General features: G+C 44.8%; 53 protein-coding genes (2 of these 53 only partly in view). 28 read left to right on the top strand and 25 right to left on the bottom strand.

The genetic code is table 11. From position 1 onward, the window contains the following. Positions 1 to 2,480, bottom strand: partial view of a pullulanase-type alpha-1,6-glucosidase gene (gene pulA / locus J4N39_RS07675; protein WP_252017716.1) — the 5' portion only. It extends 1,486 nt beyond the left edge of the window; 2,480 of the gene's 3,966 nt are visible here — the first part of the coding sequence; the start codon lies at positions 2,478 to 2,480; the stop codon falls past the left edge of the window. 576 nt (positions 2,481 to 3,056) lie between these two features. Here pulA and J4N39_RS07670 point away from each other — a divergent pair. From J4N39_RS07670 to ihfA, 9 genes are all read left to right on the top strand, one after another. After that, the gene (locus J4N39_RS07670) at positions 3,057 to 4,154 is read left to right on the top strand and encodes a sensor domain-containing diguanylate cyclase (RefSeq protein WP_252017714.1); all 1,098 of its coding nucleotides are present in this window, start codon (positions 3,057 to 3,059) and stop codon (positions 4,152 to 4,154) included. 244 nt (positions 4,155 to 4,398) lie between these two features. Then, positions 4,399 to 5,382, top strand: coding sequence for a phenylalanine--tRNA ligase subunit alpha (pheS, locus tag J4N39_RS07665; protein ID WP_252017712.1), 984 nt, complete (start codon positions 4,399 to 4,401; stop codon positions 5,380 to 5,382). 18 nt (positions 5,383 to 5,400) lie between these two features. Continuing rightward, on the top strand, positions 5,401 to 7,788 hold the full coding sequence (gene pheT / locus J4N39_RS07660) for a phenylalanine--tRNA ligase subunit beta (RefSeq protein ID WP_252017710.1): 2,388 nt from the start codon (positions 5,401 to 5,403) through the stop codon (positions 7,786 to 7,788). A 155-nt stretch (positions 7,789 to 7,943) separates the two neighbouring features. After that, a complete protein-coding gene (locus tag J4N39_RS07655) occupies positions 7,944 to 8,690 on the top strand; it encodes an outer membrane lipoprotein-sorting protein (protein WP_252017708.1) in 747 nt (248 codons plus the stop codon). Between the two features lie 18 nt (positions 8,691 to 8,708). Then, a complete protein-coding gene (locus tag J4N39_RS07650) occupies positions 8,709 to 9,938 on the top strand; it encodes an ABC transporter permease (protein ID WP_252017706.1) in 1,230 nt (409 codons plus the stop codon). After that, complete coding sequence (locus J4N39_RS07645; RefSeq protein ID WP_252017704.1) at positions 9,928 to 11,145, top strand: ABC transporter permease; 1,218 nt, start codon at positions 9,928 to 9,930, stop codon at positions 11,143 to 11,145. The genes J4N39_RS07650 and J4N39_RS07645 overlap by 11 nt, the downstream gene beginning before the upstream one ends. A gap of 1 nt (position 11,146) precedes the next feature. Continuing rightward, positions 11,147 to 11,848: an ABC transporter ATP-binding protein gene (locus tag J4N39_RS07640; RefSeq protein ID WP_252017702.1), complete on the top strand. Its 702-nt coding sequence runs from the start codon at positions 11,147 to 11,149 to the stop codon at positions 11,846 to 11,848. Beyond that, positions 11,845 to 13,023, top strand: coding sequence for a hypothetical protein (locus tag J4N39_RS07635; RefSeq protein WP_252017699.1), 1,179 nt, complete (start codon positions 11,845 to 11,847; stop codon positions 13,021 to 13,023). The genes J4N39_RS07640 and J4N39_RS07635 overlap by 4 nt, the downstream gene beginning before the upstream one ends. 448 nt (positions 13,024 to 13,471) lie before the next feature. Then, a complete protein-coding gene (gene ihfA, locus J4N39_RS07630; RefSeq protein WP_252017697.1) occupies positions 13,472 to 13,768 on the top strand; it encodes an integration host factor subunit alpha in 297 nt (98 codons plus the stop codon). Between the two features lie 64 nt (positions 13,769 to 13,832). Here the strand turns inward: ihfA and J4N39_RS07625 are convergent, their stop codons facing one another. Next, positions 13,833 to 15,119, bottom strand: coding sequence for a methyl-accepting chemotaxis protein (locus tag J4N39_RS07625; protein WP_252017694.1), 1,287 nt, complete (start codon positions 15,117 to 15,119; stop codon positions 13,833 to 13,835). Positions 15,120 to 15,208: 89 nt separating this feature from the next. Here J4N39_RS07625 and yccX point away from each other — a divergent pair, with 89 nt between their 5' ends. Then, a complete protein-coding gene (gene yccX / locus J4N39_RS07620) occupies positions 15,209 to 15,481 on the top strand; it encodes an acylphosphatase (protein WP_252017692.1) in 273 nt (90 codons plus the stop codon). 89 nt (positions 15,482 to 15,570) lie between these two features. On the opposite strand, the gene J4N39_RS07615 is transcribed toward yccX, so the two are convergent. From J4N39_RS07615 to J4N39_RS07600, 4 genes are all read right to left on the bottom strand, one after another. Beyond that, positions 15,571 to 15,900, bottom strand: coding sequence for a TusE/DsrC/DsvC family sulfur relay protein (locus J4N39_RS07615; RefSeq protein ID WP_252017690.1), 330 nt, complete (start codon positions 15,898 to 15,900; stop codon positions 15,571 to 15,573). 87 nt (positions 15,901 to 15,987) lie between these two features. Beyond that, entirely contained in the window at positions 15,988 to 16,878 is an 891-nt protein-coding gene (gene cdd / locus J4N39_RS07610) for a cytidine deaminase (RefSeq protein WP_252017688.1), read from the bottom strand. A gap of 220 nt (positions 16,879 to 17,098) precedes the next feature. Then, complete coding sequence (locus tag J4N39_RS07605; RefSeq protein WP_252017686.1) at positions 17,099 to 17,413, bottom strand: DUF2218 domain-containing protein; 315 nt, start codon at positions 17,411 to 17,413, stop codon at positions 17,099 to 17,101. Positions 17,414 to 17,469: 56 nt separating this feature from the next. Continuing rightward, positions 17,470 to 19,494: a TonB-dependent siderophore receptor gene (locus tag J4N39_RS07600; RefSeq protein ID WP_503061722.1), complete on the bottom strand. Its 2,025-nt coding sequence runs from the start codon at positions 19,492 to 19,494 to the stop codon at positions 17,470 to 17,472. Positions 19,495 to 19,615: 121 nt separating this feature from the next. Between J4N39_RS07600 and J4N39_RS07595 the strand changes: the two genes are divergently transcribed. Further along, a complete protein-coding gene (locus J4N39_RS07595; protein ID WP_252017684.1) occupies positions 19,616 to 20,614 on the top strand; it encodes a helix-turn-helix transcriptional regulator in 999 nt (332 codons plus the stop codon). Here J4N39_RS07595 and J4N39_RS07590 read toward each other — a convergent pair. The 10 genes from J4N39_RS07590 to J4N39_RS07545 form a co-directional block, all read right to left on the bottom strand. Next, positions 20,604 to 21,365, bottom strand: a complete 762-nt coding sequence (locus J4N39_RS07590) for an iron ABC transporter ATP-binding protein (protein ID WP_252017682.1) — start codon at positions 21,363 to 21,365, stop codon at positions 20,604 to 20,606. The genes J4N39_RS07595 and J4N39_RS07590 overlap by 11 nt on opposite strands. A gap of 7 nt (positions 21,366 to 21,372) precedes the next feature. After that, positions 21,373 to 22,323 (bottom strand): iron chelate uptake ABC transporter family permease subunit, encoded by a 951-nt coding sequence (locus J4N39_RS07585; protein WP_252017679.1) that lies wholly within the window; start codon positions 22,321 to 22,323, stop codon positions 21,373 to 21,375. Further along, positions 22,316 to 23,251: an ABC transporter permease gene (locus J4N39_RS07580; RefSeq protein ID WP_252017677.1), complete on the bottom strand. Its 936-nt coding sequence runs from the start codon at positions 23,249 to 23,251 to the stop codon at positions 22,316 to 22,318. The genes J4N39_RS07585 and J4N39_RS07580 overlap by 8 nt, the downstream gene beginning before the upstream one ends. Beyond that, positions 23,252 to 24,163 carry a siderophore ABC transporter substrate-binding protein gene (locus tag J4N39_RS07575; protein WP_286036835.1) on the bottom strand — a complete coding sequence of 304 codons (912 nt, stop codon included), beginning with the start codon at positions 24,161 to 24,163 and terminating at the stop codon, positions 23,252 to 23,254. Positions 24,164 to 24,334: 171 nt separating this feature from the next. Then, positions 24,335 to 25,024 carry an LrgB family protein gene (locus J4N39_RS07570; protein ID WP_252023659.1) on the bottom strand — a complete coding sequence of 230 codons (690 nt, stop codon included), beginning with the start codon at positions 25,022 to 25,024 and terminating at the stop codon, positions 24,335 to 24,337. Beyond that, positions 25,024 to 25,395: a CidA/LrgA family protein gene (locus tag J4N39_RS07565; RefSeq protein WP_252017673.1), complete on the bottom strand. Its 372-nt coding sequence runs from the start codon at positions 25,393 to 25,395 to the stop codon at positions 25,024 to 25,026. The genes J4N39_RS07570 and J4N39_RS07565 overlap by 1 nt, the downstream gene beginning before the upstream one ends. A 4-nt stretch (positions 25,396 to 25,399) precedes the next feature. Then, positions 25,400 to 26,824 carry an exodeoxyribonuclease I gene (gene sbcB, locus J4N39_RS07560; protein ID WP_252017671.1) on the bottom strand — a complete coding sequence of 475 codons (1,425 nt, stop codon included), beginning with the start codon at positions 26,822 to 26,824 and terminating at the stop codon, positions 25,400 to 25,402. Positions 26,825 to 26,960: 136 nt separating this feature from the next. After that, positions 26,961 to 28,094 (bottom strand): GGDEF domain-containing protein, encoded by a 1,134-nt coding sequence (locus tag J4N39_RS07555; RefSeq protein WP_252017669.1) that lies wholly within the window; start codon positions 28,092 to 28,094, stop codon positions 26,961 to 26,963. A gap of 104 nt (positions 28,095 to 28,198) precedes the next feature. After that, positions 28,199 to 29,575, bottom strand: a complete 1,377-nt coding sequence (locus J4N39_RS07550; protein ID WP_252017667.1) for an L-cystine transporter — start codon at positions 29,573 to 29,575, stop codon at positions 28,199 to 28,201. Between the two features lie 160 nt (positions 29,576 to 29,735). Further along, positions 29,736 to 30,428 (bottom strand): NAD(P)H-binding protein, encoded by a 693-nt coding sequence (locus J4N39_RS07545; RefSeq protein ID WP_252017665.1) that lies wholly within the window; start codon positions 30,426 to 30,428, stop codon positions 29,736 to 29,738. Between the two features lie 584 nt (positions 30,429 to 31,012). On the opposite strand from J4N39_RS07545, the gene J4N39_RS07540 reads away from it, so the two are divergent. The 8 genes from J4N39_RS07540 to btuD all read left to right on the top strand — a co-directional run bounded on the left by J4N39_RS07540 (position 31,013) and on the right by btuD (position 37,502). Then, complete coding sequence (locus tag J4N39_RS07540) at positions 31,013 to 31,624, top strand: flavin reductase family protein (protein ID WP_252017663.1); 612 nt, start codon at positions 31,013 to 31,015, stop codon at positions 31,622 to 31,624. Further along, the gene (gene cobT, locus J4N39_RS07535) at positions 31,624 to 32,670 is read left to right on the top strand and encodes a nicotinate-nucleotide--dimethylbenzimidazole phosphoribosyltransferase (protein ID WP_252017661.1); all 1,047 of its coding nucleotides are present in this window, start codon (positions 31,624 to 31,626) and stop codon (positions 32,668 to 32,670) included. The genes J4N39_RS07540 and cobT overlap by 1 nt, the downstream gene beginning before the upstream one ends. Continuing rightward, a complete protein-coding gene (locus J4N39_RS07530) occupies positions 32,667 to 33,443 on the top strand; it encodes an adenosylcobinamide-GDP ribazoletransferase (RefSeq protein ID WP_252017659.1) in 777 nt (258 codons plus the stop codon). Before cobT ends, J4N39_RS07530 begins: the two co-directional genes overlap by 4 nt. Then, positions 33,440 to 33,985, top strand: coding sequence for a bifunctional adenosylcobinamide kinase/adenosylcobinamide-phosphate guanylyltransferase (cobU, locus tag J4N39_RS07525; RefSeq protein ID WP_252017657.1), 546 nt, complete (start codon positions 33,440 to 33,442; stop codon positions 33,983 to 33,985). Before J4N39_RS07530 ends, cobU begins: the two co-directional genes overlap by 4 nt. Then, positions 33,975 to 34,592, top strand: a complete 618-nt coding sequence (locus J4N39_RS07520) for a histidine phosphatase family protein (protein WP_252017655.1) — start codon at positions 33,975 to 33,977, stop codon at positions 34,590 to 34,592. Before cobU ends, J4N39_RS07520 begins: the two co-directional genes overlap by 11 nt. A 71-nt stretch (positions 34,593 to 34,663) precedes the next feature. Further along, positions 34,664 to 35,689, top strand: coding sequence for a succinylglutamate desuccinylase (locus tag J4N39_RS07515; protein ID WP_252017653.1), 1,026 nt, complete (start codon positions 34,664 to 34,666; stop codon positions 35,687 to 35,689). Positions 35,690 to 35,770: 81 nt separating this feature from the next. Next, positions 35,771 to 36,766: a vitamin B12 ABC transporter permease BtuC gene (btuC, locus tag J4N39_RS07510; RefSeq protein ID WP_252017651.1), complete on the top strand. Its 996-nt coding sequence runs from the start codon at positions 35,771 to 35,773 to the stop codon at positions 36,764 to 36,766. After that, on the top strand, positions 36,753 to 37,502 hold the full coding sequence (gene btuD, locus J4N39_RS07505) for a vitamin B12 ABC transporter ATP-binding protein BtuD (protein ID WP_252017648.1): 750 nt from the start codon (positions 36,753 to 36,755) through the stop codon (positions 37,500 to 37,502). Before btuC ends, btuD begins: the two co-directional genes overlap by 14 nt. 88 nt (positions 37,503 to 37,590) lie before the next feature. Here the strand turns inward: btuD and J4N39_RS07500 are convergent, their stop codons facing one another. The 4 genes from J4N39_RS07500 to J4N39_RS07485 form a co-directional block, all read right to left on the bottom strand. After that, complete coding sequence (locus J4N39_RS07500; protein ID WP_252017646.1) at positions 37,591 to 39,027, bottom strand: glyceraldehyde-3-phosphate dehydrogenase; 1,437 nt, start codon at positions 39,025 to 39,027, stop codon at positions 37,591 to 37,593. A 337-nt stretch (positions 39,028 to 39,364) separates the two neighbouring features. After that, on the bottom strand, positions 39,365 to 39,601 hold the full coding sequence (locus J4N39_RS07495; RefSeq protein ID WP_252017644.1) for a hypothetical protein: 237 nt from the start codon (positions 39,599 to 39,601) through the stop codon (positions 39,365 to 39,367). Then, complete coding sequence (locus J4N39_RS07490; protein ID WP_252017642.1) at positions 39,573 to 39,788, bottom strand: hypothetical protein; 216 nt, start codon at positions 39,786 to 39,788, stop codon at positions 39,573 to 39,575. Before J4N39_RS07490 ends, J4N39_RS07495 begins: the two co-directional genes overlap by 29 nt. 335 nt (positions 39,789 to 40,123) lie before the next feature. After that, on the bottom strand, positions 40,124 to 41,683 hold the full coding sequence (locus tag J4N39_RS07485) for a DUF3612 domain-containing protein (protein ID WP_252017640.1): 1,560 nt from the start codon (positions 41,681 to 41,683) through the stop codon (positions 40,124 to 40,126). A gap of 178 nt (positions 41,684 to 41,861) precedes the next feature. Here J4N39_RS07485 and J4N39_RS07480 point away from each other — a divergent pair, with 178 nt between their 5' ends. Together J4N39_RS07480 and J4N39_RS07475 are read left to right on the top strand one after the other, a co-directional pair. Continuing rightward, positions 41,862 to 44,036 (top strand): malate synthase G, encoded by a 2,175-nt coding sequence (locus J4N39_RS07480; RefSeq protein WP_252017638.1) that lies wholly within the window; start codon positions 41,862 to 41,864, stop codon positions 44,034 to 44,036. Positions 44,037 to 44,135: 99 nt separating this feature from the next. Beyond that, positions 44,136 to 45,734 carry an isocitrate lyase gene (locus J4N39_RS07475; protein ID WP_252017636.1) on the top strand — a complete coding sequence of 533 codons (1,599 nt, stop codon included), beginning with the start codon at positions 44,136 to 44,138 and terminating at the stop codon, positions 45,732 to 45,734. 200 nt (positions 45,735 to 45,934) lie between these two features. Here J4N39_RS07475 and J4N39_RS07470 read toward each other — a convergent pair whose 3' ends face one another. Further along, positions 45,935 to 46,507: a nucleoside triphosphate pyrophosphohydrolase family protein gene (locus J4N39_RS07470; RefSeq protein ID WP_252017634.1), complete on the bottom strand. Its 573-nt coding sequence runs from the start codon at positions 46,505 to 46,507 to the stop codon at positions 45,935 to 45,937. A 132-nt stretch (positions 46,508 to 46,639) separates the two neighbouring features. On the opposite strand from J4N39_RS07470, the gene J4N39_RS07465 reads away from it, so the two are divergent. Next, positions 46,640 to 47,791: a sensor domain-containing diguanylate cyclase gene (locus J4N39_RS07465; protein ID WP_252017632.1), complete on the top strand. Its 1,152-nt coding sequence runs from the start codon at positions 46,640 to 46,642 to the stop codon at positions 47,789 to 47,791. Here the strand turns inward: J4N39_RS07465 and J4N39_RS07460 are convergent. Both J4N39_RS07460 and J4N39_RS07455 read right to left on the bottom strand, forming a co-directional pair. Beyond that, positions 47,771 to 48,313, bottom strand: coding sequence for a DUF1415 domain-containing protein (locus J4N39_RS07460; protein ID WP_503061638.1), 543 nt, complete (start codon positions 48,311 to 48,313; stop codon positions 47,771 to 47,773). The genes J4N39_RS07465 and J4N39_RS07460 overlap by 21 nt on opposite strands. 53 nt (positions 48,314 to 48,366) lie before the next feature. After that, positions 48,367 to 49,581, bottom strand: a complete 1,215-nt coding sequence (locus J4N39_RS07455; RefSeq protein WP_252017630.1) for an MFS transporter — start codon at positions 49,579 to 49,581, stop codon at positions 48,367 to 48,369. A gap of 103 nt (positions 49,582 to 49,684) precedes the next feature. Here J4N39_RS07455 and J4N39_RS07450 point away from each other — a divergent pair, with 103 nt between their 5' ends. From J4N39_RS07450 to J4N39_RS07430, 5 genes are all read left to right on the top strand, one after another. Continuing rightward, complete coding sequence (locus tag J4N39_RS07450) at positions 49,685 to 50,560, top strand: LysR family transcriptional regulator (protein ID WP_252017628.1); 876 nt, start codon at positions 49,685 to 49,687, stop codon at positions 50,558 to 50,560. Between the two features lie 160 nt (positions 50,561 to 50,720). Then, on the top strand, positions 50,721 to 51,323 hold the full coding sequence (locus tag J4N39_RS07445) for an Hpt domain-containing protein (RefSeq protein ID WP_252017625.1): 603 nt from the start codon (positions 50,721 to 50,723) through the stop codon (positions 51,321 to 51,323). A 4-nt stretch (positions 51,324 to 51,327) separates the two neighbouring features. Further along, positions 51,328 to 52,173, top strand: a complete 846-nt coding sequence (locus J4N39_RS07440; protein WP_252017623.1) for a response regulator — start codon at positions 51,328 to 51,330, stop codon at positions 52,171 to 52,173. A 98-nt stretch (positions 52,174 to 52,271) separates the two neighbouring features. Further along, positions 52,272 to 53,336 (top strand): 23S rRNA (adenine(1618)-N(6))-methyltransferase RlmF, encoded by a 1,065-nt coding sequence (rlmF, locus tag J4N39_RS07435; protein WP_252017621.1) that lies wholly within the window; start codon positions 52,272 to 52,274, stop codon positions 53,334 to 53,336. A 77-nt stretch (positions 53,337 to 53,413) separates the two neighbouring features. Further along, a complete protein-coding gene (locus tag J4N39_RS07430; RefSeq protein ID WP_252017619.1) occupies positions 53,414 to 53,611 on the top strand; it encodes a hypothetical protein in 198 nt (65 codons plus the stop codon). Here the strand turns inward: J4N39_RS07430 and J4N39_RS07425 are convergent. Both J4N39_RS07425 and J4N39_RS07420 read right to left on the bottom strand, forming a co-directional pair. Beyond that, on the bottom strand, positions 53,608 to 55,824 hold the full coding sequence (locus tag J4N39_RS07425) for a putative bifunctional diguanylate cyclase/phosphodiesterase (protein ID WP_252017616.1): 2,217 nt from the start codon (positions 55,822 to 55,824) through the stop codon (positions 53,608 to 53,610). The genes J4N39_RS07430 and J4N39_RS07425 overlap by 4 nt on opposite strands. 1 nt (position 55,825) lies before the next feature. Then, on the bottom strand, positions 55,826 to 56,770 hold the full coding sequence (locus J4N39_RS07420) for a phosphate/phosphite/phosphonate ABC transporter substrate-binding protein (RefSeq protein ID WP_252017614.1): 945 nt from the start codon (positions 56,768 to 56,770) through the stop codon (positions 55,826 to 55,828). Positions 56,771 to 56,947: 177 nt separating this feature from the next. On the opposite strand from J4N39_RS07420, the gene J4N39_RS07415 reads away from it, so the two are divergent. Then, positions 56,948 to 57,671: the 5' portion of a potassium channel family protein gene (locus J4N39_RS07415; protein WP_252017612.1), read on the top strand. 29 nt of this gene lie beyond the right edge of the window; the window shows 724 of its 753 coding nt (coding positions 1-724); it begins with the start codon at positions 56,948 to 56,950; the stop codon falls past the right edge of the window.

Here is a 57,671-nt window from a genome sequence, read left to right as displayed (position 1 = left end):
TAACCCGCTGGAGCTCCGTTATAATCAACGTTCTTACCTAGCTTAGTATTGCCTTGAGAGTCTAACATCACGTAATCAGCAAGGTTACCCGCCATCCCTAGACGAACCAAATCTTGGTTGTGAAGCATTGCAGTCGTGCGATCGCTATCTTCAGTAACAAGTTCATTGATGAATGCTGCGTTACCAAAACCTTGGTTCTTGCGAATGGTTTCACCACCATCAAACGGGCTACCACCACGAACTGCGTCACGTAGGCGGTCAGAGAATGTGCCGATTTCAGTACCAGCCATGTTGATTTGGGTGGATTGAGTGAAGCGAGCGTTATTGGAAACCTCACCAAAATCCCAACCTTCGCCATAGAATAGGGTGTCTTCATCGATCTTGCGTACTTCTGCAAGTGCTTCAACCATAAGGTCTTTAGGCTGATGTCCCATTAAGTCAAAGCGGAAGCCGTCAACTTTGTACTCCTTCGCCCAAACCTTCAATGAGTCAACCATTAGTTTACCCATCATCTTGTTTTCAGTTGCTGTGTTGTCACAGCACGTTGAGTTTTCAACACCACCTGTATTGGCGTTTAGACGGTGGTAGTATCCAGGAACAATCTTATCTAAGACGGACTTTTCGTTTACGCCTGATGCGTTGGTGTGGTTGTATACAACATCCATTACCAACTTAAGCCCCATATCATGGGTTGCTTTGACCATTTGGCGGAACTCAAGGATACGCTTAGAACCTTCAGCATCTGTCGCATAGCTGCCTTCTGGCACCGTGTAGTGGTATGGATCGTAACCCCAGTTGAAGCTATCTAGCATACGTAGGTCGTTCATCAGGGCCTGTGCATCACCAGTTGACGCATCGTAGCTTTCAAGGACATCTTCAATAACTTTGCTGCCATCTTCGCTGCTACATACCGCAGCATCAGATTTCAGCGCACAAAGATCGGCGACAGTGTCGTTGATATCTACCGACTTAGTTTCATCAACGGTCGCTATGTCAAATGCAGGGAGAATATGCAGCGTGCTTAGGCCAGCTTCTTGAAGTTCTTTAAGGTGTTTGACCGATTCGCGCTCTTCTTCAGTTAGTGCTAGGTACTTACCGTTAAGTTCTGCGCTGCCCAACTTGTCGCTGAAACTAAAGTCGCGTAGATGGGATTCATATAATACATGATCTTCATCTTTCTTAGTTTCTGGTCTTTGGTATTGATCCCAATCTGTTGGCATTAGAGAGGTATCGGTCGCTAGGTCAACTACTTGTGAGTATTGAGAGTTAGCAGAAAGGCTAAGAGAGTATGGGTCGGTAACTTCGTAAGTTTCAACTTTGCCAGTAGTTGGGTGATAAACCGTTACTTCATACAGGTAGAATTGGTTTAATACGCCAGACGCATCTAAAGACCAAACCCCAGTTGTTACAGATTCAGTCATTTCTGTACGAGAAACTTCTTTCTTATCTGCGTCAAAAATAACTAGTTTTACACTTTGAGCAGTAGGTGCCCAAACTTTGAAGGTCGCATCATTACCTTGGACAACCGCACCAAGCTCTTCGTCGATTGCTTTGCCTTCTTCTACGAAGACCGCATCGAGAACACCTGGTTTCTGAATTTCTGTTGCTGCAAACAGGTCACCATTTTCTTTGTACGCAGCCATCACTAGTTGCGATTTAAGTACATCTCGAAGTTGTTCTTGAGTGAGATCTACACTAATACCAGACAGCCCAGCAAGGTGTGGGTAACGAGATTTAAGTTCGTCAGAGAAGGTGCCTGTGCTGAGGTCTATTGTCTCACCGCCGCTGATAGTTTTCGTTTCTTCATCTAGCTTGATGCCCGCTTGTTTGTCATGAATAAGGACGATCTTGTCGACAGACGCAGATGCGGCGGCTTCCCATACGATGGTTTCAGCATCTAACCAGTGCGCTTTTTGGCCATCAATGGCAACAGGGCGCTCTGCGATTGGTTTGTAGAATGTCTCACTACTACCGTGGAATCCAAATACCCCTTTTGAATCGCCTAGTTGAGTTAGGCTCACTTTATGGTTAGCACTACCAAACGCTTTTTCGTCGCCTTTGTGAAGGATGTAGTTGATACATTTATGCGGATCTGATGCGTCTGGGTCGAATGTTAATACGTAGTAAGCGCCATAAACGTCACTGACGCCGTCTGCTAAACGAGGTGAATTCCAATCTGTACCTGAGCTTCCGATGTTCATCGCTTCTAAATCAAGGCTAGTACAACCTTCACCATTCCAAAGGTGCAAGCCCCAGCCGTTGTACTCACCTAAGTCAGCTTGAGTCGACACATCACTGTCGCGTTTATAGTAGATTACGACTTCATTGTCTTTAGCTTGATAAAGTCCATCGACAAGTTTGTTTACGGGGTCGACTGAAGTGTCGTCATCACTAGAACCGCACCCTGATAGCATTGCAACAGTCAGTACAGGCACCATTGCCTTGGCTAACATGCTTAGTTTGAAAGTTTTTTTGTCCACGTTTCACAATTCCATGTTTTAGTTAATATAGCGGCGACTTGTAGTCACCTGAAAAGTGTCAAAAACGATGCTAATACGGGTGATGACCAGCATAGTGTGAGCTCGCACTACTTAGTTTTTTACGAGTTTTAAATTTTGTCTGAGAGTGAAATTGTTCACGAATAATTGGTTGTTTTTTGCCCCGATCGAGATATCACTCGCAACTAAACTGGTTCTACGTCCACGATTAATTTGTATGAGGAGTAGAGGGGGAGATGAGAAGTCATCCCTCTAAATGTGAGGTGTGTCTTGGATTGTGCTGGAAGATAATTTTCATCAAAAAATTAGTTTGGGAGGATGAAGACGAAAACAAAAAAAGCCTCCCAAAAAGGAGGCTCTATGCGAGTAAGACTGTAGCTAGCTACCCTTTAATATATAGATTACAAAACGCTAATATGCCAGAAAGTCTTAATAAATTTTTAGCTTGAACTGGGTCAATTTGAGCTATACATCAGTTTTAATCATATATTTACGTTATAAATGCCGATGTAATCATACCCACTTTATTTATGAGCATTTGGCGGAACACGAAATTAAATGAAATCATTCATCTGGGATGCAAACTACATAACAGGTCTAGACGATGTTGATGAACAGCATCAGTATCTGGTCGGATTTATCAACCGATATGGACAGCTCATTGCGGAAAACTCGCTGAGTCCTGAGGATGTTCACGTTGCCTTGTCGGAACTGGCCGATTATGCGGTGTTTCACTTTAAAGAAGAAGAAGCGTTAATGGCGCTTTATAACATCGATCAAAGACATATCGAACCTCACCAAAAACTCCACCGAAACTTTATTTCAGATATTTCTTCAATGCGAAGCTTGATTGATCTAGAAGATGGCAAAGCATCGGAGCAGTTGCTCGACTTTTTGATCCATTGGCTGGCGTACCACATACTCGGCTCAGATCAAAATATGGCACGACAAATCGAGGCGATAAAAAAAGGAATGTCACCAACTCAGGCGTATGAGGCCAATGAGAGAAAAAGAGACAGTTCCACAGAGCCGCTACTTAATGCGCTCAACGGCTTGTTTGAGCAAGTCTCGGCACGTAACAAATTGCTAGTGACGTTAAATCGTTCACTGGAAGAGAAAGTCGCTAGCCGAACTAAAGAACTATCAGATGCAAACCGTCAGCTCGAAGAGCTTTCTTTCACAGACTCTCTTACTAAACTACCTAATCGCAGGCGAGCAATCCGCACTTTAAGGCAGTACTGGGAAACTGAGATGCCACTCGTCTGCATCATGATTGACGCAGACCACTTCAAAACGATCAATGATACTTATGGGCACGACGCTGGTGACGCTGTACTCAAACAATTGGCGTTAACGCTTAGAGATTCGTTTCGAAATGACGATATTGTTTGCCGATTAGGTGGGGATGAGTTTTTGGTGCTTTGCCCGGAAACTAGTCTAGCTGGTGGCATGATTATCGCTCAAAAAACCTTGGACAAAGTTAAAGCTCTACGAGTTGAGACAGGAGGGGAGCCGTGGCAGGGAAGTATCAGTGTTGGCGTTGCTTATCGAACCACCGCCCATCTCAATTATGAATCCTTAATTAAAACCGCTGATCGAAGTGTCTATCAAGCAAAGCTTGAAGGCAGGAATCGAGTTGTGTGCATTCAAGCCTAGTCTGCATCTAAAGTTCTTGGCAGAGCCTCCGCGTGCTAACTCTCAATCGAAATTTATGCAGTTTCAGAGCGTCTATCGCCTGAGATTGCATAAATTCGCACTTCTTTTAATCAATAAGCCATTCAATTTACATTTCAATTTGGCTTTATTGGTCGGTTTGATTACTATGTACGACTATTCGAAAAATACCAATAATCCCTAACGGGACCCTTATGGACGCTACCACCAGGTAGATGAGGAAACGATGCAACATCTAGAAGAGATCATTGCTAATGCGGGCGCAGCGATTGACGCTGCTGAGTCGCTAGTCGCACTTGATGAAGTGCGTGTTCAGTATCTAGGTAAAAAAGGTGAGCTAACCGCTCAGCTTCAAAGCCTAGGCAAACTACCACCAGAAGAGCGTCGCACCGCTGGTCAAGAGATCAACAAAGCGAAAGGCGTTGTTCAGCAAGCTATCGCGGCTCGCAAAGACGCACTACAACGTGCAGAGCTTGAAGCGAAGCTAGCAGCAGAAACGATCGACGTCACTATGCCAGGTCGTCGTATCGAGAACGGTGGTCTACACCCTGTTACTCGTACTGTTGAGCGTATTGAACAGTTCTTTGGTGAGCTAGGCTTTAGCACTGAGTCTGGTCCTGAGATTGAAGATGCATTCCACAACTTTGATGCACTAAACATCGCAGAAGATCACCCAGCGCGTACTGACCACGACACCTTCTTCTTTAACCCAGATCTTATGCTGCGTACGCACACATCTGGTGTTCAGATCCGTACGATGGAAAATGGCAAACCACCATTCCGTTTCATCGCACCGGGCCGTGTTTACCGTAACGACTACGACCAAACTCATACCCCAATGTTCCACCAAGTGGAAGGCATGCTAGTAGACGAAAACGTAAACTTTGCTCAACTTAAAGGTATTCTGCACGACTTCCTAACCAACTTCTTCGAAGAAGACCTAGAAGTTCGCTACCGTCCTTCATACTTCCCATTCACTGAGCCTTCAATGGAAGTAGACGTTAAGCGTAAAGATGGCAAGTGGTTGGAGATCCTTGGCTGTGGCATGGTGCACCCAAATGTACTTCGCAGTGTTGGTATTGACCCTGAAAAATACTCGGGCTTTGCGTTTGGTATCGGTATCGAGCGTCTAGCGATGCTTCGTTACGGCGTAAACGATCTTCGTGCGTTCTTCGAGAACGACCTTCGTTTCCTAAAACAGTTCAAGTAATCCAGAGGGTTCATCACAATGAAATTCAGCGAATCATGGCTTCGTGAGTGGGTAAACCCTTCAGTATCTACTGACGAGCTTACGCACCAAATCACTATGGCTGGTCTAGAGGTTGACGACGTTCTTCCTGTAGCTGGCACTTTCACTGGCGTTAAAGTGGGTCAAGTTGTTGAGTGTGCTCAGCACCCAGACGCAGACAAACTACGTGTCACTAAAGTTGATGTTGGCGGCGAAGAGCTACTAGACATCGTATGTGGCGCATCTAACTGTCGCCTAGGCATCAAGGTTGCTGTTGCAACCGTTGGTGCTGTACTTCCTGGTGACTTCAAGATCAAGAAAGCGAAACTACGTGGTCAACCATCACACGGTATGCTTTGTTCATTCTCTGAGCTAGGTATCGACGTAGAATCTGACGGTATCCTAGAACTTACTGAAGATGCTGTGCTAGGTACAGATTTCCGTGAGTACCTAGGTCTTGAAGACGTAACAGTAGACGTAGATCTAACAGCAAACCGTGCAGACTGTTTCAGCATCCGCGGTATGGCGCGTGAAGTAGGTGTACTAAACCGTGCTGACGTAACTGAACCTTCAGTTGAAGCAGTTGCAGCTTCTATCGAAGACAAAGTGTCTATTGAAGTGAAAGCGCCAGCTGCGTGTCCACGTTACCTTGGTCGTGTAGTTAAGAACGTTAACGTTAAAGCTGAAACTCCACTTTGGATGCAAGAAAAACTGCGCCGTTGTGGTATCCGCTCTATCGATCCAGTAGTAGATATCACTAACTACATGCTGCTAGAGCAAGGTCAGCCAATGCACGCGTTTGATCTAGCGAAGATCGAAGGTGGTATTGTAGTTCGTATGGCAGAGCAGGGCGAGAAGCTGACTCTTCTAGACGGCAACATCGCTGAACTAAACGCAGATACACTAGTAGTCGCAGACCACAACAAAGCACTAGCAATCGCTGGTATCTTTGGTGGTGAAGAGTCTGGTGTAACGACTGAGACAACTGACGTGCTACTAGAATGTGCATTCTTCGCACCTGACCACATCCGTGGTCGAGCTCGTAGCTACGGTCTACACACTGATTCTTCTATGCGTTTTGAGCGTGGTGTTGACTTTGCACTACAAGCAAGCGCAATGGAGCGTGCAACTCAGCTTCTAGTGGAAATTTGTGGTGGTGAAGTAGCACCTGTTGTTGGCGTAGAGTCACAAGCAGACCTACCAACAGCAAACACAGTTTCACTACGTCGTACTAAGCTAGATTCTCTACTTGGTCACCATATCGAAGATGCTGATGTTAAAGAGATCTTAGAGCGTCTAGGTATGGTAGTAGAAGTAACAGCAGAAGGCTGGACAGCGACTGCTCCAACTTGGCGTTTCGACATTGCTATCGAGCAAGACCTAATTGAAGAAGTGGGTCGTATCTACGGTTACGACAACATTCCTAACCAGCACCCAGCTGCAACTCTTAAGATGCACAACCACGTTGAAGCGAATCTTCCGCTAAAACGTGTTCGTGACCTACTTGTTGACCGCGGTTATCACGAAGCGATCACTTACAGCTTCGTAGAGCCAGAGCAGCAAAAGCTTATCGTGCCAGATGTTGAGCCGCTAATTCTGCCATTCCCAATTTCTGCGGATATGTCAGCGATGCGTCTTGGTCTTATCCAAGGTCTGCTTAACACTGTCGTTCACAACCAAAAGCGTCAACAGCCACGTGTTCGTCTATTCGAACAGGGTCTACGTTTTATCCCTTGTGAGTCTGCAGAAAACGGCATGCGCCAAGAAGCGATGCTTGCAGGTGTTATTGCAGGTACTCGCAGTGAAGAGCACTGGGACATCGAAACCAACACGGTTGATTTCTTTGACTTGAAAGGCGACCTAGAAGCGATTCTTGAGCTGTCTGCAAACGAGAAAGCATACTCTTTCGCAGCAGCGAAGCACCCAGCACTTCACCCAGGCCAATGTGCGGCAATCATCGTAGATGGCAAAGAAGTCGGTGTTATCGGTACTGTTCACCCAGAACTTGAGCGTAAGTTTGGTCTAAACGGCCGTACTATCGTGTTCGAAATCGAGTGGTCTGCGATCAACACTAAAGTGATCCCAGAAGCGGTTCAGATCTCTAAGTTCCCATCTAACCGTCGTGACATTGCAGTGGTAGCTGACGAAGCAATTGCTTCTGGCGACATCGTTGCTGCATGTCTAGAAGCGGGTGGTGAGTTCTTAACTGACGCTAAGCTATTTGACGTTTACGTAGGTAAAGGCGTAGAAGAAGGCAAGAAGAGCCTGGCAATCGCTCTAACTCTGCAATCTGTTGAACGTACGCTTGAAGAAGCTGACATCGCAGGTTCGGTAGACGCAATCGTTGCACATATTTCTGAGAAATTTGGTGCATCACTGCGTGATTAATCTTTAGATTAAGTTACGAAAAATGGGCTCCTTGGTAGGAGCCCATTTTTTATGCCTATTATTTGATAAATCTTAGCTTTAACTCAATGTTTGGTAGGCAAACATGCTCATAATAGGTTTAGGCTTAATAATCAGATTTATTGCAAGGGATGACTATGCGCAAGTTTCATTTACTCACACTGTGTTTTGTGGCTTCGAATGCGTTTGCGACGATGAGCGCAACAGACGTCGTCTCACGTTCGGACCAGCAAATGCGAGGTGATTCCAGCTATATTGAATCGACCATGACCATTATTCGGCCCGATTGGACTCGAACCATGAGCATGAAAAGTTGGAGTAAAGACCAAGATTTGTCTTTGGTGTTGATTACTGCTCCAGCTAAAGATAAAGGGACAGCGTCACTTAAACGCCATCGTGAAATGTGGAACTGGATCCCGGGTATTGAGCGAGTGATTAAAATCGCTCCATCTATGTTGGGACAAAGCTGGATGGGTTCAGATTTTACTAACGATGATTTGATTAATCAGTCGTCGATTGTTGTGGACTATCAACATCAGTTTTTGCCTGAGTCTGAAGTCGATGGTGTACCGACTTATGTGATTGAAGCAAAAGCTAAACCCGATGCTCCTGTTGTCTGGAGTAAAGTGAAACTTTGGATTTCTAAACAGAACTATTTGCAAAGAAAAGTCGAGTTTTATGACGAGTTTGATGAGCTGGTGAACACCATGAGCACCTTTGATGTGAAGGAGCTTGGAGGGCGAAAACTCGCCACAAAAATGGTGATGGAGCCTGCGGATAAGCCAGGTCACAAGACAGAGATGACAACGCATCAAGCGCAGTTCAATTTTGACATCGGCGATGAGTTTTTCTCACAATCGCAAATGAAAACGCTTAGAGAATAGCCCAGTAAAGGAGTAGGGATGCTGTTAAAACTTGCTTGGCGCAATCTCTGGCGTCAAAAACGAAGAACATTGCTGACGGCATCGGCGTTAGCACTGGCGTTATTCCTGTCGTTATTTACTCGCTCACTTCAAGAGGGTACTTATAGCGCCAATATTGACAATAATGCCCGCTTTTATACTGGTTTGATTCAAATCCAGCATCCTGATTTTAAGCAAAGCCAAAGCATTGATGATCTGCTTCCGGGCAATTCTCAGTTTGTGTCTGAAATTAAGCGTTTGCCTCAAGTCTCTCATCTCCTTCCTCGCATTGAGTCGTTTGCACTAGCAGCAGGGGATGATAAGTCCAAAGGCGTTTTGGTCATGGGAATTGAACCAGCGTTAGAAGATGCTTATTCAAAACTCAGTGACAAAATCGTTGCTGGGAGTTACTTATTGGCATCGGATAACCAAGTTTTAGTGGGAGAGAGTTTTGCTCGTCACATGCAATTGTCGGTGGGCGATGAGTTAGTGCTTTATGGGCAAGGTTATCGTGGTCAAACCGCTGCAGGGTTGTTTACTATCAAAGGCATTGTTTCTTTTCCGATGCCCCAGCTGGAAAGCCAGCTCGTCTATTTACCGATTGCTGCTGCAAAACAATTGTATAGCACCGATGAGCAAGTGACTCACTGGGTGGTTCATACTCATGCTTTGGAGCAAGTGCCTGCGGTTGTTGCATTGCTCGAACAGCAATTTAGTCCCAACGCTCGTGTGCAGGATTGGAAAACACTGTCACCAGAGTTTTATCAGCAAATTCAGATGGATAAGGCAGGTGGAATTTTTCTTATGTACATCCTTTATGGTGTGGTTGGCTTCGGTCTATTTGCTACCATCGCAATGATGACGTTAGAGCGTCAGCGAGAGTTTGGGGTGATGCTGGCAACAGGTATGCTTCGCCGACAGTTGATCACCCTAGTATCGGTAGAATCCTTGCTGATGGCTTTTATTGGTGTGTTGATAGGCTTACTTGTCAGTGCTCCCGTTCTAACTTACTTCTCGATTTTTCCGATAGAGTTTACTGGTGAAAATGCTCAGCTAATGCGAGAAGCGGGTTTCGAGCCCATTCTACCGCTGTTGGTTAAACCAATGTTAGTGCTCAAGCAGATATTGATCGTGTTGCTGATGCTGTTGATTTGTCTTAGTTATCCGATAGTTCGCTTAGGTCTACTTGATATTGTGGTTGCATTAAAAGGAGGTGCTCATGCTGCTTAAGCTTGCATGGCGTAACCTATGGCGCAATAAGATGCGAACTGGGATCATGCTAGGAGCAATGGTGTTTGGCCTCGTTGGAGTGATTGCGATGATCGCATTTATGACAGGTTTGATGGATAGCATGTTACGTAATGCTATTGCTTGGCAAACCAGCCATATTCAAATCCATAACCAAGGGTATATTGATAATCCAGACATCAATAAAGACATTAAAGATCTAGAATCCCTTCAAGTTGAATTAGCTGAAACATCGAATATTGAAGCCTATTCAGCCCGGTTTATTGCTAACGGGATGGTTGCTTCGGCGCGTAGTACCCGTGGGATCAGGATTAATGGGATCGATATTGACCAAGAGCAGCGAGTCACACCGTTATCTGAACATATCATACAAGGGGAATGGCTCGATAAAGCGTCAAGAAAACCTGCGTTAGTTTCCGAGCAAACTGCGAATAGGTTGCAACTAAAGGTGGGGTCGAAAATCGTCGTTACCTTTTCTGATCATAACAGTGACGTAGCAGGTTCTGCTTTTAGAGTGAAAGGGATCTTTAAAACGCCATCCACTAATTTTGATGATAACAACCTCTATGTAAGAAAGTCAGACCTTGAGAAATTGGCCGGGCTGCAAGGCGCTCATGAGATAGCCATTGTTGTAGGCGACCAAGAACAGTTAACCTCGACCCTTGCTGCGCTTCAAAGTGAAAGTTCTGTCCAGAATCTAGTTCGAGATTGGAAACAAGTTCAGCCTTTACTTGCATCAATGACCAGCTCGATGAAAACTAGTAATCAGGTGATTTTGTCGATTTTTGTACTTGCTATGGGATTTGGCATCATCAATATCATGCTGATGTCGGTGTTTGAACGCACTCGAGAGTTTGGCGTTCTGATGGCCGTTGGCATGCAAAAACATAAGATATTTGTCCTAATTTTGCTGGAAGCGACATTGCTTGGCTTATGTGGGGCAACACTGGGTGTTGGGTTATGTATATTACTCGTAGAATTGATTGGGCAACATGGATTCTCTCTAGGTGCGATGGCTGATGGGCTTGGAAGCTTTGGTATTGATACTCAAATCTATCCTTCCGTCGCAACAGATGATTATGTGATGGCGGTTGTCGCTGTGATTTTGGCTAGCACTATTGCTGCAATTTACCCTGCATTTCAAATCCTTAAAAAACACCCAGCACAAGCGATGGCGGAGAAGCACTAATATGACGATTCAATTGAAGGCGCTCAATAAGACCTATAATCCGGATAGTGAGTTTCCGGTTAAAGCCGTTAAATCTCTTGATTTAGTGATCGAACAAGGGGAGTTCGTCGCTGTGATGGGGCCGTCGGGGTCTGGAAAAACCACGTTGCTTAACATGTTGGGTGGTATTGATAAACCGACCAGTGGCGAGGTTCTGATCGATGGTACCGACATCTGCCAACTGAGTGAGAAACACTTGATAGGGTTTCGCCGAGACCACATTGGCTTTATCTTCCAAGACTATAGTTTGTTGCCTGTATTAACTGCGCTGGAAAACGTTGAGTTTGTCATGCAGCTTCAAGGGCGAAGTGCCAAAGAGTGCCAGCAACGATCTAAAGATCTTCTTAAACAAGTTGGGCTGGAACAGCAGCAAGATAAAATCCCTGGCAACCTATCGGGTGGGCAGCAGCAGAGGGTGGCAGTTGCCAGAGCGCTGGCGCCTAAACCACGATTTGTCATGGCAGATGAACCGACCGCTAATTTGGATGCCCAGAGCACCTCAGAACTTTTGGATATTATGCAGAGATTGAATGAGCAGGAGGGCACAACGTTTATTTTCTCGACCCACGACCCACGAGTCATTACACGTGCCAAACGAGTGATAGTATTCGAAGATGGCATGCTTAAAGAAGATAAGCTTCAGTCACAGCAGTCATCTTTATGAGAAATGTGATCGTACTTCCAGCGACTTTTTGTACATTGTGGGCTTCGATTTCCGCAGCTCAAATTCCTGGGTTAACACCGCAAAAAAACTATGATCTCAATGGCTATGTAAAGTACATGGCAACAGCGAATATACCGAAAAATAGTACAACCAGTTATGATCATCTGATCCATCAACGATTCAATTTTGAATATCGTTTCAGTCCTGAGTTTCAAGTGAACTTGGGTATGCGTAATCGACTTATTTGGGGGGAGAGCAGTCGCCACCCTGGGTACGCATATTTGGTTGGGTTAGATCAAGGGTACATGGATCTGACGACCCATTGGTACGACAACGACGGTGTGCTGGGTACCACTCAATTTGATCGGGCATACGTCCAGTGGCAAAACCAAGACTGGCGACTTAGGGCTGGGCGGTCGAGGATCAATTGGGCAATGACCACAATTTGGAACCCTAACGATATATTCAACTCTTTCTCAATCTATGATTTTGACTATGAAGAGCGCAGTGGCAGTGATTCGATTGCGATTAGCCGTTCGCTCGATTTTGCTAGTCAGTGGGACCTTGTCTATAGCCCTAATCGCGATACAGATCTTGATAGTTATGCGGGCAGATATCTGCTTAATCACCAAGGTTGGGATGCCCAGATTATTGTCGGTAAATCACTACTCGATCAAGTGGTTGGTTTTGGTTTGGCCGGAGATAGATACGGTGCAGGCATAAGAATGGAAGCAAGCTATTTTAAGCCTACTCGGGATGAGTGGAATGGCGTTCCGCAGCAAGCAAGTACAGTGGCGAGCCTTGAAACAGATTACAGTTTTGGTGGAAATCGAAATTGGCTTGGAAGACTCGCTTACTTGCATATCTCTAACCCTATAGAGGCGGAATCGGCGATTGCGTACGTGAACCTGCCTCTTAGTGCAAAAACGCTTAGCTTTACCACTCATACTTTTTATGCTGATCTAGGTTTTGACGTTACCCCTTTGTGGCGAACAACAGTATCGACCATTTATTATCAAGACCATTCTTGGTTTGCATCGCTTAACTCTACCTACTCGTTAAGCGATAACCTTCAGTTGATTGGAGTACTTCAGCGATTCGATGGTAGCAGCGACAGTTTGTTTGGTAATAGCCCTGCATCTTTAGTTTTTGCGCAGGTTAAGTGGAGTTTTTAGTACTTTAACTAAAAGCTCAATACTAGCTGTAAAAGGAGACAGAGGTTCGTTGCGTTTGATCGTATGCTACCAGTAGATATGAATCAATATCATAGAGTGCTTTTTGTACAGAATGACACTCAAGAGCATGAAAAGTATAAGAAAATTTTCAAATTAAATGTAAAAAATTACATTGGTTAATTATTCTGAAATATTCATAGTGAGTGGCTGATAATTCTATTTATAAACCATGCTGTGGCGCATAATTGCAATTATCCACTCAAGAAGTGATTAAATTATCATCAGGGATATTTTTGTTAACATGATAATTTCAGAAAAAAATTAGCCAAAATCATAAGCTTGGCTTACACTTTTGATTATGAAGTCAATGATGTGTTGTTTGACTTTAGACATTGCTAAGGCGCTACTGAAAAGTAGTAAGGTTTAACACAGCTTTGAGGGAAGTTTTATGGCGCTCACGAAAGCCGATTTGGCAGAAAACCTGTTTGAAAAGTTAGGTTACAGCAAGCGGGATGCCAAGGAAACGGTAGAAGCCTTTTTCGAAGAGATCAGAATTGCTCTAGAAAGTGGCGAGCAGGTAAAACTGTCAGGCTTCGGCAATTTTGATCTACGCGACAAGAATGAAAGACCGGGACGTAATCCGAAAACCGGCGAAGACATTCCAATCACTGCTAGACGTGTCGTAACGTTCAGACCTGGGCAAAAACTAAAAGCCCGCGTCGAAAGTATCGAGGCTGACAAATAAGTCGCAAAAGAAAGACCACTCAAATGAGTGGTCTTTTTGTTTTAGTGGATAGAGAAGATGAAGCTTACGCTTTCAAGCCTGTGAGCAGTTTTTCCATGTCATCACTCTGGGTGCGCAGCTTATCAATGTTACCTTTTGAGGATTGAATCATGTCATTGACCTGAATCGACTGGTTACGTACGTTCTCAACGCTTTCTGCAATACTATCAGCCACTACACCTTGCTGTTCAGCAGCGGTTGCGATCTGAGTACTACTTTCAGAGATAAACTGGTTTTTATCCGCCAAGTCGCCAATTTGATGGTCGACTTCATTCATCAATACTTGTCCAGAGCCTGCATTTTCAACCGTCGTTTCCATTAGTTTGGTCAAAGAGCTGCTGTTACGTTGCAGTGCTTCGATCATGGTTTGGATCTCGACAGTCGCTTGCTGCGTGCGTCCTGCGAGTGTTCTTACCTCATCAGCAACAACCGCAAAACCACGCCCTTGTTCGCCGGCGCGAGCGGCTTCAATGGCGGCGTTAAGTGCTAGCAGGTTAGTTTGCTCAGAAATACCATTGATGGTACTTACGACTTCATCAATTTGAGTCGCATTTTGATCAAGTTCCGCAACCGCTGCTGCCGCAGACTGGATCTCGTTACTTAGTTCAGAGATAGCTCCTAGTGTTTCACTCACTTTTGATTGGCCGCTTTGTGCAACACTTCGGGCATCATTGGTTTGAACACTCGAATCATGGGCTAGATTAGCAACTTCACGGATAGTCGTCGCCATTTGCTCTGTGGCACTGGCCAGCGAGTCCAAATTGGCATGTTGCTGATTAGAGATACTAAAGCTGCTGTCTGAAGACAAGTTGAGCTCTGAGCTGATCTGTTGCATCAAGGCAACCGACTCTTGCATCGCTTGAACGAGAGACTGTTCTCGGGCAGCTACTTTATCGATGTTAATGGCAATGACGCTGAACTCGTCTCGAACAGGGAAATAGTTCAAGCGATTGGTTAGGTCACCATCGACTAGGGTAGTGATAGCTTTATTGGTTGAGAACATCGCACCACCAATAAATGTCATCACATAGTAGACACCAAGCGCTAAAATAAAGAAGACAACTGACAGCAGCACAACTTGAGTAGTGCTTAGATAGCTGAGTAGGCTCACATCTGGGTTGTTAGCTAAATTTGCCAATTCATTTGCACTGCGAGTAGCGATATCTGCGGCCATGTTATCTGCTGCAAAACTGAGTACGCCAAAAGTGGTGAGCACAGCGATTAACGGTAGAAAAAAGAGAAGGTAAAACTTTTCTTGCAAGGTCAGGTGAATTAGATATTTATCGATCCAACGGAATGGAATCTCTTTCATAGTAGTGGCTCTCTATTACGTTTATTACAGCGTGTTTTCATTATAATGTGATATGAACTATATCATTTGTATGTTGCAAGGAAATAAGTATGGATAAAAAGTGTGTGCGGTTTTGCGTAAAAGGTTTAGTTCAAGGGGTAGGATTTAGATATCACACAGCTCATCAAGGTCACCAGCTAGGTTTAAACGGTTACGCAAAAAACCTAAACAACGGGGATGTTGAGGTAAAAGTGACGGGTTCAATGGATGCGATTAACAAGTTGGCTTTGTGGTTGGAAAATGGTCCTCGCACAGCGCAAGTCGACTCTGTGACTGCTGAAGAGGTTGATTACATCGCAATGAAGGGTTTTGACATCTTGTAGCTGCAAATTTTTTAACGCTGACATTTCGTAGCTGAGAGTACTCCCAGCTACTGCCTATTGAGCTTTACCGACCTGTTATCGCTCGTTGATTACAAACACTTAGCAGGCTTAGGCAGCCCGGCCAATTTGGTCGCTTGCTTTGCTGGTCCTTGTTTAAATAGCTTAAACAGGTATTTGCTGTTGCCTTTTTCAGGTCCGTGCTCTTTTTCAATGGCTTTCACTAGCATTCTAACGGCAGGAGATGTGTTGAATTCTAGGTAGAAATTGCGCACAAATCGCACCACTTCCCAATGGGCCTCAGTGAGCTCAATACCTTCTTCAGCAGCCAAAATCTCAACCATACCTTCTTCCCACAATGTATGATCAAGCAGGTAGCCTTGTGCGTCGGTCTCAATTTGTTTGCCTTGATATTCGAACATGATATTTCTCGTGAAGGGGGATAACGGCGCTAAGGTTAGCTTAGAAATAGAAATTAAAAAAGGCTCTTGCGAGCCTTTGTTGAGAAATCATCCAACTTGCTGATATTCGAGTTCGATATCGGGGTTAATGGCTTCTAATGTACCTTGAGTGTCGATTAAGTGGCTCATTTTGCTACCGTTAGTTTCAACCAACGCAGCATGAGTGATATCGGAAAAGGATTTTCCAGACAGTCGGACTTGCACTAATGCAACCTGTAAAGGTGGTAGGCTTGGATTGTACGCAGCATTTTCTGCATATGCCCCTTTATACACAGAGCCATCACGCAGTTGCAAAGCCACACCAGAAGGATTTTTCGTATAAGGAGAGTGGCTGATCATTAGAGCGTCGAGCGCTGATTGCATTAAACTGCTGTCGGAATGTAGCTCAGGCTGTTTCGCTTTAGGGCGCATTAACGCTTCTTCGATACCAAGATCAGAAGGACCAAACGCTTCAGGCAAATAGTCGTATAGTCCCTTTTCCTCACGGTCAGGGAGTTGGATCTTCAGGTTTTCAGCACCATTAAGCTCATTCATGAACTGACGGCAGTGTCCGCATGGACTGAAGTTAATGGTAACATCCTTAAGACCTTGCTCACCTTTCATCCAAGCATGGCTGATAGCGGCCTGCTCGGCGTGAACGGTTTGTCCTAGCTGGACCTCATCAAGCTCTACATTGGCACCAAAATACAACCTTCCCGAAAGGCCACGAGCGATAGCACCGACATAGAAATCAGACAGAGGAACGTTTGCATAGCTAGCTGCGACTGGAAGTAGTGCAAGTCTTAACTCTTTGTCACTCAAACCAGATGAGGTTAGTAGCTGGTTAAATTGATCAGCAGACAGGGTCGCATCGTAGTTGGTATCTGTAATCATTGCCTTTAGAGGCTGTGCCAAGTTTTCAGGCATCTGTTCTAAAGCGATTTCTAGATTTTTATTCATTATTTTTCCTTTGCTCGACCCTAAAGTTGAGTCAACTAAGTGTGGCCTACTACTAGGTAGGCTGGTAGGGAATAGGCTCATTGTGAGAAAAATAATGATACGATACAGTGATTATGATCACGTTATTGAATGTAACGAATGTTTCTGTTGCAGTTTAAGAGTCGACTCACACATGTAATCAATTACATTTAGGTTAGATGTGAGTCGAATCACATTAAAGTTACTTGTTTTGCGTAAAAAGGCTATTCCAACGAAATTTCCATTTTAAAACAATAGTTTCTCGTCTAGAGAACATATCCATATGCTTATTGAGAATACGTTGTTGAGCGATGAGGGCAATAGGGTGTTTACCGTTGCACTCAATATTTAGGCGCTTGTTTTCTTGGTCTAGTGAAAAGGACGTGGTCCCCATTGGGAATTCAACTTTTCCGCTTAAGTCATCCCAGGTGGCAGGAACTTTTCTAGCAAAATGGCGGCATAGGGTGACTAAGTATTTCTCAACATGCTCAGATTGAATGTAAGTGTATGATTTCATATGTATGTTCTTTGGTTAAGCCCTCAATAGGATTTGAGGGCTTTGCTTAAGAGTGATTAGAATTGGTATGAGGCTGAGACTTTCACGTTGCGGCCCGGTTCGTAGTCATCAAAAGCGACACCGCGCCCAGATCCACTGCGTGATGCGTGTGATACGTACTTCTCATTGAAGACGTTGTCAACACCAAAGGTAAGCGAGAGGCCATCAACATTGCTCGGTACCCACTGAGCATATAAGTTGTGCACTTTATATCCTTCCTTGATTGGGTTGCCTTCGAAAACATTGTCTTCATCAAGTACGACGATAGATGTCCAACCAAAGATGGTTTCTAAGTCGAGTGATTGGTAGTCAAGCGTAACGGCAATTGAATCACCAATATCGGCGCTTCTTCCTGTTGCGGCTGGAACTGGGTCCCCGGTCTCTAGATCTTTCATATCTGACTTAGCGTAAGATGCTTTTGCTTGGAACATGTCGTAGCTGTAGTTTGCCGCTAACTCAAAACCTTTGATCTCAATGTCGCCATAGTTGTAAATCAAATAAGTTGCACTGCTTCTTTGGTAGGCCTCGGCAATGTAGTCATTAATGCGAGTTTGGAACACGGTCAAGTTAGTGCCGACATAATGTTCACCCAACTCTTTATTGAATCTCAATCCAATCTGATGGTTATGACCAGTTTCAGCGACAGTGCCTTCTTTTAGGTAGGCCACGTTTTGGTAGGCGACGAAAGTTTCAAGCAGTTCTGGCGCTTTGAATAACGTACGGGTATTGGCGAAAATGGCAAGGTCTTCATGCAACTGCCAGTCAGCACCAAGTGACCAAGTTACGTCGTTATAACTGTTGTCGCCTGTTTCAGCATTCCGTTTATGATTGTCGTAACGTAATCCGGCGAGAAGGGAAAAGTCTGAGTTGAACCAAAGTTTGTTTTCAGCAAAGATGGCGCTTCCTACAGCGGACTCAGACGCAAATGGCGTTCCGCCGTAGTTGCTTTCACTTTTTTGCTGTTTAATGTCAGTACCATAGGTTATCTGACTTGGTTTTCCGGCAAGATCTAAATCTGATTGGAACTTAACCCCCAGTCCTGTATTGGTATTTTTAGCGGTATTTAAGCTAACGCGGTTTCCTGGCCATGCGCCCGCCATTACCGACTCATCGCGCTCGAGTTCTGTTTTGCTTTGATAAACAGTGACATTTCCATTGTGCGCTTTGCCATCAAGTTTGTAGGCAAGTGTTAAGGTATCGCGATCATAAATGGTAGGAATGAGTTTGTCGTTTGATAGCCCGTTATTGGCTTCGCCTGACATATCAGGGCGTGGGTTGTAGTCGCCATCGTCTTTGTACTTGTCATAGCTAAACTGGATGCGTTGATAATCATCCAAATCATAACCAATTTTGGCAAGTAAGTTATATGTCTTGCCTTTTACACCAAATGTCTTGTTGCCTTCCCCATCTTTCCAATCGTCTCGGGAAACACCGTAGGCATAAACCATTGCGTCTGCGTTATCGCTTAGTAGCCCATACAGGGTCACCGAGCCTTGCTGATTGGCATTGTTGCCGTAGCCTGCAAAAACACGAGCTCCAAAGTCTTCACCTGGGCGAAGCAAGTCTTTTGCGTCCTTGGTTTCAAAGTACACCGCACCGCCAAGCCCAGACGTAGTGACCGAATTGTTACCTACTTGAATATCAGCAGATTTAATGATGTCAGGGTTAAGAGTGAGGTTGCCAATATGGTGGAACATGTTGGCATGTTGAGAAGCACCATCAAGACGGATATCAAGATCCGTTTCACTGAGACCACGGATATTGATCCTTTGGTTAACAGAGTGTGTCCCCCCTACGTCAACGCCGGGAACATCACGCAGCAAATCTGATAGATGATCTGCCTGTTTAAGCGACATGTCCTCTGCCACAAGAGATTCTGATGAGCTAGATACCCTTGCACCCCAAACAACAACGTTTTCAAAGTAGTCGCTGTCTTGTGCTTGAGATTCTGAATCAACTTCAGCTTGGAGATAAAACGGGGAAATTGCCATGCAAACCGCACTGGCCAATAGAGTAGGCTTCAACTGGAATACCTTTTCCATGAATAGTAATCCTATTTGTTAATGGTAATTATTATCAGTTATGGTATTTTTCTGGGGAGATTATTGAAAGACGAATCAGTTATGCGTGTACGTAAAACTGTTATTCAAAAAAGGCAGGGTTATGGGAGCACGTCATCCACAGAATGCTAAAGCATTCACGTTGACCAAAATGGAGCAACGGCATAAGTCAAAGGTCATCATAGGTAACCATGCGACCAAGGAAGTTCCTCTGGTTCAAGGCGAATTTACTAGCTATCGAAGTCAAGGAGGACTGATCTTATATACGGGAAGCTGTCAGGAGCTCAATACCAGAAGCATTCTTTCTTCCGCACCACCTGCGCTCATTTTTACTATAGTGCTCGAGGGTAGGCAGAAATTTGGCTACGACGATTTGAACTTTGATTTGGTGGCCAAGGGAAGCAAACCGAAAGTTGTCGCTGTGAACCTCAATAAACCTGCCAACTTTAGAAAACACCTGACGCAAGATAGTCATTTTGTTAAGTTGAATGTCATCGTAATGAGAGAGTGGCTAGATAAGAGAATCCAGGGAGAAGGGCATCTTCAGCAGTTTCTTGCGACACATAAAGCATACTCGGAATTTAACTTGAGTGACGAGTTGGCTGTACTTGCCAATCAATTGATATCTCAAACCGAGCCAACGAGCTTTATGGCGAACTTGCGCCTAGAGTGCGAGTTACAAAACCTTGCGGTACATTTGTTGGAACAACTCACTTTTGAGCACCAAATTTTTGCCACGGAGATAGACACGAGCAGTGAAGAAAGTCTGCCAAGTCACCAATATCACCAAGTAGAGCCTATCATCAGTTACATTGAAGATAATATTTCTAAGCCAGTAGACCTAGCCCAAATTGCTTCGGTATCAGCCATTAGTGTATCGACGTTACAACGACGCTTTAAATCTCAATTGGGTATGTCGGTGACAGGTTATATCCGTCACCGACGTTTAGAGATTGCCAAACAAAAGCTTCAAGCTGGTATGGCTAGCATCACGGAAGCCGCATATGATGCGGGCTATCAACACCCGTCCAATTTTACTAACGCTTTTCGCAAGACATTTGGCCAGTCTCCAAGTGAATTTGTCGAAGCGACTAGGGCATAAGAAATTGGCAACTTCTTTTGCCCTGATTGACTTCAACAGTAAATGGCGTGTCATAGATTGACTCCAACATCTTGGGCTCGATAATTTTTTCAATTCCGCCTTGAGCGACTACTCTTCCTTGCTTTAGTGCAATGATAGTGTCGGAGTAATAAGCCGCAAAATTGATGTCGTGGATCACTACCACGACAGATTTTTGCTTCTCTTCCGCTAAGCGACGCACGGTATTCATAATCTGCAATGAGTGACGAATATCCAAATTGTTGAGCGGTTCATCTAACAAAATATAATCGGTATCTTGAGCAAGGATCATCGCAATAAAAGCGAGTTGTCGTTGGCCTCCACTGAGTTGGTCCGTATAACGGTTTTTTATCTCAACAAGGTCCAAGAACTCAATAGCTTCGTCTATGACCTGTTGATCTCTATCCGTCAGTTTCCCTTTGCTGTAGGGAAAGCGGCCAAAAGCAACCAGTTCCCTCACCGTAAACCTCATATTGAGGTTATTGGTTTGGCGCAATACCGATAACCGAGTGGCTAGCTTAGAAGTGTCCCAATCTTGAATTGCCTTTCCATCGATGATGACGTCACCAGCATCAGGCATTAGCAGCCTACTAGCCATCGAGAGTAACGTACTTTTACCAGCGCCATTAGGGCCAATGATTGAAGTGATCTCGCCTTTATTGAAACTGGCACTTGCGTCATCAATAACGATTTGGTTGTCGTACTGTTTGTGTAGATTGTTGAGTGTAACCATGGAACCTCTAAACCACTTTATTGCGGCTAAGCAGAATTAAGAAATAGATACCCCCAACAAAATTGATTATTACGCTTAGGGTAGTGTCGAATTGCAATACGCGCTCTACCACCCATTGGCCTGCGAGAACCACAGAAACAGAGAGCAGCGAGCAGCCAATCAAGAGAGTTTTATGTCGATAGGTAGAGAAGATTTCGCGGGTTAAGTTGGTCACCAAAATGCCAAAGAACAGAATAGGGCCTACAACTGCGGTGGAGATGGCAATCAGCACCGAACTCACCAACATCACGTATCGGGTGGTGCGCTTTGGGTCTACCCCTAAGCTAATGGTGTTGTCTTTATCTAGCCAAAACACGTCCAGCGTATGGTGAATTCTCCATAGCAATATCGACGCGATCAAAAGAGGCAGCACACACAGGTAGACAATCTCGGTATTTACGTTATTGAAACTGGCAAACATTTTTTCTTGCACAGAGAAGAAATCATTAGGCGATAGCACCATGATGATCAGATTGCCCATGTCATAGAAAAACTGCCCGAATATCACGCCGATAAGCAATAACACTAAGATATTCCGTCGCTCTTTATGGAAATAGAACCCAAACAGAGTGACTGAGAATGCCATCATGACCACCATGGAGACACTGAAGTTTAAGTAGTCATTGAGAAGCCACTGACTCATTCCCCCGAACAAGAGCACGATGATTACTTGCGTTAGAAGGAATAGTGCATCAAAGCCCATGATACTAGGGGTTAGAATGCGATTGTGAGTGATGGTTTGAAAAACAAGTGATGACTGGGCGATCGCAAATGATGCCAATATCATGGCGATGACTTTAGGTATACGACGTGACAGAAAGTACTGGTAGTTGTCGGCGTTGAGCCCGTGACCAAGATATAAGGCACATCCTATTAGCGAGATGATGCCCAGCAATATTAGTTTGTTACGGTCAGACATGGCTTCCTCTTCTTGTGATCAAGTAAAGGAACAAACCACCGCCAAGCACACTGATCACCATGGATACCGAAAGCTCATACGGGAATATCACCAAGCGACCAACAATGTCACATCCCAGAACGATGATAGCGCCAAGCATGGCTGTCAGTGGGATGTTTCGTCGTAAGTTGTCTCCATATGCCGCTGATACTAAGTTGGGAACGATTAGACCGAGAAAGGGCAACTTGCCAGCAATCATAACCACACTTGCTGAAGTAATTGCCACTAAAGTGACACCAATGAAAGCGACTTGTTGATAGTTTAGCCCTAAGTTAATCGCAAACTCTTTTCCCATCCCTACGGCCGAAATGCGACTTGAATAGGCATAGCTTAAAATAGCAACAGGGACTGCGATATAGAGCAGCTCATAGTCCCCTTGGAGAATGTTGGCAAAGTTAGCAACTCCCCAGCCTTGAACGTTATGCAGTACGTCATATTTGAGGGCAAAAAAAGTGGCGATAGATTCAATCACGTTACCGAAAATAATACCGATCAGTGGTACTAACACGGCATTCTTAAACTTTATCCGGTAGATGAGCTGTACGAAGACGAAGGTGCCTACAAGAGCGCAGGCAAACACTAACCACAGAGCATTTCCGTGTCCGAAGATCACCAGACTCAGAACGTAGCCAAGTAGCGCACACTCGATAGTGCCAGCGGTGGAGGGGGCAGCAAATTTGTTTTGACTGATTTGCTGCATGACCAGGCCTGCGATGCTTATTCCTGCACCTGCGAGCACAACGGCGAGAAGTCGTGGTAAGCGACTGGTTGTGATGGTATGCCAAGCATCGTGATTCATTGTCAGTAGATCTGTCGGTGTAATGTTACTCACACCGACAAATAAGGATACTGCACTAAGCAGTACTAAGATGGTGCTTAAAATAACCATTTATTGATACACAACGACCTGTTTTACATCAGAAATCATGGTTTCGACGGCCCGTACACCACCTGCGGCCAAGTACCATGCTGAGATGTTTAGAAATTGGATGCGGTTGTTTTTGTATGCATCAGTTTGTTTGACCAAATCGTTGTCAAAGCTGCTCTTTGAGCTTTCTTTGCCCTTACTGAGGAGAAAGTCACGGTCGATAACCAACATGGCTTGAGGATTTTTTTCTTTGATGAACTCATACGATATGATGTCACCATGTCGAGACTCTTTCAGCCCTTCAACGGTCTCTTTAAAACCAAAATCATTGTAAATAGTAGAAAATCTAGAGTTTTTACCAAACGCAGAAACGTTGCCCGCAGAACTAATCAAGGTCAATGCATCCAAGTTTTGCTTCTGAATATGCACTGATAAAGCTTTGATCTGGCCATCAAAGCTAGCTATCCATTTTTCTACCTCTTGTTGCTTCTCGAACACCTTACCTAAAGAGCGCCACATAGCTTGAGTAGTTTGCCAGTACGAACCTTTTGGGTCGGGTTCAAGCACTAGCGTTGGAGCAATTTCAGAAAGGTCTTTATAACTACTAGATGCGCGGACACCAACAATGATCAAGTCAGGTTTTAGTGAATAGATCTTTTCAAAGTCAGGTTCAAAAAGGGAACCAACAGAGGGATACTGATTGCCTTTGTACTCGCTTAGATATTCTGGGAAATAGGCTTTGCCACCCACTGCGACGGGTTTTACCCCTAGCGAATCGATGGCATCTAAAGGACCAACACCAATTACAATGACACGTTCTGGTTTGGTCTCTACTTGAGTGGTGCCAAGGTTGTGCTTCACCGAAATAGGTTTAGCAACCGCGGTGGAGATTAAGATCAATGGTAATGTTATGAGGGAAATTAACCGAGCCAGTTTCATAGCAATCCTTACTAAATGAGAGTGGGGATGATAATCATTATCGTATTTGGTCGGTTATATTACTGAGTCTGATGTAATAAACAAGTGGGGTATTCGCTAACTGAGGTTTAATCGTTGGTGCATCGCCAATTTAGGTAGGGGCGATGCACCGAGATGAAATGGTCTTTAGAGGTTTAACCATTGGTGTAATGACTGGGCGAAGAAGTACGCAGCAGGTGCCAAAATTGAAGTGATGATCCCACATATAACCAGAGCCAGTGAACTAAAAGCAGCATCTTTTGCACTTTTTTCTATGCAAGTTGCGGTGCCCAGTGCGTGAGATACAGTACCCATAGTGAGCCCCTTGGCAATAGGGTGAGTGACGCCAATTAGGTTATAAATTGGATAGGCAAACATCGCTCCAAACACACCGACCAAGAGAACAAAAATAGCAGCAACGGCTGGCTCGCCTCCTAGTTGGCTAGATACTTCCATCGCAATTGGTGTGGTGACTGATTTTCCTAACAAGCTTGCGATCAGCGTCAAATCGGTATTTAAATACACAGCGATGATGGCCGAAGTAAACATCGACATGATACTGCCCACGCTACACGCGAGTAAAATGATCTTCCAGTTGCGGCGGATCTCCGGCAGTTGTTCATACAGTGGGTAGGCGAGAGCAACGACCGCAGGTTGCAGCAGTTCAGTCAGTAATTGATGCTGTTGATAGTAAGTCTCAAAATCGACATCTAACATAACTAGAGCAGTAATGATTACCGATACACTGATCACTAGCGGGTTGGCAATAGGGTTATTTATCTTGGCAGCAATCGCTCTTGCTGCAAAAAAGACCACAACGGTTACAGCTAACCAGATCATTTCTTGTTCTCTCCTAGCAGTCGCTCGATAGCGAGTGATAGACAAACCAAAACAATCGCTGTTCCACCAATCGCACTGGCTAGGATCGGCAGTGCGTTTTCTAGCAACATCTCATAGTGATTCATCAGACCGACACTGATTGGTACGAACAACAAGATCATATAGCGGATAAACAGCGTCGATGTTGGACGTATCCAATCAATTTTGACCAAGCCGGTTGCAAGCAGTGCAAATAGGATCAACATGCCAAAAATACTTCCCGGGATTGAAACGGAAAGCAAAGACTGAAGTAGATTACCGGCCGCTAAACAGGCCAATATAATCGCAAACGAGAGTAGGTATCCTGCGATGAGTTTAATAACCTTCATTGACTTACGATACCAATTTTTCTACGTAACGATAGATAGACTTTAGTAGCGCCAACTTACGTTCGTCCCCTTCGTGCTCATGCACTAGGTTCTCTAGATTTAGCAAGTAATCTGGAAGGCGAGTTTCGAAATAATCTCGTCGGTAAAGGTTCCAGCGCTGCTGCTCGTCTTCGCTCAAACTCCACTCGAAGTTACGGGCGCGATACCTAAACAACAGAGGTTTGATCCGCTCATCTGCGACATTAAGATCGAGCACCGAAAGCTGCTCAGGAGTGGACTCACGCACGATATCAATCGCAGCCTTATCTGCGTGAGAGAAGAAGCCACTATAAAGCTGTGTATCCACATCTGTGTCATTGTCATATTCTCGCTCTTGGCTGTATAAAGCCGTGAGCTTTTCTCTAATTTCAGGATGCTGACGCAATAGTGCAAGGTTTTTCAAACATTGCTCTCGATCAATCCCTAGATTGGCTGCATTCTCAGCCGTGAGGGTTTTCGCTGGGGCGAGAATTGGACATTTATTCAGATGCACGAGTTTTATTGGTACGGGTAGCTCACCCTCTGCAAGTTCATCTCGGCGGGTATATAGTCGCTGGCGTAATTCATCTGCTGTCAGATCAAGCAGTGGCTGCGGATCTTTTGCAAGATCAATCATTACCACCGCATTTTGGTTAGTAGGGTGCCAAGCAACAGGCACCATCCAACTTGTGTAGCCACATTCTGCACCTAACATACCCGATACGTGGACTAGCGGCGTCATATTTACAATGTCGACTAGCTCATTAAGCTTACGCTTGGTACGCATCTTATATAGATAGTCGAACATTTTAGGTTGTGCTTGTTTAACCTTTTTCGCTAGTTCAATGGTAGCAATTACGTCGGCCATTGCGTCATGGGCATTTTCGTGCTCAATCCCATTTTCGACCGATAGATGCTCAAGCTTAAAGCTAGGAAACCCATCTTCACGCTCAGGCCACTCGATACCATCCGGACGCAAGGCATGCACTGCACGCATCACATCTAACAAATCCCAGCGGGTATTTCCGTTTTGCCAACTCCATGCATAAGGGTCAAAGAAGTTACGGTAGAGCGTATAGCGAGTGACTTCATCATCAAAACGAATGCTGTTGTAGCCAAGGCTGGTGGTATTAGGTACCGAAAGTGCTTGGTGGATCTTTGCGATAAATTCAGGCTCTGGAAGCCCCTTGCTTTGCGCCAATTGCGGTGAAATGCCCGTAATTAAAGCAGCTTCAGGTGCTGGAAGGTAATCGCTTGGCGGCTGACAATAAATGACTAACGGCTCACCAATGATATTGAAATCCATATCAGTGCGAACGCCAGCAAACTGACTTGGTCGGTCTTTAGCGGGATTGGTTCCCCAAGTTTCGTAATCGAAGAAGAAGTATGAAGGCTGATGGTCGTGAGACATCGAAAACACCGGATAGCAAGGGACGAGCGGATATTAGACCATTGCGGGCAGGGCATATCAATCATCTGACACTGATTTAGCAAAGTTATTGAGCGCAAATGGTTTATCCGCTGCTTTGCTGTGCAATTGGATCGAGTTAGAAAACGGGGTCTAGTCGAGCGACAGTGACTTGATTACGTCCTGAGTCTTTTGCTTTGTATAGAGCTTCATCGGCACGGATGATGTTATCGCTAATGTCTCGTTCAAAATTGTACGCTGATACGCCAAAGCTGACGGTAAATTGAATGCTTTTGCCTTGGTAATCGATGGTTGTTGTTTCACATTCAAGGCGAATTCGCTCAGCCACGGAAGCGGCAATATCTTGGTGAGCGTTGGGGAGAAAGATTAAGAATTCTTCGCCACCATATCTTGCTGCAATGTCGTAATCTCTTACACGATCACGAATGATGTCAGCAAACTGTTTTAGGGCAATGTCTCCAGCGTCATGACCGTGCGTGTCATTGATGGATTTAAAGTGGTCAATGTCGGCTAAGATGATCGCAGCGGGTTTGTCTTTTCTTGCTAGGTAGTTGAGTTGGTCAGAGATATGTTCAAAAAGAGCGCGGCGATTGAGCATATCAGTTAATGCATCTTTGGTTGCCAAGCGCTGCAGTAGCGCATTTGAATCCAGCATATAGCTAGTGAGCAGAAAGACACTAATGCCACTGACGAGTGCAGGGGCGAAGATAAATTCGTAGATCAAATGGAAATTAAAATACTCTTCCATCGAGTGGTAATCCGTGGCTGAACGACCGTCTAACGCCATGAGCGTAAAGCTACACATCATGGTAAAGATGAAGCCAAAGTCAGCTTTGTTTACCCCAAGCTGCTTCTTGGACAGCGACCAGCTCATCAAAAATATCTGACTGCCCATGAACAAGAGTGAGTGGGAAGTGAATATGTAACCGCTAAAGACCAACACCAGAAAAGCAGAGAGTAGGAAGATAGTGATTTTTTCGGCTAGGGGATTTTTGCAGCGAATCGCTGTACCGATCGAGAGTCCGCTGAAACCGATAGCGAACGTAGCATCGAGCAGTTTAGGTTCCAACTCAGTTTGAAACTCGGGGATACGGCCATGCAGGTAAAAGAAAAATAAGGTGCTGATATAAAAAGCCATGTAGTAGGGTTTTGCCCTACGAGGCTCTTCAGGTTCATTGATGAGAAAGGATGCCGCTAAGCCAAAAAGCGTCACTATTAGGGCGGCGAGCACTATTGCTGTTTGTCCAATCATTGCTTTGGCTCATATTCAACTCGATACTTAAACAGTAGTGCTATACGGTTAATTTGTCGAAAAAAAGCCAGCATTTTATGCTGGCTTATTAACGAGATAGCTAATTATGATTGCTGAACAGTCTCTGGTGTCTGTTCAGTTTTTTCATTTTTGAGTAGACGGCTTGTAATGGTACCTGCTGTCATCGCTCCTGATACGTTTAGCGCCGTACGGGCCATGTCAATTAGCGGTTCAATAGAGATTAGAAGTGCCGCAATTGTTACTGGTAGTCCCATTGCTGGCAGCACGATCAGTGCGGCAAATGTCGCTCCGCCACCCACACCAGCAATACCAAATGAGCTAATCACAACGATAGCCACCAGTGATACGATGAAGTTAATATCCATTGGGTCGATACCGACTGTTGGTGCGACCATTACCGCTAGCATGGCAGGGTAAATACCTGCACAGCCATTTTGACCAATGGTTGCACCAAATGATGCTGCCAAGTTTGCAATCGCTGGTGGCACATTCAGCTTGGTGATCTGCGCTTCTACATTCAGTGGAATGGTTGCTGCTGAACTACGTGAAGTAAACGCAAACGTCAATACTGGCCAAATCTTCTTAAAATATTCTTTCGGGCTTACACCAACAAAAGAAACTAGAATGCCATGCACAACAAACATTAGAGCAATGGCGACATAAGAGGCAATAATAAAGCCTAATAGGTTAAGGATATCTGAAGCACTTGATGTCGCTACGACCTTGGCCATTAGCGCTGCAATACCGTATGGAGTTAGTGCCATGATCATTTTAACAAGACGCATCACAATGGATTGAGCAGCCTCAACGAACGTACGAATCGGTGATTCAAGTTCCTGCTTCTCAGCCATTACTTTGCGCGCCGCAATACCGGTCAAGATACCGAAGATAACCACTGCGATGATTGATGTAGAACGAGCACCTGTCAGATCCGCAAATGGGTTGGTTGGGATGAAGCTCACTAGCATTTGTGGAATAGTTAAGTCGCTTACACGATCAATTCGATTTTCTAACACGGCGATACGAGCGGTTTCACGAGCACCTTCAGTTAGACCTTCCGCAGATAGACCAAACGCTTGAGTCACTGCAATACCAATCAAGGCTGAGATGGCTGTGGTTGCTAGCAGTACGGATATCGTTAGGCCGCTGATTTTGCCAAGTGAGCCAGATTTTTCTAGTTTTACTACTGCAGCGATCATTGACACTAATACTAGTGGCATGATGATCATCTTCAATAGTCCAACATAACCACTGCCAACCACATTCACCCAGTCTAGACTGGCGGCGATCGCTGCATGGCCTTCACCATAAATGAGCTGAAGAGCAAGACCAAATAAACTACCAGATACTAAACCGACAAGTACCTGACGTGATAGGGTGGCGCCTTTTCTCTGTTGCAAGCTTAGAAAGAAAAGTAGCGCTGCGAATACGGCAAGATTCGCGACAACTGCTACGGACATGAGCAAACTTCCTTACACAAGTGATTTTTATAAATTGCTAAAAGGTGGGGTTTCTAAAGAATCTAATTCTTGGGTTGTAAGGTATAGGGAGTGTTTAAGATCACAAAGTCGAGTTTGATCTTAGATATAATATTTGGCTATACAACTGGTTGAAAAGCCATCAGTACTGATGAATAAGTGCCCACATCTCTTTTGAATGTAGTATGCGAGTCGCACTGAGGTACTGCTCATCAATTTGAAATAGTGCATAGAGCATAGCTCGAGCAACATCTTTGCCTTCAATAGGCTTGTAGTTTGCCATTGAGCCAATCATGAAAGGTGAAAGTGGTTTGAGCAAAGCTTCGGTAATGGTTTCATTTAAGCGGGTTTGGTTGCGCTCTCCAGTTAAAGGCCCTGGCCTAACAATCACTAATCGCTCAAACCCCATGCTTTGCAAAGCTTGCTCCATTTTTCCTTTGCACTTTAGGTAGTGGGATAGAGAAGTCGCACTTGCACCAATACTTGATACCACCGCAAGTCGTTTTACACCAAGGGTCTGCATGGTCTTAGCCACTTGGCAAACGAGGTCAAAATCCACTTTTGCCAATGCTTGCTTGCTGCCAGCTTGTTTAAGTGTCGTGCCCAAACAGATAAAACCATATTCTGGAAGTGGATCACTCTCACTCCAATCGGTAGGCACAAGGTCTGGGTTTAGATGCTGATGAATTTTTGTAGAGATAGCATGATGTGGTTTACGAAGAAGTAGGTGAATGGTTGAGACATTGTTTGCCTCAGAAAGCATCTTGGTTAGCTCACTGCCAATAAGACCAGATGCGCCTGCAACAATAACAGAGTGTGTTTTCAATGCTTCCATCGTTTTAACCTAAGTACAAGTATCAAAAAACATCATAATCTCAGTTGGTTAAACGTTATAGTTGGTGGTATCAAAATGAGAGGTGAGGCGTAGTAAATGTACTTGCCTGAACAGGTAGACAAGTACATTGTGTTGCCATTGAGCTGACTATTAAATGTATTCAGTGATGGTTCAGTATTTTGCTCAAGTAATCGACATCGGGACTCTACGCTTGCGTCGCTTAGTGTTGCCCGTGGTAGGTGTCTGTCTTTTCGAAGATTTTTGAGGCTTACGAATAGGTAACATCTTACACTCCTTTCGTAGGTTATTGTTTTAGTTGTTCGCCTTACCGATTCTTAGCGGCTACTAATAGTATAGTACAGCCATCGAGTGCGGGAGAGGCGAATGGTGCTGAGCTGAAAGCGAAATGAGGCTACCGCCAGCGGATGACTATGGAAATTGCAAATATAGTGCCAGCGTTTAAATACTGTTAGTGATATTACTGGTGAGACAAACAGCAACTGGGGAGCTGTTTATCGATCATGCCTAGCAACCGTTTACTTAAGTGGTTAGAATCAAAAGCATTCATTGGCAAGGAGCGAGCTATGAACATTGATCTAACGACACTGAGCAGCACCGAGATCTACCATTTGATGACTCAAACAGTGATCCCACGTCCTGTTGCTTGGGTACTCACTGAAACTTCTCCAAAAAGCTACAACTTAGCGCCTTTTTCTTATTTTGCAGCGGTTTCCAGTCAACCTCCGATGTTGATGTTTTCTGTAGGTAAGAAACCAAGCGGTGAACTTAAAGACACCATCGCGAATCTCAAAAACGGAAGCAAAATGACAATTCATATTGCGAGTACGGATTTGGCGCAGCAGGTGACTGACAGCTCGGCAACGCTAGAGCACAGTGAATCTGAAGTCACTAAGCTTGGACTGGAAACGGTGGATTGGCCAGCCCATGGTTTACCACGTTTATCCGCATGCAATATTGCATTTGGATGCAGCCTACATGAAATCCAATCTTTAGGTGATGTGCCACAGCAACTCGTTTTTGCCAAGATAGAGCAAGTGTTCATTGATGAGTCGGTAATTGAACAAAATCCACAGCGATTGGTTGTTGATGCCGAGCAGGTGGATCCTTTAGCTCGATTAGGTGGAACTCAATATGCTTCACTCTCAGCCCCTTTTTCTATTGCGAGACCGAAATAATGATCAGCGATGATTTACAACAGCAAATCCAAACGAACATTGATACCAAAACTAAACCACCGGGCTCTTTGGGCCAACTAGAAAGCCTTGCTGCTCAACTTGCAAAGGTACAAGCAGCAAGAGAAGGCCATCTTGGCGATACGATCACGCTAAACAAACCACAAGCGATAGTGTTTGCGGGCGACCATGGCATCGCTGAGCAAGGGATAAGTATTGCACCGAGTGCCGTTACTCAACAAATGGTTCTGAACTTCCTTACTGGTGGCGCTGCGATCAACTGCTTTTGCCGCAGTGCGGACATAGACCTAAAGGTTGTCGATTGTGGCATGTTGCAAGCACTGCAAGATAGCGCCGCATTGCCTTTGAGCCATAACTACATTGAACAGCGACTGGGTGATGGTACGGCAGATCTTTCTCAGCAAGCTGCAATGAGTCTATCTCAAGTTGAGAAGGGCTTGGGTTATGGTGCAGAGCTTGTTAAAAATGCCGTAGAAAATGGCAGTCAAATAATGCTATTTGGCGAGATGGGAATAGGTAATACCTCACCATCGGCTGCATTGCTAGCGGCGATCACTGGCAAGCCTGTTGCGCAGTGCATTGGTCGTGGCACAGGCATCAACGACGAGCAGTATGAGAAAAAGCAATCTTTGATTGAGTCTGCATTGGGTCGAATTCAAGACCAACAAGATCCGAAGACATTGCTTGCGGAATTGGGTGGATTTGAAATTGTTCAGATGGTTGGTGCTTTTGTTCAGGCGGGTGAATCAAAGACGGTTGTGATTGTCGATGGTTTCATTGCGACGGTTGCCGCACTAGTGGCAAGCAAACTATCTCCAAGTTGTCGTGAGATAATGGTGTTTGGTCATCGCTCACAAGAGTCTGGGCACAAAATTGCACTAGAAGCACTTAATGCTGATCCTATGCTAGATCTTGGTTTGCGTCTAGGTGAAGGTACAGGCGCTGCACTAGCGTTCCCAATCGTTAAGGCTGCTGCGGCTTTCTATAATGACATGGCGACATTCGCTAGCGCTGGGGTCACGGTGTGAAAACACTGAAATACCAATGGCAACTGTTTTGCTTGGCGCTGAGTTTCTTCTCTAGATTGCCTGTACCAAGTGATACGCCATACTCACCAGAGCGAATGAATCGCTCTGGTCGTTTTTTTGCGTTGGTCGGCTTGTTACTTGGTACTTTGTGCGCTCTGAGTTATTGGGTGTTTGCTGCGATACTGCCGATAACCGTGGCGGTTTTTCTTACCATGGTCATAAGCCTACTCCTAACCGGCGCATTTCATGAAGACGGTCTTGCCGACATGGCAGATGGCATCGGAGGTGGAATGACCTTAGAGCGTCGCCTTGAAATCATGAAAGACAGCCGCCTTGGTACTTATGGTGCAGCGACACTCACGTTAGCTTTGCTGGGTAAGTTCTTGTTGCTGATCGAGCTTGCTCAAGTCACCTCGCTAGTACCTATCTTAATGTCAGGCTATGTTGTCAGTCGAGCGGTGGCTGCAACGCTTATTCGTTCGATGGACTATGTCACTGATGCAGCCAACAGCAAAGCTAAGCCTCTGGCGCAATCTCAGTCCGCATCAGAGCAAGCATTTTTGTATTTGTGTGGTGCGCTGAGCCTATTGTGGCTTCCATTAGAGCTAGCGGTCGGGGTAGCGGCCGCGCTTCTCGTATTACGCAGTTTGTTTAAGCGCTGGTTGAATAGTCGTCTTGGTGGATTCACGGGGGACTGTTTAGGTGCAGGGCAACAGCTCGCTGAATTGGCATTTTATCTGATCTGTCTTGCTTACTTTGGAGCGACTTTATGATTCATCTTGTGCTTGGTGGTGCTCGCAGTGGTAAGTCTTCATATGCTGAGCGAACATTACTTGCTGAGCCTAACTCACAAGGTAAGCTCCACTATATTGCGACGGCGATAGCTTTTGATCAGGAAATGGAGCACCGAATTGAAATGCATCGCCAGCAGCGCGGTGATAAGTGGCACTTATACGAATGCCCGCAGCAGCTTCCCGAGCTGTTGTCGACGTTTAAAGAGGGCGATCATGTGTTGGTTGACTGTTTAACCTTGTGGTTAAACAATGTCATTTATCAACTCGGAGAGAACTGCCCATCAGAGCATATTTCACGCCGAGTTGACGAATTAGTTAACCAGTTAAGACTCTGCGCTGCTGATGTGACGTTAGTTTCTAATGAAGTCGGTTTGGGCATCATCCCGTTGGGGAAAGTGACTCGGGTATTTGTTGATCACGCAGGATGGATGAATCAAAAGCTTGCGGCTGTTGCAGATAAAGTGACATTTGTTGCTGCTGGCTTGCCAATGACAATGAAAGAGAGCTGTGATGCAAATTAAAAGGGTAACTTTGGTTCGTCATCAAAAAGTGATGGGGGATGCGGCGTTAAATGGTCACACTGATGCCAAGGTCGACCAGCACCTTCATAAACAACTGGCGGATGCTATTGCTACTATCTATCCAAATATCGATGAAGTAATGACATCCCCACTTAGCCGCTGTTATGAAACTGCGGCTAATCTTGCTTCTTCACTCGCAGTTCCATGTACCGTAGATACGCAATTTCGCGAAATATCTTTCGGTGATTTTGATGGGGTTGCCTTTCACCAGTTGCAGCAGCAATGGCCTTTGTTAGAAGCCTATTGGGAAGCTCCTGCAAGTAACACTTTACCCAATGGTGAACCACTCATCGATTTTAAACACAGAGTGCAAAATGCATGGCAAGCATTAGTGGATGAGTTAGTAAATTCGGAGCGCCAGCATAGTGTGCTTGTCTGTCATGGAGGCGTAATACGAATGATATTAGCCGATGTGTTGGCGTTAGACGCAACCAATCCGAAACTCTTTTCCAGTCTCGCTATTGAAAATGGCAGCCTGACGGAGCTTGAAATCTATCCAGCGACGCCACCTGTCATAAGAATTCTGAGTGTTGGAACAAAACCCTAGAGATTAGTGGTTAATTAGTATTGATCAATGTTGTAACATTTTGACTTCGCCAGATTAATAAGGATGTAAACATGGCAAGTTCGATGTTCCAAGATTCGTTTCTTCAAACCACGCTCGATGACAAAACACCTACCCAGTTACAGGTCACGACGCCCAATCAAGGTCAGCTTAATTGGTTGAGCCGAGGTGTCGTCGAATTTATTCCTAAGCAGCCATTGGCCGCGAGTAAAGACATCGTGGTATCGAGCGGTATTCATGGAGATGAAACCTTGGGCATCGAAATGGTGGATAGCTTAGTATCTCGCCTTCTTAGTGGTGAGATCGATATTGCTCATCGCTGCTTATTTATCATTGGTCACCCACAAGCCACGCTAAATCATACCCGCTTTCTTGACGAAAACATGAACCGACTCTTTGCCAGTCTTCCTAGTCATCACAACACAGAAACCAAGATTGCCGTTCGTTTGATGGAAGAAGTTGAACGCTTTTTCACTCAAGGTAGTGCTCATAGTCGCTGGCATTTGGACCTTCACAGTGCGATCCGAGAGTCGGCCCATTTTACTTTTGCGGTCAGCCCATATTGTCAGTCACCAGTACGCTCTAAAGCACTCTTTGAATTCCTGGAGCATGCCCAAGTAGAAGCCGTGATGTTGTCTGGCTCTGCCACCAGCACATTCAGTTGGTTTGGGGCAGAGCGCTTTGGTGCTCAAGCGCTGACACTAGAACTAGGAAGAGTTGCGAAACTTGGGGACAATGATCATGGCAAAGTCGCAGCATTTGAGTCGGCATTGGATGCATTGCTCGAAGGCGAGGCTTACTCCACCACACCACAACCTGTGTGTGTCTATCGAGTGACTCGAACCATTACCAAAACCGATGCCAGCTTTAGTTTTACCTTTGCAGACTCTGTTGCCAACTTTACTCGTTTTGATAAGGGGGAGTTATTGGCGATTGATGGTGAGTCGCTGGTTTATGCGCAGCATCAGAATGAGGCAGTGGTTTTTCCTAACTCCAAAGTAGCGCTTAATCAGCGGGCAGCATTAATGGTTGTTGAGAGCAACTACCGCTTCGTCGGTGAGCAATTGGTCATCGACTAAGTCTGGTTGACCTAATTAGCTTTTGCTTTTTTTTAGCAAGCAAGTAAGGTAACAGCACTTTTTTGGACACTACAGAGCATTATGGATTTCAATCGGTTACTTCAACGCAACCAGCAGCGATGGGTGAGATTTTTTTGGTTATTTGGAGCGATAACTTTCGTTGTCACCCTGATCTATCTCGCCGTAGGTGAGGTGATCATCACCCCAAGTAACTGGCAAGAGCCGCTCAATCAAATGTTATTGACCGAACTTAGAATGCCGAGGCTCATCTCTGCTCTCGCAATTGGCGCTGCACTTGCAGTCTCTGGGGCGAGTTTGCAGGTGCTATTGGGCAACCCGCTCGCAGAGCCTGGAGTGCTTGGTATTTCTGGTGGTGCAAGCCTTGCGATGATATTGCTGTTGTTCTTTTTACCGTTTGACCCAACCCCTGCATTATCTATGCTCACTGCGGTATCTGGTTCTCTGGTCTTCACTTTTTTGCTGGTATGGATGGCGCGAAGCATGCGCTTGAGTACACCCCGCTTACTATTGGTTGGCATTGCGATTGGGATATTGACCGGCGCAGCGGTGACTTGGGCGTTCTATTTCAGTGACGATATGAGCATGCGCGCCCTGATGTATTGGTTAATGGGCAGTATTGGTGGTGCAAGTTGGTCGCAGCACACCTTAACCTTATTGATGCTACCTGTTATTGGTTGGCTATGCTTGCAAGGCAAACGTCTTGATAAACTCATGGTTGGTGAGATTCACGCTCGCCAACTAGGTGTTGATGTCAACAAACTGCGTTGGCAATTGATATTGGCTGTTTCTTTGCTGGTGGGCATGTCAGTGGCGTTGGGTGGCATCATCAGTTTTGTTGGCCTTGTGGTTCCTCATCTATTAAGGCTGGCAATTGGCACCGAAAATCGATTTTTGCTGCCACTTTCAGCACTGGTAGGAGCGGGGCTGCTAGTATTGGCGGATCTGGTTGCTCGCACAGCACTTAATTCAGCAGAACTACCCCTTGGCGTTGTGACAACGTCACTAGGTGCGCCGATATTTATTTGGATGTTATTGAAAAATCATGATTTGCGTTAAAGACCTTCAAGTATCGAACCGACTACTGCCACTCTCTTTTTCGCTGAGTAAAGGAGAGATTTTGCATGTCATTGGTCCTAACGGCAGTGGTAAAAGCACCTTACTCAATGCAGTCTCAGGGCTTCTTGATTATCACGGAAGGGTCGAGATCGCTCGGCAAGATATTTCACGCCAGTCGTTGGATGAGCTTTCGAGCCAGCGAGGTTATCTACCTCAGCAAGCAAGACCAGCCTTCTCGATTTCTGTGTTTCATTTTCTCTCGCTTTCGATCCCAACTAACGCTGAGCTCGATGAAGTAGAACGTACACTCAAGCATCTTTGCCAGCGACTTGCTATTGCTGACAAGCTTGATAGGCAAGTGGGACAACTTTCAGGAGGCGAATGGCAACGAGTACGGATAGCGGCGATCTGCTTGCAGATTTGGCCGACACTTAATCCAAATTCGCAACTATTGATTCTGGATGAGCCAGCAGCTCCCTTAGATATTGGTCAAGAGAAGCTGTTGTACGACTTGATAGATGATATCGCCAAACTCGGGCTATCGATAATTATCGCCAATCATGATCTGAATCGAGCGTTGAAGCATGCTGACAAAGCTTTGCTGCTGCAAAAAGGTGTGATGAAAAAGTTTGGTGATAAGCGAGAAGTATTAAGCCCACAACTGCTCAGTGACGTCTATGATACTCACGTTCGCTGTGTCGAACTTGAAGGTAACCCTCACCTTATTTTTGAATAAAAAAAGTCGCCCAAGGGAGGATAGGGCGACACAAATACTTCAATGTTTACTGCATTAATGGCGGCTAGGCTAGCACATCCAAAATTGATTACCCTTGAGGATAAGCTTTGTAGCGAACACCCATCATTTGTTCCATGCAATGGACCACCTGACAGCTGTAGCCAAACTCATTGTCATACCAGATATACAGGACGCAGCGTTTGTCTTGGGCAATAGTTGCGGCTCCATCAACCACACTTGGGTGACGTGACCCAACGATATCGGTCGAGACCACTTCGGTAGATTCGGTATAGTCAATTTGTGCAGATAACTCAGAATCTAACGCCATATTGCGAAGGAATTCATTCAGTTCGTCTTTTTCCGCAACGTTGTGCAAGTTGAGGTTAGCTACTGCCATCGAAACATTAGGTGTAGGTACACGAATAGCGTTACCCGTTAATTTACCTTCTAGTTCAGGTAAAGCCTTGGATACCGCTTTAGCAGCGCCCGTTGAGGTAAGTACCATGTTCAGTGATGCTGAACGCCCACGTCGCTCACCACTATGGAAGTTATCGATTAGGTTTTGATCATTGGTATAGGAGTGAACCGTTTCAATGTGTCCCGAATCAATACCATACTTGTCGTTGACCGCTTTAAGTACTGGGGTAATTGCGTTAGTTGTACAGCTTGCTGCCGAAACGATAATGTCACTTTCTTCAATTACATTTTCATTGACGCCAAAGACTACATTCTTAATCGCCCCTTTTCCTGGTGCGGTCAGGAGTACTTTTGATGCGCCAGCACATTCAAGGTGACGAGAAAGACCATCCGCATCACGCCATACACCGGTGTTATCGACCACTAACGCATTGCTAATTCCATACTGGGTGTAATCCACTTCAGCTGGGCTGTTAGCATAGATAAACTGGATGTAGTTGCCGTTCACGATCAGAGCATCACGCTCTTCATCGATAGTAATACTGCCGTTAAAGTTACCATGCACAGAGTCGCGGCGAAGAAGACTTGCACGCTTTGCAAGGTCACCATCTTTACCACCACGAACCACGACCGCTTTTAGTCGAAGTGGGTAACCCGCACCACTTTTCTCGACGAGAAGGCGTGTTAGTAGTCGACCTATACGACCAAAGCCATAAAGTACGACGTCTTTCACTTGTGGGTCTTGGTTAGATTTCAAAGGCTCATTTAGCGCAGTGGCTAGGTAGTCCTCTAGGCCGTTTTCATCTTCATGGTTTTGCCAGTAGCCACTGGCAAGTTGTCCAATATCAACTCGACACGGTGCTAGCGGCATTTTATTCATCACTTGAAGAATCGGTAAGGTTTTGTCAGTGGTGATTTCATTGCTGACATAACGCTTGGATAGACGGTGCGCTTTGATTATTTCAATTGTAGAAGCATTGATCATCATTCGTCCGAAGAGTGTTACTTCAACACCTTTCTCACGGTATAGCTGACCAAGTAGAGGGGACATGGCTTCGGAATTGGTTTGGCAAGACTGCCAGTCTAGAAGGTATTTTTCTGGACTCATTGGTTTTTTAGACCTTTTCACGTTATTTCGCTTGGAGGTCTGGCTTTTAAGTAAACCAGAGCTCTAGCTGGGTTTATGTAGGGAGTGTTTTGTTGTTTTTATGCTGCAAAAGTGTAATGGCGGAGACGTTTTTCAGCTAGCAAAATTAAGTGCGGAATTTGATGTGCTATAAGTTGGGTAAGTTGCCGAAATATCAGGCACGCCAGGTTAAAATTACAGCCACTTAAGTGATCTTATTTTTCATGAATAAAAATCTACTTTGCGTTTGATATCACAGAGAATGTGTTTTTGTTGTTATTTTTGCGTTAACAAGTGCGGCGCAGATACCGCACAGGTTTTATATTGAAAATATTTGCGACTGATCTCTCAATTTGATGTCATCAGGTTGATACTGGACTCTCGTCACTTCAATTTTGGGTTGTTCAGCGATCACTGAATTACCCGAATTGTGATCTAGCGCAGGTGCGGTAATGATACCAGTAGTTATCGCTGCAACCGCATAGAACATAAATGCACCACGCTTCCTCAGCGCCCTTTTAATTTTTTCAGACTTGCTTGGCTTTAACTTCTTCATATTCACCCTCGATAACGGTTGAGTGAGTACCAAATTGGTGGCTAAAACTCGATTGTTCCATCTGTTTTTTAATTTTCTTGCCCGTTAGGAATGCTGCAAGAGCAAGAAACGGTGTTAATACCAGACCAAGAACTAACGAGAAAAGGCCAACGATAAATGCAACGGCAGTAACAATGATTCGATTCATAGATCCTCTGGGTTTAAATACCAATTGAATTGGCGATGACTTAATACTAAGTGAACGAAAATGAATAAGAGATGAATGTCACATTCAAGTTTGTAACTACTACTTTTGGGGTATTCTGGTGCAGAAAATAAGGGTAATTGCACTAAAGCGAAGCGATGGTGAAAAGGGTGTTTTAGTTGTCTTTCATAAGTCGTTGAAATTACTTATCAATTAAAGTTTTTCATTGTTGGCACAGAGTTGGCATTAGTATAAGTGGATACACTCTCGTATCGGTTATTTCAGAGGCTTTGACGCCTTTTCCAGTCCTCTGGAAAGGCGTCCTTTTTTTGCCTGAATCATTTCAAAACTTCAATGGATTCGATCTTGTCTCTTTCAGGGCGGGCATAACATTGAGGTATACGTGGGCATACGGTACCTCTTGAACAAATTAGCCTCGCTTCGTTATCGATACCTCGCTCAATCCAGTTGATATTAAGTATGCGAGACACTGTCATGAGAAGCTTCTTGATACTATGAGGAATGGTAGCAGTCCCTCCGTTTTTTACACAGGCCTCTTTCAGTTGACCTGCAACTTTCACTGCATCATGCCCTTGTGCATTAATGGCAGGGTTGAGATCAACACCGCTACACAGTACATGTGCATTACCTGCTAAATCTTTGACTTTGACCGATTCACAGCAATAGATATGCGGAACATCGTTTTGCATCAGGATCGAAATCTGCGCAACACTTTGGTTGTAGTCGGCATCGTTGGTCACCATCCTAAATACTGACCAGTGCTGGCAAGGGTCCTCAACCATGCGCATATTTCCCCATGGTAATGGAATACCGTTACCACGATAAACGGCTTTCAATTTACCTGGATTGTAGGCATCAAAATAGTGCCAATGCGGGTAAGGGGAGACAGCAGTCATGCGGCGCATGGCGATGGATTCTGATACGCCCGCTTGTTTACAAACACTGAGCTCATAGCCGTTGCGGTCCAAAAGTTGGCGAAATGGCACCCGAGGACACAGTAGTGCGCCAGCAAAGAAAGAGCACTCAAAATCTCGCCATGCATGAAGGATTTTTGTGGAATCTAATTCGACCGAAGTATTCGGCTGTGCTTCGTCTCGAACTCCATAGCTTGGGTTGGCATCAGCCACCACCATACTTTTCTCCCCGTCACCTTGGTGCAGCACCATATGACCAATGTTAACGGCCAGATCGTATTTGAGGCGAATAGGATCTTTCTTCAACATAGTATTGAGGTGGAGGGTATTAGGTGGCTGGAAATATGAGCGTTTTACTCTCTGACGATCGCCGACAGACTCATCACTGACAGGCTCTGGTGCTTCTCTAAACCACTTTATTTTAAGCCCGACTTCATCACAAATCTCAAACAGATCATCAGGGCTGAGCGGCATTCTTTTTCGACCAACTTCTTCAGCCGCTCGTTCAAGGTCAGGGAAGTGATTAAGGTTATGCTCCTGAAACGCACGGATCAGTAGATGAGCAAATTGCCGACCTGTAGTGCCGGTTTGATTGAGCATCTCTGGAATGGCGATTTGCAAAATATCATTAGAGAAAAGAAAGCTTGGTTCCAGCGCCATGCCTTTAATCCCACCACGGGTTCCCTTCTCAGGAACCATTTCATTTTGTTCATTGGCATCATCCAAAAACCATTGCGCTTTTTTCTGAAAAACGGCGGCAATCACCTCCAACATGTCTTCACTCGGCACTCTTTTACCGCGCTCTATCATCGATAGGTATGAAACTGAAGGCGCATACTCTGGGTCAAGTTTTATACAACGTGCAGAGAGGTCTTCAAGTGTTAAATGGTTACGTTTCCGTAGGTTACGTATCTTAGTACCTAGGAAATGAGACTGTCTAAATAGGCTTTTGCTGTTCTTCATAATTGTAAAATTCACACTGTGTAATTTTCATTGTGAAATTTTAGTAAATTTTTAGTTAAAGTAAATCCATCGAAGCAACAAAATTCGAACAAATGTTTGAATCATGAGCTAACTCACTGAAAAAGTGTGATGAATTGACCAGAGTAATAACTCTAAATAAGAGCAAAAGGAATTGCCCATGAACTTACCAATGACGAAAGAGTGCCAAATTCATCAGGGCTTCTACCAGTTTATTAACGAAGAAGTGCTTCCATTAACATCTGTGTCTCCAGACCAATTTTGGAATGGTTTGATGTCTATGGTTACTGACTTAACGCCAACAAACAATGCGTTACTTCAAACTCGTCATGATATGCAACAGAAGATCGATGAGTTCCACAAATCTCACCGTTCTTTTACCAGCGACCAATACCAAGCCTTCCTAAAAGAGATCGGTTACCTATTGGAAGAAGGTGAAGACTTCACCATCGATACCGATAACGTTGATGATGAAATTGCTCGAATCGCTGGTCCGCAGTTGGTAGTTCCTGTGAAAAATGCTCGCTTTGCGCTTAATGCTGCTAATGCTCGCTGGGGAAGCCTTTACGATGCCCTGTACGGTACCGACGTGATTAGTCAAACCGAAGCAGGCATTCAACCGGGTAAAAAATACAACCCGGCTCGCGGCAAGCGAGTAATCGGTTATGCCAAAGACTTTTTAGACCGAGTATTTCCGCTAAATGAAGGCTCTCACCACGATGTTGAAAGCTACACCGTGTATTTCCACAACTTGTTGGCCTTCTTTCCTGATGGCAGCAAAACGGGCCTTAAAAACCCAGGTCAATTCATTGCCGCAAGCGATATGGATGAAGAGCCAGTATCAATCGTTTTGAAAAATAACGGACTGCACATTGAGCTTGTAATCAACCATGGTGGTGCGATTGGAAAGCATGACTTAGCTGGCCTCGACGATATTTTAGTTGAGTCTGCGATGTCGACCATCATGGACTTTGAAGATTCAATCGCCGCTGTTGACGCTGAAGACAAAGTGGATGCGTACCGCAACTGGTTTGGGCTAGTGACTGGCACACTGGAAGCCAGTTTTAACAAGGGCGGTAAAACACTCACTCGTCGAATGAACGATGATAAGACGTTCACGGGTAAAGATGGCGAAGATGTGACTCTGCATGGCCGTTCACTTTTGATGATCCGTAATGTAGGCCACTTGATGACTAATGACCTAGTGACCTTACCTAATGGTGAAGAAGCACCAGAAGGCATTGTTGATGCGGCGGTAACAGCACTGATTGGAAGCATCGGTTTGACTAACCCAGATGCGTGCCGAGTAAGTAACACACGCACTGGAAGCATCTACATTGTTAAGCCGAAGATGCATGGTCCTGATGAAGTGGCGTTCTCTTGTGAAATTTTTGGCCGAGTTGAGCAAATTTTGGGTCTTGCACCAAACACATTGAAAATCGGCATTATGGATGAGGAGCGACGCACCTCTCTTAACCTCAAAGAGTGTATTCGTCAGGCAAAATCTCGCGTGGTGTTCATCAACACAGGTTTCCTTGACCGCACGGGTGATGAGATCCATACCAGCATGCAAGCGGGTGCATTTTTGCCAAAAGGTGAAATTAAAAACCAACCTTGGATCGGCGCTTACGAGAAAAACAATGTCGCTGTAGGTTTAGCATGTGGATTTGCAGGCCGTGCCCAAATAGGTAAAGGGATGTGGGCGATGCCAGATGAGATGGCTCAGATGATGGAGCAAAAAATTGCTCACCCACAATCTGGTGCGACTACGGCTTGGGTGCCTTCGCCGACAGCGGCAACACTGCATGCGCTCCATTACCACCAAGTGGATGTAACAGAGCAACAAGCACGGTTTGACGAGGACAGAGCTTCGCTTCGCAAGCAGATGTGCAAAATTGCTCTAATGCCGACAGAAATGCAGCTCTCTGAGCAAGACATCGAACGTGAACTGGAGAACAACGTCCAAGGCATCCTTGGCTATGTGGTTCGCTGGATTGAGATGGGTGTTGGGTGTTCAAAAGTGCCAGATATTAATGACACAGGCCTAATGGAAGACCGAGCGACCCTACGTATATCGAGCCAACATATTGCCAACTGGTTAGCACATAAGGTGTGTACACCAAGCCAAGTTGAGTCAATTTTGGCGACCATGGCACAAGTGGTAGATAAGCAAAACGAAGGTTCAGAGGGCTATGTACCAATGACGCCAGAGTTAGAACAAAGCACGGCTTATCAAGCCGCCCGTGCCCTGATTTTTAAAGGTGCAGTACAGCCAAGTGGTTACACCGAGCCGCTATTGCACGAATACCGTAAGCTAGCAAAACAACATAGTTAAGCTACACAACAAAAGTTAAGCAACACCGGAAGCCCAAGAAAAACATCTAAACCCTAATAAGTACAATCTAATAACGTGAACCAAGTGAAGGATATCATTATGGAAAACTACAAAACGGAAACTAACAACCTAGAGCAGTACATCGAACAACAAGGTCAAACTTGGTCTGCGATTAATCCAGAGTTTGTTGCTCGTATGCGCTTACAAAACCGTTTCAGAACGGGTCTTGATATCGCACGTTTTACAGCGAAAATCATGCGTGAAGACATGGAGTCATACGACCAAGACAGCGCAAACTACACTCAATCACTAGGTTGCTGGCACGGTTTTATTGGCCAACAAAAGATGATTTCTGTGAAGAAGCACTTTGATACTACACGTGGTCGTTACCTGTACCTATCTGGTTGGATGGTTGCTGCACTTCGTTCAGAGTTTGGTCCACTGCCTGACCAATCAATGCATGAGAAAACAACCGTTGCAGGTCTTATCGAAGAGCTATACACCTTCCTTAAGCAAGCCGATGCACGCGAATTGAACCATCTATACCGTGACCTAGATGCAGCTCGTGAAAGTGGCGACACTGCCAAGCTAGAAGCAACACAAGATAAGATTGATAACTTCGAAACTCATGTAGTGCCAATCGTTGCAGATATCGATGCAGGTTTTGGTAACGAAGAAGCAACTTACCTACTGGCGAAAAAAATGATTGAAGCTGGTGCATGTTGTATTCAGATTGAAAACCAAGTATCAGATGCGAAACAGTGTGGTCACCAAGACGGTAAAGTTACTGTGCCGCATGAAGATTTCCTAGCAAAAATCAACGCGGTTCGTTACGCATTCCTAGAACTTGGTGTAGAAGATGGTGTTATCGTGGCGCGTACAGATTCACTAGGTGCTGGTCTGACTCAGAAAATCCCAGTGTCTCAAAACCCTGGAGACCTAGCTGAGCAATACAATGCATTCATCGATGGTGAAGAAGTAACATCGCTAGAAGAGCTAAGCAGCGGCGACATGATCATCAAGCAAGGCGACAAAGTAATTAAGCCAACTCGCTTACCAAATGGCCTAATTCGCTTTAAGCCAAATACGGGTGAAGATCGCGTAGTTCTTGACTGTATCACCTCACTACAAAACGGTGCGGACCTGCTTTGGATTGAAACGGAAAAACCACACGTACAGCAAATCGCTGGCATGGTTAACCGCATTCGTGAAGTGATTCCAAATGCGAAGCTGGTTTACAACAACAGCCCATCGTTCAACTGGACGCTAAACTTCCGTCAGCAAGTATTTGATGCATGGAAAGAAGCGGGTAAAGACGTGTCAGCTTACGAGCGTGATGACCTAATGAGCGGCGCTTACGATGATTCAGCACTAGCGCAAGAAGCTGACCAGAAAGTGAAAACTTTCCAAGCGGATGCAGCACGTGAAGCGGGTATCTTCCATCACCTAATCACGTTACCTACTTACCACACTGCGGCGCTTTCAACGGACAACCTAGCGAAAGATTACTTCGGTGAAGAGGGTATGTTGGCATACGTTAAAGGTGTTCAGCGTCAAGAAATCCGTCAGGGTCTAGCATCAGTTAAACACCAAGATATGTCTGGTTCAAACATCGGCGATGACCACAAAGAGTACTTCTCAGGTGACCAAGCGCTTAAAGCGGGCGGTGCTGCGAATACCATGAACCAGTTCTCGTAACCGTTACGAGAGTAAGAATGCGAACAGGGGAGGTAATGCCCCTGTTCTCATAAGAAGGCAATTTTCCCTTAGCCTTATCAACGTCAAGCTAGGACGTTCACTAAGTTGCTCGAGCCAACCGTAAAGGGAGCAATGAAGTATGAAAAAACCAACCGTGTAATGCGGTTGGTTTTTTTATTGTTAACTAGAAATGCGGAGGTTTATACCAGTTTTGCAAGGTCTGCTGGACGGTAGTATACCGACTTAAGCACTTTACCTTGTCGGATCGTTTTCCCTTCGGTCACTACGTCTTTAGCGCACTTAGCAATAATGTAGTCACCTTTAGTGACGGCCATCAGTTCGATATCTTGTTTTGCGTAGTGCTCTTGAGTGTCGGTAAATTCTTGCTCGCTTCGACATACTTTGCTCATGTTGCTTGAATGCACTTCGTCCCAGCAAGGTAGGAAATCAATGTTGCGATTTTTCGCAACGTTAAGCAGCAGGTCAATTAGGTAGCTGATAGCTAGGTTATCTTCTACTTTAGCGTCACCTAGGTGAACCAAACGACCCATCAGGACGTAAACCGAATCAACGATAGCGTCAGCTTGTTCAACTTTTGAGTCTGCTTCTGCCAGTTCAGTTAGCTCTTCAATCGCTAGCGAAGTATGAAGTTGGTCTGCCTTTTCTTCTAGGCTCGCTTTGTCAGCGACTGGAAGATCAAATGTTGAACGGAACTCTGTGATATCACGGTATAGGTGATCGTAAATTTCTTGATTTAGGGCAGATAGTTGCATGTCTATTTTTCCGGTTTTAGTTGGTTTTATTGCCTAAAAGAGACTTATAAAGCTATCAATAAAACAGTGCTTGATTGGCTCAGCAATATGGAACTTTTTTCATTTCATACTAAGCTAATTAAGAGTTAGGTGATGAAAAAGTCACTCAGGCTAGATAGATCATCCATGACGGGGACGGAAATGCAAGCGACAAAGACCAGTGAAAGTGAAAAGGTTATCCGCCGGTTGTACCAGATCACCAACAATTACAACAAAGGTTTCGATGCTCAAATTGCAGAGCTTCTAAAAATGGGGCTTGAACGATTCAACCTAGATATTGCGATTTTATCTCGCATCTCTGATGACCGCTATACAGTGAGAAACTGTGTTGCCCCTCCGGGTGTCGCCTTATCCGTGGGTGATAGCTTTGAGTTTGTGCATACATACTGCCACGTCACTTGTTATATGAATGAACCCTTAGCTGTCGAACACGTTAAGCACAATGAGTTATATAAAGGGCATCCAGCCTATGAAGCGTTCAAGTTAGAGTCCTATGTGGGCATTCCAATCTACTGTGAGGGAGAGTTGTACGGAACACTCAACTTTTCCAGCGCCAAGCCATATCATAGGAGATTCAATCAGATCGATTTGGATGTCTTGCAACTGATGGCTTCTTGGTTAGAAGTGGAGTTGATCCGCAGAGCGCAAGAAGAGCAGTTAAAAGTGCTTAACGAAAAGTTAGAGGTGCTGGCTCTTTATGACTCACTGACTCAGTTACCTAACCGACGAGCACTGTTTGATAGCGTGCCTAAGTCGATAGAAAGCATGTCCTATGAAGGTGGTGTGGGCAGTGTTGCCATGGTCGATATTGATTTCTTCAAGGCGGTTAATGATGACTATGGTCACCAGTTTGGTGATGAGGTGCTTAAGCAGACCGCTGATAAAGTGCTCAACGCTTTAAGAGAAAATGACTATGTAGCTCGCTTTGGAGGCGAAGAGTTTCTTCTTTGGTTACCAAACGCCGATGAAGTCACCACTAAAGCATTGTGTGAACGGGTAATGACCAGTGTTAGCGAGATAAAAGTTGATGGTGAGCCGTTAACAGTGTCAGTTGGTGTTTGCCACTTTAATGTCGATGAAGAAGAGATCACCAACGGCAGTAAAGTATTTGATGTGCTTATCTCACTCGCCGACAAAGCATTGTACCAATCCAAAGATAATGGGCGGAATAGGGCAACCTATACCACCCATAAAGTGATCGATATTCTAGATAACAGCAATCACCTAGAAAAGATACGGGAATAGTTTCTTACGTTCTTCACTACTTAAAGAGGAAACCCGAGCAATATTGGTATCCGGGATCTCTTCTGGATTTGGGTAGTGCTTTAAAACTTTTTCCATGCTTTCTTCTCTGATCAGATGGAACACTGGCACTGGAGAACGGTTGGTCAGGTTTTCCGCATCTTCTGGGTCAGTACCGTAGAAGCAGTAATCAGGATGAAACGTTGCGAGTTGGAAAATACCTTCCCAGTTTTGTTGTCGGATTAAGGCTTCGACCCAATCAATAAACAGGTTATAGTCATCAAAGTCTGCGAGCATTTTGGGTGTTGCCACCAAGGTTGTTTCCAGCGATTGCGCTGAGGTCTGCTCTAACTCTAACAGGCAAGTTAAGATATCTTCTAATAGCTCGGTATCGTTTGTTGCTGCGGACACATGAATTTTAATCTGTTTATTTCTATTGGGCTTTGCAGCGAAAGGGCATAGATTTAGTCCTATCACCACTTCTTCTAACCAGTGCTTTACTTGAGCTTCTACATCTTGTGACATTGGCTGACTTCTTGTTTGTGTAATTTTGAGAAGAAGTATACAGGGTTGTACATCTATCTTAAATCAGGGTTTGTATGAGCCTGCTGCAAAGTATTGGTTGTTAGTTGTTTGAGTTTGAAGATCAAGGCGAATAGAGCTAGGTATAGCACACCAGCACCTGCGCAAACTCCAATCCATCCTTCTTGTTGCCAGCAGTACAATAGCCAAAATCCACCTAAACTTCCGCCGACATAATAATGCACCAGGTAAAGGGCAGTGGCAGTCGCTTTGTGTTGCGGTGCGGTCTTACCTACCCATGCATAAGCGAGGGAGTGTACAAAGAAAGCGCCGCCGCTAATCAATAGTAAGCTTACAATGACACTAATGATGGAATCGATGCTGCCGATCAGCAAACCTAAAAAGCTGATGATGCCACCTAAGATAAGCCCTGAAGTATAGCTGTGTTTGTTGGTCCAATGACCGCTCAGTCGAGAAGTAAAAGTCCCGGATAAGTAACAGAGAAAGATCAGTGAGGCGACACTGACAGGGTAATTAAACGGAGCTTCGATTAAGCGGAATCCAGACACACTGTATAAGTTCACAAACAAGGCAAAGTTGATCCCTCCAATCCACATCGCTGCCATCAGTGTTGGCTGGCGAAATAGGGAAACAAGATTACGATTGTGGTAATACCAACGACCGGCTTGTGGTTGGAACCTAGTTTGCTTAGGCAAGTTAAATAGTACGATCACAGCGCCGATAAAGCTGACGATTGCTAAAATGGTAATTGCTGTTTGCCAATTAAAAAAATCGGTAATGACGCCGCCAAACACTCGGCCTGCAATACCTCCTAAAGAGTTAGCACTGACATAAACACCAACAGCTAAACCAATGGCTTTCGGGGAATACTCTTCTGCGATGTAAGCGACGGCAACCGCAGCAAATCCTCCTAAAGCAATCCCCATCAATCCACGAACTAGTGACAATGTCACTATTGAATCAGCCTGCAATAAGGCCAAACCTACGATAGGGATCAGGAACAAACTGACCATCATGACTGCACGCCTGCCGATTTGCTCCGAGAGGATAGCCCATGGCACCAAAGAGAAGGCTAGAGTAAAAGTGCCCGAGGCTTGAAGCCAATTGACTTGAAGGGCGGATACATTATAGCTCTGTGCGAGTATCGGTAAAATTGGCTGAAAAACATAAAGATTACAAAATATCAGAAACGAACCAAACGCTAAGGTTAAGGTGGTTTTTCGATAGCTCGCCGTATTAGGTTCGATCATTATTCAGACAGCTCGTAATGCGATGCAGGATTAGTTTTCAGATTACGGCTTGTACTAATATATTTGAAATATATTCTTTTAATAATTACTAGATCAAAATGATATGGATAGTCGTTCATTAAGATACTTCGCAGCGGTTGCGGAGCATAAAAACATCACCCATGCGGCCAAAGCCGTTTGTATCGCTCAGCCAGCACTCAGTATTGCGATTAAAAAACTAGAACAAGAACTAGGGGTGACACTTTTCCGTCGCGGAGATCGTCAGGTGCAATTAACACCAGAAGGTGAGGTGTTGCTGCCTTACGCAAAATCGGTACTACAGAAAATTGAGGATGCTCAATTGGCGATGGAGGAGCTTAAGGGGCTTCGTAAGGGAGAGGTGAGGCTCGGAGTTCCAGGTATGATGGGCACATATTACTTCCCAGAAATCTTGATGGGGTTTAAAACCAGTTATCCTCAATTAAACCTGACCATTGTTGAAGCTGGTACGCAGGCTATCAAGAATATGCTACTCAAAGGAGAACTCGATCTAGGGGTTATCATTGACGAAAATGTCCCTGACGAACTTGAAAGCGAGCACTTCTATCGCTCGCAGATGATGGCAGTGGTAGCACCGCAACACCCCCTGGCGGTAGAGCCATCCGTCACCTTTGAGAAGTTCTTCTCTTATGAGCTTGCGATGTTCAAAACTGGCTATTTTCATCGAGAATTTATAGACACTATCAGTCAAACACAGGAATTAGTCCCACGTTTTTCGTTTGAAACAAACTTACTCCCCCTTTTACTTAGGATTGTCAGACAAGAATATGCAATCACTGCATTGCTTGAGTTGGTCGTGAGCCACGAAAGTAACGTTGTTGGGGTCGCATTCGAGCCGCCTAAGTTCTTGAATTTGGCATTAGCATGGCGAAAAGGTGGCTATTTATCCATTGCAGAGCGCACTTTTATTGATTATTTGAAACGCCATTCTGACAATTGATACTGAATATTCAATTGGTTGTGCAAGCTTGATTTCTTTGACTAAAATTATATTTAGAGGTGGTGTTTAACGAATAAGGTGGACGCTTATCGAACAGAGTAATTCAAGTCAGCAAAGTGCTGAGCCTAATAGTTTAGAAAGCGTTGTAGGGCTAGACTATGTGAATGCTATCGCAAGAGTTGGTGACAACATCTCCATATACCATCGGCTCCTTTCCCAGTGGATGGAAGGAGATGAAGATTTTGGCCAGCGGATGCGAGATGCGATGCAAGCTCAAGATTATGATAATGCGATCCTTTATGTTCACTCTTTAAAAGGCAGCAGCGGTAACCTTGGTGCCATGCATATCTCGGAACAGGCAAAGGCCATTGAAATGATGTTGCGGGAGAACCCTGCGCAACCAGTCATTGAAAGATCGCTAGATAACTTGATTGTCACTCTTCATCAGTTTTTTACCGAGCTTCAAACCTTGGTTGTCGTGCCAGAAACAGTGCCCACGACTCGCAATGATGGTGAAGTGCCTAGTGAAGAAGCGAAACCTCACTTACTTCGACTAATTAACTACCTTTCAGACTTCGATACCAGAGCAATTGATCACATCGAGCAGCATTACACCATACTTGATGCTGCCTATGGTGGTGAGCCTTTCCAGCGTTGTTACCGCTTGATTCATGCCTGTGATTTCGCCGCAGCTCAGGAGATATTGGAGCAATTATCTGAGCAAGCACCTTTAGCTTCAGCAAACCAACAAACCAAGAGGTAATTCAATGAACGCCAAGTCTAAAACGATTCTGGTTGTAGATGATACTGCTGAAAACCGTACATTGTTAACCCAGATCTTAAAAGATCAATACCGTGTGCTTGCAGCGGTGAGTGGGTTACAAGCGATTGAACTGTGTGAACGCTTTGTCCCAGATATGGTGCTACTCGATATTGTCATGCCGATGATGGATGGATATGAAGTTTGTCGCCGCTTGCAAAATAATCCCATCACTTCATCGATTCCGGTCGTATTTCTTACCGCTAAAAACCAAATTGAAGATGAGCAGCGTGGGTTCAATGTTGGTGCTGTTGATTACATTCAAAAACCTATCAGCCCACCAATTTTGCTCGCTCGTGTGAATACTCATTTAAAGTTTCGCCAAGCCGTTGAAGATTTGGAAAACCAACGCAACGAGTTAGAGCAGAGAGTGCGTGAGCGTACTAAGGACCAACACCTGTTACAGAGAGCCATCATGGTAGCTATGGCGTCACTGGCGGATGCTCAATACAATAATAGTGCGCAAAAACGTCGGGTAAGAACACAGAAATACGTAAAGTTATTGGCAGAAAATTACTCAACCAGCAGTCACTTATCATCCGTAGTCAGTGGAGAGATCCCCCTTAACTCGCGCTTGATGGTGGTGGCCGAAGTTTATGAATCACTGACCTCAGACAAAGTGAGTGAGCCTCCATTATCTCATGAAAAAGCCGTAGAAATTCTTCTTTCATCCGCAGGCTCTCAGTTTGATCCTGAGGTCATCGAAGCATTTTTGCTGGTGGAGCAGAAGTTGGCGGAAATTGCCAAGGAGAACAACTCGGGAAAAGTTGAGCAGGCGAGTAGGAACATCTAATCGCCTGCACTTTGTTGGTCGAGATGCGGCAGTTACATGCTGATAGTTTTGATGTAATATTGCCGCCCCTATATTGCTCCACAGTGAAATGAGTTTATATGTCTCGTAATCCAACTCGAAATCGACACCAAAAGCCTAACTCTCAAAAAACAACAAAGCCTGTTAAGGTGACTACAGCGAAAGTAAGTGTGGAAACGGTGACGATGAAGGGACTTCACCCCAATAACCCTCACTCAGGCCGTTATGATTTCAGTAAATTAATTAAAGCGCTGCCTGAGCTTACGTCCCATACGGTTAAGACACCCACGGGGGATACCTCTATTAACTTTGGCAACGATGAGTCGGTGAAGTTGCTTAATAAAGCATTGCTTATTGAGCACTATCAGGTTTTAGATTGGGACATACCCAAGGGCTTTCTTTGCCCACCCATTCCAGGCCGAGCAGATTACGTGCACCATATTGCCGAACTACTCTCCCTCACTAATGGTGGAAAACTGCCAAAAGGGGTGAAGGTATCTGGGTTAGATATCGGTACCGGGGCCAATTTGATTTATCCGATTGTCGCTTGTCAGTCTTATGGTTGGCAGATGAAAGGCTCCGATATTGATATTGACTCGCTCAACAATGGTCAACGTATCTTAGCGTCTAACCAAGGTTTGGCGAACAAACTGACCCTTGTACTTCAGGGGGACGCAAACAAAGTGTTCGCCAATGTTTTAGAGGCTGGCGAGTCTGTTGATTTCACCATGTGTAATCCTCCATTCCACAGTTCTCTTGCAGAGGCGATGAAGGGTAGTGAACGCAAGCGCAATAATCTCGCTCAAAATCGTGAAAAACGAGGTAGCCAAACCGCACAAAAAAATCAGTCTCAGCTCAATTTTGGTGGGCAAAAAGCAGAGCTTTGGTGTGAAGGTGGAGAAGAACGTTTTGTTAGAAACATGGCCTTTGAAAGTCAGAAGTATTCCAAACAGTGTTTGTGGTTTACGACCTTGTTGTCTAAAAAGGAAAATGTCCGACAGTTGACTCGAGCTTTGGATAAAGTGAGCGCCAAACAAGTGAAAGTTGTCGAGATGAAGCATGGCCAGAAAATCACTCGCTTTGTCGCTTGGACCTTTCTTGAGCCGAAAGAGCAAAAGCTATGGGCTGAAACGAAATGGCGCTAACTCGGGTCTAGTTACTAGAGCGTGTTGTCTTCGGACGGGTAGCACACTCCAAGCAGAGTAATAGATTTGGAGGTGGCATGGGCAACAATCAAGTTAATGGCATCAACATCTATTTACCCTGCAGTCCTGATTGGATTTGTGACGGGCTGATCTATTTTTTTCTTACCCTGTTTGGCATCGTGATTGTTGCAATGGTGATTCTGGTTATAAAAGAAAAGCGACGAATTGATCGTCGCTCGAATTCTCGTCGTGGTTCAATGGGTAAGAAACACTAAACTACACATCCAATTGAATCACCGCACTTAAGTTGACCACTTCCGTTTTCTATCACTACTTGGCTCGTTTGACAGGAAGAGCAACACAGCCAAGTCTCATCAAAACTATCTGCGCTGGCTGGTCGGCCAAATAGATACCCTTGGGCGGTGTTACAACCGATCGATTGAACAAAATCCAAATGTTCTTGAATTTCAACCCCTTCGGCGACGGTATGGATACCCAGCTGATTTGCCATCTCAACCACAGATGCCACTAACTGGCGATCAAATTCACAGCTCTTACTTTGGCTTAAAAAAGAACGATCAATTTTAATGCCGTCAAATTGAAACTTTCTTAAATAATTAAGGGAGGAGTAGCCCGTACCAAAATCATCCAACCATATTTTGAAACCCATCTCTCGCAACTGTTTTAGGATCCGTCTGGCCTTTGTTTCATCTAACATCAATTGGTGTTCAGTGATTTCTAAATGAATACGACTTGGAGACAGCTGATACTTCTCAAGTTGCTCACTCAACAAACGGATCAGGTCTTGTCGACATAGCTGTAGCGCCGATAAGTTAATGGCGATGTAAAAATCGGGCGACAGCTTGTGTTGCCAATGAGAAAGCTGTCTGCAAGTTGACTCAATAACGTGCTGGCCAATATCAAGAATAAGGCTGCTACTCTCTGCGATCTCAATGAACTTATCAGGTGTGATTAACCCTTTCTCCGGGTGGTACCAGCGGAGCAGTGCTTCAGCACCGCACAAGGTTTTCTCACTAACATCTACCATCGGCTGAAAGTGAAGATGAAACTGCGATAGATCGTTTAACGATTTGCGTAAAGACGACTCTATATATCGGCGCTCCTCAAACTTACGGTTCATTTGATGGGAGAAAAACTCATAAGTATTTTTGCCATGGTCTTTAGCTTGATACATCGCAATATCGGCAGACTTGATTAGCTGCTCAGCATCAACGGAATTGGAACTTGCTTTTGAAGTCAGACCGATACTGCTGCTGATATTAACTTGTTCATTATTGATCACAAATGGTTGTGATAGGCTGGTCAGAATAGCGTTAGCTACTTGTTTGATTTGCAACGTGTTTGAATAAGGCAAGAAGAGCAGGAATTCATCACCACCCACTCGGCAAAACATGTTGTAGTGATCGCCATTGAGCAAAATGTTAAGCTCGCTCATTGCTTGTCGCACTCGTTTGGTCACCTCAATGAGAAGAGCATCACCTGCTGCGTGACCATAGGTGTCATTGACCTGTTTGAATCCATCCAAATCGATGAATGCGACATACAGGTCATCATAGTTTTCGGCTTTTAAAACATTATCAATGTGGCCGACAAAAAGTGCTCGATTCGGCAGTCCGGTTAGGGTGTCATGAAATGCCATGAAGTGAATGCGTTCGGCACGGCGGTTAACCTTCTTACCCATTTGATTGAAGGCCTGAACCAGATCGCCAATTTCGTCTTCACGATTTAGGTGTTTGTTTAGTTTGGTTAGGTTACCTTCATCCACAAGCGTAATATGTCGAATGACCTCTTTAAGTGGCCGAGATAAAGACATGCCAACCAAAGAAGCTGCCATGACGCTAAAAAGAAAGCAAAGGCAGGTAACGAGTAGATAATTGAGCTGGAAGTCATCGTCCCGGATGTTGGCAAACTGATCGAGCAGTTGGTCGCCATCTTGGAGGTCTTCAAGTACACCGGTTAAGCAGATTTCAAGGTAAACACCCCCGACTAACACTCCAGACTCTATCACTGGAAACCCCAACTCAAGTGCCGATTGAGTGCGTGCCATGTACTCAGACTGATCGTCGATCATGGTTCGACGGGCGAGGGTGTTTTTAAGTAGAGTGCCAAAACTTGCGAGATCATCAGAGCCGTCGTGGTACACCTTACCAGTTTTATCAATCACTACGATGGTCGTAATTTCTTTCAGAGATAAGGCAGGCTGGATAAGGCGAGATACCTCATCCAAGTTATGCTGGTATAGAGGGTCAAATAGGTTATCAGCGAGCACTTTGGCAAGTGTTGTTCCCCGCAGCTCCATCTGATGAAACAGACTTTCTTCTGTGTGGCGCTGTATTTTAGCCGCTGCGGTTTGAGTGGTGTCATGGTACATACGTTGTTGCAGAAAGAACTGAAACACCGATGTAAAAGTGACCACGGCAATCGTGGCGATGATAAACCGAGTTTGTAAGTCGAGTTTAGGTAACATTTTATTGATTGAGCTTTAGAAGTGTTGGTAAATGTCGTCGCACTACGTCGAGTTGTTCTCGATCTTTGGGCGAAAGTGGTTTTATGTACTGACTATTTTGTAAAGAGTTAAGGATCTCACGCCCATTTGGTTCGTGTTTTAAGGTGTCAAATGCTTTGTGAATCGATGAATTAAGCGCTTTGGTATTACTATTAGGCGCGAGCAGTAGTGCTCGAGGAAGGTCGAACGAGCGGTGGAAAATCTTCATTTGTTTGCGCATATTGTTTGGCATTTCTCGATCACTTAGCCAGTTCTCATTGCTAAATGCCGCAGCATCGACGATGCCGCTGTCAACCCATAAAGACATGTTGATTTCGTTGGTCATTGCGAGTTCATCTTGGATGAATCGATACCCGACCGTATCCGGTTTTGGGCCTTGATGAATATCACTGAGATATTCGACAGGGATGCCATGTCTAATCAGTTCTAGCATAGGTTGAAAATACGCGCTGGTGGATAATCGACGCTCAAATAGCAGTGTTTTGCCCTTCAAATCAGAGAGTTGATGAATTGGAGCTCTTTGTTTGCAAAAGAATACCGAGTGATAACTGGCCAGGCTATTTTTGTCATACTTAGCGGTTGGTGTTGCGATATGGCGGTGTTCTAAAAGCAACCCGCTATAGGGTGTTGCTGCAATCAAATGAACCTTGCCAGCATTTACAAGATCAGCGATTTGACTGATGTCTTCAGTTACTACTACATTTGCGTTGGTAAATCCAAGCGCTTGGGATTTTTCACTTAGATAGGATGACAGTGGCATAAACTCGCCAATTCGTTTCTTAGCTTTGTTTGATATAACAGCAATGGTAAAAGTTTGGCCGCCATTTTCTAGAGCAAAGGTACTAATTGGAAAGCAAAGCAGAGCAGCAATGATATATTTGCATAGACTGCTAGCTAAAGAGTTCATCACTGGGCTGTCCTTATTGCCGTGGTTTTACATAAAACCTATGTATGATATCAGAGTTGTGATGTATATCAAATTAAGGTTTTACTGCACTCTGTTCCTCAGCGAATATAAGTCAGTGATTTGACTTGTCTTTTATCGCTTGTAAGATCAATGCAAAGCACAATAGAGGTTTATCTAGTGATCAAGCAATCCGAAGAGCATGTTGGGCCATTCCAACTCTTTATCCTTTTTCTATCGATATTTGTGTTGATATCGACGGTGTCACAATTGACCCTACCTTTGCCTGATGACGTCGCACAGATTTTATTGTGGTCTGATGGCTTTATCTGCTTCTTTTTCTTTATCGACTTCTTGGTTCAGCTTAAGTTAGCGCCAGATCGCTGGAAATATTTCCGAACTTGGGGTTGGATTGATCTGCTTTCCTCAATACCGATTGGCGTTTACCCTCAGCTTGGTCGCTTTGTGCGTGTTATCCGTCTCTTCCGCGTCATTCGATCGATGCGACGGGTTGCGACGGTATATATGAAGAACAAGGTCAAAAGCTCTTTTTCTTTTGTGGTATTCGTTTCAATCATGATGTTAACCTGCGGAGCCATCGCTATTTTGCTTCTCGAGGGCGGCATAACAGATTCCAACATCCATAACGCTGAAGATGCTTTTTGGTGGGCGTTTGTTACCATCACAACCGTTGGTTATGGTGATTTTTATCCGGTGACTGCCGAAGGCAGAATGGTTGCAGTCGTCTTAATGACATCTGGGGTAGGGCTGTTTGGTACTTTCACCAGTTTTGTGGCTTCATGGTTTGTCGAAGATGAATCAGATGATCAAGGAAAGCACATTATCGCTAACTTACGCAAAGAAGTGACATCATTGAAAGGTGATATTGCAGAGCTGAAAGCTT

It is taken from the genome of Vibrio sp. SCSIO 43136 (genome assembly GCF_023716565.1).
In the GTDB taxonomy this organism is placed as follows: domain Bacteria; phylum Pseudomonadota; class Gammaproteobacteria; order Enterobacterales; family Vibrionaceae; genus Vibrio.
Note: the sequence above shows the minus strand (reverse complement) of the source record. Positions and strands in the feature narration are given on the sequence as shown.

Coding starts and splice junctions, on each gene's coding strand:
- J4N39_RS07670 (WP_252017714.1), top strand. CDS start 3,057: ATGAAATCATTCATCTGGGATGCAAACTACATAACAGGTCTAGACGAT.
- pheS (WP_252017712.1), top strand. CDS start 4,399: ATGCAACATCTAGAAGAGATCATTGCTAATGCGGGCGCAGCGATTGAC.
- pheT (WP_252017710.1), top strand. CDS start 5,401: ATGAAATTCAGCGAATCATGGCTTCGTGAGTGGGTAAACCCTTCAGTA.
- J4N39_RS07655 (WP_252017708.1), top strand. CDS start 7,944: ATGCGCAAGTTTCATTTACTCACACTGTGTTTTGTGGCTTCGAATGCG.
- J4N39_RS07650 (WP_252017706.1), top strand. CDS start 8,709: ATGCTGTTAAAACTTGCTTGGCGCAATCTCTGGCGTCAAAAACGAAGA.
- J4N39_RS07645 (WP_252017704.1), top strand. CDS start 9,928: ATGCTGCTTAAGCTTGCATGGCGTAACCTATGGCGCAATAAGATGCGA.
- J4N39_RS07640 (WP_252017702.1), top strand. CDS start 11,147: ATGACGATTCAATTGAAGGCGCTCAATAAGACCTATAATCCGGATAGT.
- J4N39_RS07635 (WP_252017699.1), top strand. CDS start 11,845: ATGAGAAATGTGATCGTACTTCCAGCGACTTTTTGTACATTGTGGGCT.
- ihfA (WP_252017697.1), top strand. CDS start 13,472: ATGGCGCTCACGAAAGCCGATTTGGCAGAAAACCTGTTTGAAAAGTTA.
- J4N39_RS07625 (WP_252017694.1), bottom strand. CDS start 15,119: ATGAAAGAGATTCCATTCCGTTGGATCGATAAATATCTAATTCACCTG.
- yccX (WP_252017692.1), top strand. CDS start 15,209: ATGGATAAAAAGTGTGTGCGGTTTTGCGTAAAAGGTTTAGTTCAAGGG.
- J4N39_RS07615 (WP_252017690.1), bottom strand. CDS start 15,900: ATGTTCGAATATCAAGGCAAACAAATTGAGACCGACGCACAAGGCTAC.
- cdd (WP_252017688.1), bottom strand. CDS start 16,878: ATGAATAAAAATCTAGAAATCGCTTTAGAACAGATGCCTGAAAACTTG.
- J4N39_RS07605 (WP_252017686.1), bottom strand. CDS start 17,413: ATGAAATCATACACTTACATTCAATCTGAGCATGTTGAGAAATACTTA.
- J4N39_RS07600 (WP_503061722.1), bottom strand. CDS start 19,494: ATGGAAAAGGTATTCCAGTTGAAGCCTACTCTATTGGCCAGTGCGGTT.
- J4N39_RS07595 (WP_252017684.1), top strand. CDS start 19,616: ATGGGAGCACGTCATCCACAGAATGCTAAAGCATTCACGTTGACCAAA.
- J4N39_RS07590 (WP_252017682.1), bottom strand. CDS start 21,365: ATGGTTACACTCAACAATCTACACAAACAGTACGACAACCAAATCGTT.
- J4N39_RS07585 (WP_252017679.1), bottom strand. CDS start 22,323: ATGTCTGACCGTAACAAACTAATATTGCTGGGCATCATCTCGCTAATA.
- J4N39_RS07580 (WP_252017677.1), bottom strand. CDS start 23,251: ATGGTTATTTTAAGCACCATCTTAGTACTGCTTAGTGCAGTATCCTTA.
- J4N39_RS07565 (WP_252017673.1), bottom strand. CDS start 25,395: ATGAAGGTTATTAAACTCATCGCAGGATACCTACTCTCGTTTGCGATT.
- sbcB (WP_252017671.1), bottom strand. CDS start 26,824: ATGTCTCACGACCATCAGCCTTCATACTTCTTCTTCGATTACGAAACT.
- J4N39_RS07555 (WP_252017669.1), bottom strand. CDS start 28,094: ATGATTGGACAAACAGCAATAGTGCTCGCCGCCCTAATAGTGACGCTT.
- J4N39_RS07550 (WP_252017667.1), bottom strand. CDS start 29,575: ATGTCCGTAGCAGTTGTCGCGAATCTTGCCGTATTCGCAGCGCTACTT.
- J4N39_RS07545 (WP_252017665.1), bottom strand. CDS start 30,428: ATGGAAGCATTGAAAACACACTCTGTTATTGTTGCAGGCGCATCTGGT.
- J4N39_RS07540 (WP_252017663.1), top strand. CDS start 31,013: ATGAACATTGATCTAACGACACTGAGCAGCACCGAGATCTACCATTTG.
- cobT (WP_252017661.1), top strand. CDS start 31,624: ATGATCAGCGATGATTTACAACAGCAAATCCAAACGAACATTGATACC.
- cobU (WP_252017657.1), top strand. CDS start 33,440: ATGATTCATCTTGTGCTTGGTGGTGCTCGCAGTGGTAAGTCTTCATAT.
- J4N39_RS07520 (WP_252017655.1), top strand. CDS start 33,975: ATGCAAATTAAAAGGGTAACTTTGGTTCGTCATCAAAAAGTGATGGGG.
- J4N39_RS07515 (WP_252017653.1), top strand. CDS start 34,664: ATGGCAAGTTCGATGTTCCAAGATTCGTTTCTTCAAACCACGCTCGAT.
- btuC (WP_252017651.1), top strand. CDS start 35,771: ATGGATTTCAATCGGTTACTTCAACGCAACCAGCAGCGATGGGTGAGA.
- btuD (WP_252017648.1), top strand. CDS start 36,753: ATGATTTGCGTTAAAGACCTTCAAGTATCGAACCGACTACTGCCACTC.
- J4N39_RS07500 (WP_252017646.1), bottom strand. CDS start 39,027: ATGAGTCCAGAAAAATACCTTCTAGACTGGCAGTCTTGCCAAACCAAT.
- J4N39_RS07495 (WP_252017644.1), bottom strand. CDS start 39,601: ATGAAGAAGTTAAAGCCAAGCAAGTCTGAAAAAATTAAAAGGGCGCTG.
- J4N39_RS07490 (WP_252017642.1), bottom strand. CDS start 39,788: ATGAATCGAATCATTGTTACTGCCGTTGCATTTATCGTTGGCCTTTTC.
- J4N39_RS07485 (WP_252017640.1), bottom strand. CDS start 41,683: ATGAAGAACAGCAAAAGCCTATTTAGACAGTCTCATTTCCTAGGTACT.
- J4N39_RS07480 (WP_252017638.1), top strand. CDS start 41,862: ATGAACTTACCAATGACGAAAGAGTGCCAAATTCATCAGGGCTTCTAC.
- J4N39_RS07475 (WP_252017636.1), top strand. CDS start 44,136: ATGGAAAACTACAAAACGGAAACTAACAACCTAGAGCAGTACATCGAA.
- J4N39_RS07470 (WP_252017634.1), bottom strand. CDS start 46,507: ATGCAACTATCTGCCCTAAATCAAGAAATTTACGATCACCTATACCGT.
- J4N39_RS07465 (WP_252017632.1), top strand. CDS start 46,640: ATGAAAAAGTCACTCAGGCTAGATAGATCATCCATGACGGGGACGGAA.
- J4N39_RS07460 (WP_503061638.1), bottom strand. CDS start 48,313: ATGTCACAAGATGTAGAAGCTCAAGTAAAGCACTGGTTAGAAGAAGTG.
- J4N39_RS07455 (WP_252017630.1), bottom strand. CDS start 49,581: ATGATCGAACCTAATACGGCGAGCTATCGAAAAACCACCTTAACCTTA.
- J4N39_RS07450 (WP_252017628.1), top strand. CDS start 49,685: ATGGATAGTCGTTCATTAAGATACTTCGCAGCGGTTGCGGAGCATAAA.
- J4N39_RS07440 (WP_252017623.1), top strand. CDS start 51,328: ATGAACGCCAAGTCTAAAACGATTCTGGTTGTAGATGATACTGCTGAA.
- rlmF (WP_252017621.1), top strand. CDS start 52,272: ATGTCTCGTAATCCAACTCGAAATCGACACCAAAAGCCTAACTCTCAA.
- J4N39_RS07430 (WP_252017619.1), top strand. CDS start 53,414: ATGGGCAACAATCAAGTTAATGGCATCAACATCTATTTACCCTGCAGT.
- J4N39_RS07425 (WP_252017616.1), bottom strand. CDS start 55,824: ATGTTACCTAAACTCGACTTACAAACTCGGTTTATCATCGCCACGATT.
- J4N39_RS07420 (WP_252017614.1), bottom strand. CDS start 56,770: ATGAACTCTTTAGCTAGCAGTCTATGCAAATATATCATTGCTGCTCTG.